Origin of the sequence: Stappia sediminis (genome assembly GCF_009826895.1) — a bacterium.
Lineage (GTDB): Bacteria > Pseudomonadota > Alphaproteobacteria > Rhizobiales > Stappiaceae > Hongsoonwoonella > Hongsoonwoonella sediminis.
This window is the reverse complement of sequence record NZ_WUMV01000003.1, coordinates 981,351-1,039,021: the sequence shown is the minus strand read 5'-3', so window position 1 is coordinate 1,039,021 and position 57,671 is coordinate 981,351. Positions and strand designations below refer to the sequence as shown.

The window sequence follows — 57,671 nt, the reverse complement described above, 5'->3', positions numbered from 1 at the left end:
ACAAGGCGATGCGCGCCACCACCAACGAACTTCTGGCGCGGCTTGAGACGAAGACGCCCGCGTGGGCAACCGTTTCGAAAATATCCGTTCCCGAAAAGCAGATGGTGGAGATCGCCAAGGCGCTTTCGCGAGAAGCGCGCGTGCTGATCATGGACGAACCGACGGCGGTGCTGACGCGCAACGAAGCGGAAATCCTGTTCAGGCAGATCGAGCGGCTGAAGGCGCAAGGCACCGCGATCCTCTATACCTCGCACAAGCTGGACGAGGTGGCGCGGATCGCCGACCGGGTGACGGTGCTGCGCGACGGACGCCACGTGCTGACCGCACCCGCTTCCGAGCTTAGCGAAGACGCGATGGCCGAGGCGATGGTGGGGCGCGAGCTTTCCAACCTCTTCCCGGACAAGGCGGACGCGAACGCAGCCGAGACGGTGCTTGTCCTGAAGGATTTCTCCGTTCCCGGCATCGTCGAAAACGCGAACTTCGAGCTACGCAGGGGCGAGATCCTGGGCTTTGCCGGCCTTGTCGGCTCGGGCCGCACGGAACTGATGGAAGGGCTGATCGGCATCCGCCCGGCGACGGGCGAAATCCGCGTCAACGGCAAGGCCCGGCAGATCCGCTCCGTCGACGACGCGAGAAAAGCGGGCATTGCCTATCTGACCGAAGACCGCAAGGAACGCGGCCTCCTGCTGAACCAGGGCATGCGCCCCAACCTGACGCTGCTGGCGCTGCAGAAATTCAGCCGCATCCTCATCGACCGGGACGCGGAGGAAAAGGCGCTCGACCGCTCGATCCGCGAATTCGACATCCGCGCACCATCGCGCGAGATCAAGGTCGCCAACCTTTCCGGCGGCAACCAGCAGAAGCTTCTCCTCGCCAAGACGATGCTGGCGGAACCGGAGATCGTCATCATCGACGAGCCGACGCGCGGCATCGACATCGGCACCAAGCAGCAGATCTACCAGTTCGTCCGACGCCTCGCGGACGAGGGCAGGAGCGTCATCATCATTTCCTCCGAAATGGCGGAGGTGATCGGCCTCGCCACGCGCGTGGCGGTAATGCGCACGGGCCGCATCGCAGGCACGCTGAAAGGCGGAGACATCAACGAAGACGCCATCGTGCGCCTTGCCATGGGGCTGGAAAAAAAGGCGGAAGGCAATGACTGATGCGACCACAGCAGGGACAGCGGCAGTGAAAACCGGCAGGCCGTCACTCGACCTTCACGTCATCGGGCCGATCGTGGCGCTTCTGGCGCTCATTCTCATCGGCGCGCTGATGAACCCGAACTTCCTGAGCTACGGCAACGTGACGAACGTGCTCGCCCGCTCCGCCTTCATCGGCATCATCGCCGTCGGCATGACATTCGTCATCACCGCGGGCGGGCTCGACCTTTCCGTCGGTTCCATGGCCGCCTTCATCGCGGGGCTCATGATCATCGTCATGAACGCGCTGGTGCCAACACTCGGCACCGGATGGCCGACGATCCTCGCCGGCATGGCGGCGGCGCTCGCCATCGGCTTCGCAGCCGGCCTCTTCAACGGCCTGCTGATCACGCAGGCGCGAATAGAAGCCTTCATCGTCACGCTTGGCAGCATGGGCATCTTCCGCTCTCTCGTCACCTGGCTTGCCGACGGAGGCACGCTTTCGCTCAACTTCAGCGTCCGCGAGGTCTACCGGCCCGTCTATTACGACGGCATCTTCGGCATCGCCTGGCCGATCATCGTTTTCCTGGCGATCGCGGCTCTTGGCGAGATCGTCATGCGGCACACGGCGTTCGGGCGGCACTGCGCGGCGATCGGCTCCAACGAACAGGTGGCGCGCTATTCCGCCGTCCACGTCGACCGGGCGCGGCTTGCGGGTTATGTGCTGCTCGGCGTTCTGGTCGGCGTTGCCACGATCATGTACGTACCGCGGCTTGGCTCCGCGTCGAGCTCCACAGGCGTGCTGTGGGAGCTTGAAGCGATCGCGGCGGTGATCATCGGCGGCACGGTGCTCAAGGGCGGCTTCGGGCGCGTGTGGGGTACCGTCATCGGCGTGCTGATCCTCAACCTGATCGAAAACATCCTCAATCTCACGGACCTCGTCAGCCCCTATCTCAACGGGGCGATCCAGGGCGTGATCATCATTCTGGCCGTCGTTCTCCAGCGTCAGAAGAAAGCGACGCGGTAACGGCCGAACCGCCTGTTCGATACGGGACAGGACACTCAGAGGGAGAAACGCGATGGGAGTGAGAAACGCATTCAAGGCCCTGGCGGTCATGTCCATGATCGCCTTGCCGATGTCGGCGGCGGCCCAGGACAAGGCCACGATCGGCGTGTCCATTCCAGCCGCTACGCATGGCTGGGCAGGCGGCATGAACTATCACGCGCAGGCCGCGGTGAACCGGCTGGAGGAAGTCTATCCGCAGCTCGACTTCGTGCTGGCGACCGCCAGCGACCCCGGCAAGCAGGTGAGCGACATCGAGGACATGATGGCCACCCGCAACATCGACGCGCTCGTGGTGCTGCCGTTTGAATCCGACCCGCTCACGGGGCCGGTGAAGCGCGTGGCGGAAGCCGGAAAATGGGTCACCGTCGTCGACCGCGGCCTGTCCGAGGAAGGCATCGAGGACCTATACGTCGCCGGCGACAACCCGGGCTTCGGCCGGGTCGCGGGCGAATATTTCAGGCAACGGATGCCGGACGGCGGCAAGATCGTGGTCCTGCGCGGCATTCCCACCACCATCGACAACGAACGCGTGGAAGCCTTCCAGAAAGCGCTCGAGGGCAGCGGCATCGAGATCCTGGGCATGGAGCACGGCAACTGGAACCGCGACGACGCCTTCACCGTCATGCAGGACTTCCTGTCGAAATATCCGGAAATAAACGCGGTCTGGGCATCCGACGACGACATGGCCGTCGGCGTGCTTGAAGCCATCAACCAGGCAGGCCGCACCGACGAGATGTGGGTGCTGGGCGGCGCCGGAATGAAGGAAATGATCAAACGCGTCATGGACGGCGACAAGATGATCCCGGTGAACGTCACCTATCCGCCGGCGATGATCGCATCCGCTATCGAGATGACGGCGCTGAAGTTCGTCTCCAACGCGCCGGTCTCCGGCAGGTTCATCATCGGCTCGGTGCTGATCACGCCCGAAAACGCCGAAAGCTATTACTTCCCCGACAGCCCGTTCTGATCGGAACCTTCCGGAAAATCCCGGACGGCCCCCTTCTCGGGGGCCGTTTTTTTTCGCGTCTTCGCTTGCAGATCCGCCAATTGATCGGGAACAATCATGACGTTACGGAAATATTGCAGGTTTCCGGCATCGAAATCAGGCGGGAGCAAGGCCTTGTTCAACAACCCGAAGCTGATCGCAGCCCTTGCCCTGACCGGGGCCGTCGCGATCTGGGGCATCGTCGACACGCAGGGGCTGGCCGCCTTCGCGAACGAACTGGTCACCATCCAGTTCACGAGCCGGGCATGGTTCATCATGCTGACGGTGAGCTTCATGCTGTTCGTGTGCCTCGGCCTTGCGCTGTCGAAATACGGAAACGTCAAGCTCGGCGATGACAGGGACGAGCCGGAGTTTTCGACAATCTCCTGGCTGACGATGCTTTTCGCCGCCGGAATGGGCGTCGGCCTGCTCTATTGGGGAACGGCGGAACCGCTCACGCATTACTCCCTCATCGCCGAATACGAAGACGCGCGCAAGGCGGCAAGCACGGCCCTTTTCGTCACCAACTTTCACTGGGGGCTGCACGCCTGGGCGATCTACGGGCTGACGGGCCTGGTGATCGCCTATTTCGGTTTCCGGCGAGGATGCCCGAGCCTCGTCGGCGCGCCGATCGTTTATGCGCTTGGGCAAAACCGGATCACGTCCGCCGTCGCCTGGGTTTGCGATCTTCTGGCAATCGCGGCGATCGCCATCGGCGTCGGCGGATCGATCGCCATGGGCGTCTTCCAGGTGAAGGAGGGGGTGGACGCGCTGTTTTCCCTGAGCGGGACGGGGCTCGGGCTGACGCTTGCGATCTTCGTGGTGCTTTGCCTTGCCTATGCGCTGCCGCTCGTCGTCGATCTTTCGAAGGGCATGGCGGTCCTTTCCAACACCGCGATGGCGGTGGCGGGCGGCCTGCTGATCTTCGTGCTGCTGGCAGGGCCGACGCATTTCCTGATGGGCGGCGTGCTCCAGTCCATCGCCGATTACGCGGGCAACGTCCTCCAGCAAGGGTTTCGCACCTACACCTTCATGGACGAAAGGATCGGCGGCTGGTTCCAGGCCTGGACGCTGAACTACATGGTCTGGTGGCTCGCCTGGGCGCCCTTCGTCGGCGTCTTCATCGCCCGCATTTCGAGGGGACGGACGATCCGCGAGTTCATCGTCGGCGTGATCTTCGTGCCGACGGGCTTTTCGATTCTGTGGTTCGGCGTCTTCGGCGGGATCGGCATCTTTGGCGTGTTGAACACCGACCAGCCGATCATGGAACTGGTGCGCGACAACGTGAGCGCCGTCGCCTTCTTCGTGCTTCAGGGCCTGCCGCTGTCTTCGCTGACCATCGCGGCGGTCGTAATTGCCGCGTTCCTTTTCATCGTGACGAGCGTCGTCAGCGCGGCCTTCGTGCTCGGCATGTTTTCGACCGGCGGCGACCTGAACCCGAGCGCGCGCGTGAAATTGAGCTGGGGCGTCGTGCTGGGCGCGCTAGGCCTCGTCATGATCCTGTCAGGCAGCATCGACGCCGTGAAGTCCATCATCGCGCTCGGCGCGCTGCCCTTCGTCTTCATCGTCATGCTGCTGGTGGTCTGTTTCCTGAAGGTCCTCAGGCACGAGAAGGTATCCACGAAATGAGCAACCTTACCGACACCATCCTGAATATCGAGGTCTTCGCCTTCATCGCGCTGCTTGCGTGGATCTACCTCGCGCCGATCGGCGTGGATGCGCCCAAGGATGGAGGCGGCGGTACGCCCGGCCGCTGATTCATGCCGGCCCCGCTGTTTCAATCCGCAGCCCGGTCGCAAAGGTGAAAGCCCCGCCTTGCTCCTGCCGATTGAGCGATATCAACGCGACGTCAGGCATCGGCTATAGTCTGACACACCATGCAACCCGCGACCGAGCCTGCGCCGCAAATCGTCTTCGACGTCAAGAACGTGACCAAGGTGTACCATACCGGGGACGTGGACGTGCGCGCACTAAACGGGGTGAGCCTGAAGCTTTACGAGGCGGAGATGGCCGTTCTTCTCGGCCCCTCGGGCAGCGGCAAGTCCACGCTTCTCAACATACTCGGCGGGCTCGATCAGGCAACGAGCGGCACGGTGCATTTTCGCGGACAGAACCTGACCGCGTTTTCCGAGCGTCAACTGACGCGCTACCGGCGGGAAAACGTCGGCTTCGTGTTCCAGTTCTACAACCTCATCCCGAGCCTGACCGCCTGGGAGAACGTGGCGCTGGTGACGGAAGTCGCGAAAGATCCGATGCCACCCGACGAAGCGCTTGCCATGGTCGATCTTTCCAACCGGATGACGCATTTCCCGGCCCAGCTTTCCGGCGGCGAGCAGCAGCGTGTCGCAATTGCCCGAGCCATCGCCAAGCGGCCGGAAGTTCTCCTGTGCGACGAGCCGACGGGTGCCCTCGATTCCAAGACCGGCATCCTGGTGCTGGAGGCGCTGACCCGCATCAACGAGGAACTGGGCACGACGACGGCGATCATCACCCATAACGCCGGCATTCAGGCGATCGCCCATCGGGTGATCAGCTTCATTGACGGCAGGATTGCCGCGACGCACGAAAACGACACGCGGATCGCGCCCGCCGAAGTGAGTTGGTAGCCATGCGCATGCTCGACCGCAAGCTCGTCCGCGATCTTATGCGCCTTTGGGCGCAAGGCATCGCGGTTGCGCTGGTCATGGCCTGCGGGGTGATGACGATCATCATCGCCGTCGGCGCATGGCGCTCGCTTGAAGAAACCCGCTCCGCCTTCTACGACCGCTACCGCTTCGCCTCCGTTTTCGCGTCCGCCACGCGGGCGCCGCGCACGCTCAAAGCGCGCATCGAAAACATTCCAGGTGTCGCGGCGGCGGAGCTGCGAACGGTCCATTTCACCCTTCTCGACGTGGAAGGAATGAAGGAACCCGCGACGGGCATCGCGATATCCCTGCCCGATTTCGGCGAGCCCGAGGCAAACCGCGTCTATATCCGCAAAGGGCGACTGCCGGAGCCGGCACGCACCGACGAAGTCGCCGTGAGCGAAACATTCGCCAATGCGCACGGACTGGAGCCGGGAAACAGGTTCCACGCGCTCCTGAACGGGCGAAAGCGCGAACTCACCATCACCGGCATCGTGCTGTCGCCGGAGTATATCTACGCCATCGGCCCCGGCGACATGGTGCCCGATCCGCGCCGCTTCGGCGTGCTCTACATGCCGGGCAAGGTGCTGGAAGGCATTTTCGACATGGAAGGCGCCTTCAACGACGTGGCTATCACCACGTTGAGGAACGCCAATACCGAGCGGATCATCGAACAGCTCGACGACATCCTGAAACCCTACGGCGGAACCGGCGCCTACGACCGCGAAGACCAGATGTCGCACGCCTTCCTCGACAGCGAGCTGACCTCGCTCAGGGCCATGGCGATGATCATCCCGCCGATCTTCCTCTTCATCTCCGCATTCCTCGTGAACATGATCCTGTCGCGCCTGATCGCGCTGGAGCGCGAGCAAATCGGCCTTTTGAAGGCGGTCGGCTACAGCAACCTCGACGTCGGCTGGCACTACGCGAAGCTCGTCATCGTGATATCGGTCGTGGGGCTTGCCATCGGCTCCCTCTTCGGCACATGGCTCGGACGCGGCCTTACGGAGCTTTACGCGAAGTTCTATTCCTTCCCATTCCTGATTTTCCGACAGACGTTCGATCTCTACCTGATCGCCGGCGGCATCACCGTGGCCTCAGCACTTGCGGGCGCGGCGAAGGCGATATGGACGACCGTCTCGCTGCCGCCGGCAGTCGCCATGCGCCCGCCCGCGCCGACCCGATACCGAAGCATTTTCCTGGCCCATTTGCAGGAGGTGCGCATCTTTTCCCAGCTTACCGTCATGGCGCTTCGCCATCTGATCCGCTGGCCCGTCAGGTCCGCGCTGACGACGCTTGGCACGGCACTTTCGGTGGCGCTGCTGATAACCGCCCTTTTTTCCTACGATTCCATCGACTTCATGATCGATGCGATCTTCTTCCGCGCCGACCGGCAGGACGCGACGCTGACCTTCAACAACGAACAGGGACCTTCCGCGCTGCAAAACGTGGAGTCCCTGCCCGGCGTGCTGAAAGCCGAAGGCTTCCGCACCACGCCGGTGATGCTGAGAAACGGACACTACGAACGCCGCGCCGCGATTACCGCGCTTCCCGACGATCCGGACCTTTCGCGCATTCTCGACCTCGACCTCAACCCCGTCCCGCCCGTTCCCGTCGGCCTGCTTTTGTCCGAACGCGTCGCGGACCTTCTGCACGTGCGCGTCGGCGACATGCTGGAAGTGGAACTGCAGGAAAAGGATGACCGGGTGGTGGAACTGCCCGTCACCGGCGTCATCCAGAGCTACATCGGGCTTGCCGTTTTCATGAGCCTTGAGGCGTTGAACCGGGTGATGATGGATGGGGACCGGATTTCCGGCGCGCGCATCCTCGTCGACGGCAACCGCCTCGACGACCTCTATGCCGAGATCAAGGCGACACCGGAGCTGGGCGCGATCTCGCTGCAGGACGTCTCGCGCAAGCTCTTTCGCTCGACGGTCGAGGAAAACATAACCATCATGACGACGCTTTACGTCGCACTTGCCGTCATTATCACTTTCGGCGTCATTTATAATTCCGCCCGTATCCAGCTTTCCGAACGCGCGCGGGAACTTGCGAGCCTGCGCGTCTTCGGTTTCACCCGGACGGAGGTTTCCGGCGTGCTTTTGACCGAACTCGGCATCATCGTGTTCGTGGCACAACCACTCGGCTGGGTGCTCGGCTACGGGTTTTCATGGTCCGTCGTCCAGGGTTTCGAAAGCGACATTTTCCGGATACCGCTGATCGTCTCTCCCGAAACATTCGCCGTCTCAAGCCTTGTCGTGCTGGGGGCAGCCGTAATCTCCGCCCTGATCGTCCGCCGCCGCGTCGACAGGCTCGACCTTGTGCGGGTTTTGAAGACCCGCGAGTAGTTGATTGGGAAGCAGATAATGCGCCTTTGGCTGAAACGCCTCTTCTTCACCGCACTTACGATCGCCATCGCGGGCGGCTTCTACATGGCGCTGAAGGAAAAGCCGATCCTCGTCGACATTGCCCGCGTTACCGCCGGGCCGATGCAGGTAACCATCAACGAGGAAGGCGAAACGCGCGTTCGCGACGTCTACACCGTTTCCTCGCCCATGGACGGGCATCTGGAGCGCATCGAGCTGGAAGAAGGCGATGCCGTGAAGGCCAATGAGACGATCATCGCCTCGATCCGCCCGCTCGACCCGCCGTTCCTCGACGAGCGTACGCGCACCGAACTTCTCGCGGCGCTGGAGGCCGCGCGCTCGGCCGTCAAGGTCGCGGAGGTGGAACTGACGCGCGCCGAGGTCGCGCTTTCGCTGGCGAAGTCGGAATATCAGCGCGCCTCCAAGCTCGCCAACACCAACATCATCTCGCAAAGCCAGCTCGAGAAGGCCTACAACGCAGTGCAACTGCAGGAAGCCCAGGTGGAAAGCGCCAAGGCGAACATCCGCCTGAGGAACGCGGAACTCGACAGCGCGCGCGCGCGCATCACCGAGACCCGCGAACTGCAAACGCGCCGGACCGGCGAAGACTGCTGCATGGACATTACCGCGCCTGTGAACGGCGTGGTGCTGGACGTGATCGCCGAAAGCGAGCAGGCCATAACGTCCGGCGCGAAGCTCGTCGACATCGGCGACCCGAAGGACCTTGAGATCGCCGTCGACCTTCTCTCAAGCGATGCGGTGAAGATAAAACCCGGAACGAAGGTCACGATCACCGAATGGGGTGGCGACAAAGACCTTCAGGCGACTGTCCGGCGCATCGACCCGGCCGCCTTCACCAAGGTTTCCGCGCTCGGCATCGAAGAACAGCGCGTCAACGTGATCCTCGACCTCGACGAGGTTCCCGAAGGCCTTGGCCACGGCTACCGCGTCTTCGCACGCCTCACCGTCTGGTCGGGCGAGAACGTTCTTCAGGTGCCCATCGGCGCGATCTTCCGCTCCGATGGCAACTGGTCCGTCTTCGCAGTGGTGGATGGAAAGGCGGATTTGCGCAAAGTTCGCCTCGGCCACATGAACTCATCCGACGCGGAGGTTCTGGAAGGGCTTGCCGACGGCGATACGGTGATCCTCTACCCCAACGACCTGTTGAGCGACGGGAGCCTGGTGGAGGACCGGGAGGCGGAGGGAGGTTGAGGAGCCGAAGGGGGGCGCGATATGAGGGGCGTCATCCCGGACAAGGGAAGCAAAGCTGACCGCTGATCCGGGATCCAGAAATCGGCTGCGGGCGACGCCCGCACAAAATTCAAGACGCGCTGTCGCGCGACATACGCGCTGGATCCCGGCTCTCGCGATGCGCTAAGGCGCAAGCGGGCCGGGATGACGTTCTTCGTGAAGTGGACGCTTTCCGCTGTAGCAAATGCCGGAGACCCACGCCGCCGGCACTCGCCAACATATCTCGCTAGCCAAGGACGCTTGCGACCGCCTTGACCGTCTTGGCGACGATCTCGTCGGCTTCCGCCTTCGAGAGCGTGAGCGGCGGGGCGAAACCAAGGATATCGCCCTGCGGCATGGCGCGGCCGATGACGCCTTCCTTCAAGAGCGCGCCGGCAACGGCCGGGCCGACCTTCTTCGACGGATCGAAGAACGTGCGCGAGGGCTTGTCTTCCACGAATTCAACCGCCGCCAGCATGCCTTCGCCGCGCACTTCGGCGACGTTTTTGTGCGCCGACAGGGCATCGCGCAGCTTGCCCGAGAAGTATGCGCCGGTTTCGCCCGCGTTCTTCACAAGGCCAAGCTCGTCGATCAGCTTCAGGTTGGCGACGCCCGCCGCGGCACCGATGGGGTGTGCCGAATAAGTCCAGCCGTGACCGATGGCGCCGAACTCGTCCGTGCCCTGTTCCAGCACTTTCCAGACGCGGTCCGAAACGATGGAGCCCGACAGCGGCGCATAGGCCGAGGTGAGGCCCTTGGCGATGGTGATAAAATCCGCCTCGATGCCGTAATGGGCGGAGCCGAACATGGAACCGAGACGCCCGAAGCCGGTGACGACCTCATCCGCGATCAAAAGAATATCGTGCTTCTTCAGCACCTTCTGGATCGCTTCCCAGTAGCCGGCGGGCGGGGGCACGATACCGCCCGTGCCCAGCACCGGCTCGCCGATGAAGGCGGCGATGGTATCCGCCCCTTCCCGCTCGATCAGCGCCTCAAGCTCGGACACGCAATAGGCGACGAAATCCGCCTCGCTCATGGAAAGGTCCGGACGGTGCAGGTAATGCGGCGCGACGGTGTGAAGCACGGTCGAAAACGGCAGGTCGAACTTCTTGTGGAAGAGCTCAAGCCCGGTGAGCGAGCCCGTCATCAGCCCCGAGCCGTGATAACCGCGCCAGCGAGAGATGATCTTCTTCTTTTCCGGGCGTCCAAGCACGTTGTTGTAGTACCAGACGAGCTTCACATTGGTCTCGTTCGCATCCGACCCGCCGAGGCCGAAATAGACCTTGGACATATTCGCCGGCGCGCGCTCGACGACCATCTTCGCAAGCGTTATCGAGGCTTCCGTGCCGTGGCCGACATAGGCGTGGTAATAGGCAAGCTCCTTCGCCTGATTGGCGATCGCCTCGGCGATCTCCTGGCGGCCGTAACCGACGTTCACGCAGTAAAGGCCGGCGAAACCGTCGAGCAGGCGGGTGCCGTCACGGTCCTCGATGTAAACGCCCTTGCCGCCAGTGACGATGCGGTTCGGGCTTTCGCCGCGCGCATGCTGGGCGAGATGCGTGGAAGGGTGGAAGAAATTCTCCCGGTCCCATTGGTCGAGTTGGTCGTTCTTGAGCATTTTGTTTTTCTCCCGTTTCAAGAAATTTGTTTCAAGCCCAGTCGCGGCAAACGTATTTCACTTCCGTGAAAGCCTCCAGACCGAGGCGCGCGCCTTCGCGGCCGAGGCCCGACTGCTTGAACCCACCGAAAGGAATGGGCGCGCCGGTGACCTTCGTACGGTTGACGGCGACCATGCCGAACTGCAGCGCGCGGCTTGCGCGGTAGATACGGCGCGGATCCTGCGTGTGCAGATAGGCGATCAGGCCGTATTCGGTATCGTTGGCGCGCTTGAGCACCTCTTCTTCCGTGTCGAAAGGGGCGATCGCCGCGACGGGGCCGAAGGTTTCCTCATGCATGATGAGGGCATCGGACGGCACATCGCCGATCACCGTCGGCTCGAAGAAGAGATCGCCAGCCTTGTGGCGCCGGCCGCCGGCAAGCAGCTTCGCGCCGCGCTGGAGCGCATCCTCGACATGCTCTTCCTGTTTCTTCACCGCCTTTTCGTTGATGAGCGGGCCGATGTCCGGATCCTCAAGGCCGTTCGCGACGGAAAGCTCGCTCGTGCGCTCGGCGAAACGTTCGCAGAACGCGTCATAGACGCTGCGCTCCACGAAGAAGCGGTTGGCACCGAGGCAGTCCTGTCCCGAAGTGGCGAATTTCGCCTTGACCGCCTCCTCGACCGCAAGATCGAGATCGGCATCGGCGAAGACGATGAAAGGCGCATGGCCGCCAAGCTCCAGCACCAGATGCTTCACCGTTTCGGCGCATTGACGGTAAAGCAGCTTGCCGACCGGCGTCGACCCGGTGAAGGAAAAGGCGCGCACGCGGGGATCGCGCGTCCAGGGCTCGACGACGGTCGCGGCGTTGCCTGTGACAACGTTGAAGACGCCCTTCGGAATGCCGGCGCGCTCAGCCAGTTCTGCGAGCGCAAGGCCGGAAAACGGCGTTTCATGCGAGGGATGGACGACAACGGTGCAGCCCGCGGCAAGGGCAGCGGCAGCCTTGCGCGTGATCATCGCGGAAGGGAAATTCCACGGACAAACGAGGGCCGCGACGCCGACCGGCTCGCGCCAGAGTTCGACCTCGGCATCGCTCAGGTGGGAGGTCACGCCCTCGATGTTCGGACGCTTGGCCTCTTCCGCGTAAAATTCGATGAAGGAAGCGGCATAGTCGATCTCGCCGCGCGCTTCGGACAGGGGCTTGCCCTGCTCCAGCGTCATGAGGACGGCAAGGTCCTCACGGTTTTCGATGAGAAGCGCAAACCAGCGGCGCAGGATCGCGGAACGCTCCTGCGGCAGGAGGGCCGCCCATTCGGGAAAGGCAGCCTCGGCGGCATCGACGGCGGCAACGCTTTCTTCGGCAGACAAGTTTGCCACCTCGCCGACCCAACCGCCGTCGGCAGGGTTGGTCACGCGGATCGACGCGCCGCTTTCAGAGGCCGTCCATTTGCCGCCGATATAGGAAAACTGGCGAAAAAGCCGCGGATCGGCGATCCGCGAAGCTGCGGTCATCTGCGCAACGGACATAAGGTCATGCCCCCACAAATAAGGCTGGAATGGCGCTATAAACGGCAAAGAGCTGCAAGGAGGAGCGCGCGGAGCGGGTCTGCCACCCGGTCAAGCGCTTCGACGTGGCAGGTCGAAGCCGTTTGCGCGTCCTTTCCGGATATGGCGGATTTGCCCGGCAACGTCGTTGCAAACCTTTGAAAACCGGATGGTTTCCTGCAGGCTTGCGCCTCGTATCCGAACAAATCCGCACATACCATTTCAACCTTATTTGTGGGGCCATGACCTAGTCCCGCTCCCTTCATTTCGAGTTGGCGGGAGGCTAAGCGATTTATCGCAGACGGTTTTTTCGAACTTGGCGTTATGCGCCGAAGGATCGGCTTTTTTGACGGGGCGAAAGAGTGGTTTGTTCTGAAGCGAGCCTAAAAGTTGCTAATTCCTCAGACTGAAATCACTCTCCCCCCCTCACCCGGCGCATTTCGCGCCGACCTCTCCCACCAGGGGAGAGGTGAACGGAGCCTCGTTTCCACCCGCAGGCCAAAATCACAAACATCGGAAATCGGTGTTACTTCTCCTTGTCCGAGGTGACGTTCTTCGGAATGCCGATATCCGGCATGAGCGTTTCGAAGGGCATGGCGTTTCCGCTCTTGACCGGTTTCGTCACGATATAGGTGAAATAGCGCGCGAGCCCGAGATTCGATTCCAGCAACTGGTCGATCAGGCGCTGGTAGCTGTCGATATCGCGGGCAACGATCTGCAAGAGATAGTCGAAGCCGCCGCCAAGCGCCCAGCAGGCGACGATTTCCTCATGCCGCTGAACGGCGCGCTCAAACGCCTGAAAATTTTCCGAGCGATGGCTTTCAAGCTCGGCGGCGACGAAGACGACCACATGCGGGGCGACCTTCTTGAGCGAAACTTCCGCGTGATAACCGGCAATCACGCCGGCCTCCTCAAGCCGCTTCAGCCGCTCCCAGCAGGGGCTTGGGCTCAGGTTCACGCGGCGCGCGAGATCGGCCTTCGAAATCCGCCCCTCGGCGGAAAGCACCTTCAATATCTGGATGTCGCGGTCGTCGAGCCTCAGCATGTCACCGGTCCGAAACGAATTGAACGTTCAGACACCTGTAGGCCCCGGCGGCGTTTTTGTCAGCACTTCGGCGCCGTTCGGCCCCAGGAGAACGGTGTTGGAGACGAAGAAATTTCCCCGTCCCGTCTCCGTGAACCAGGACATGGCGTGAAACGTCATGCCTTCCCGGATCACGAGATCGCTGTCGTGACGAAGCCCCGTGACGCGGTTTCCCCCGGTCCACGACGGCGGAAAGCCGATGCCGACCAGATACCCGCAGTGGTGACGCCGGTACTGCGGCATGCCGGCATCATCGACCACCTGCTGCCAGGCATCGTAAACATCGCGCGCCCTTACGCCCGGACGAAGCCCGTCAAGTATCGCCTGGAAAGCCGACTTTGCGATTTCCGCCATTTCGGCATCCTCGTCAGGTATTCCGCCGATGTGGACGAGACGCCCCTGCGGGGCGTTGTAACGGGCAACGCAGCCCGCGATTTCGAGAAACACGCGCTCTCCGGAACGATACGTGCCCTGACCCCAGGTCGTATGCTCTTCGGCCATGCGCGCATCCGGGCGGATGAACGGGCCGAAGCCGGGAGGCGTACCGCCCGCGCGCGTCATCGCGGCAAGGCATTCCGCCGCCACGTCCATTTCCGATGCGCCGTCGTGAATGGCGGCAATCGCGGCCTGCGTGCCGGCATCGCCAGCAAGCGCCGCGCGGCGCATCATCTCCTGCTCTTCGGGAGATTTCACGAGCCGCAATTCATCGACAAGGCCGGTTACGTCAACCCATTCCACGTCATCCAGGCTGTCGCGCAAGGCACGCCCGAAACCATATGAATGACCGGAGGACCATGTTTCCATGCCGATGCGCCGCGTGCGGCCCGGCAGGCCGGCGATCACGTCTTCCGCCTGCTCCAGCGTTTCACGCTGGCGGCGCTGCGCGGTCGGGCGCGTCTGGAGATGGCGCACGGCCATGTCGGCCGCCGTCTCGCTGTCGGAATGGCCCTCGAAGAGAGCGTTCCGCACCTGATGGGCGATGGTGACCCGCTCCATGGCGCGGGTGATGAGCACCATTTGCCCTTCCGCCGGGACGATCAGCAGATGAGGCGCGAAGTACCCCCAGTGATCGAGGCCGGTGAGATAGAAAATATTCTCCGGCGTCGAGAGCATGATGAGATCGAGATCCCGCGCCTCGATTTCGGCGCGCACGGCGGCATGCCTGCGGGCAAGCTCTTCATCTGAAAACGGGTTTGCGTACATCTTCCAGCCCTCAAAGCCGAAAACCCCAGGATCTTACCCCTGACCTCAGGCGCGTATGGTCGTGCCCGCGCCCGCCGCAAGCGCGCAGCCCAACGCATGAGTGGCGATCGCCGTATCCTGAGCGCCGGTGCCCGTCAGGTCGCAAATCGTGATGTCTTGCGCCGAGCGGCGCGCGGGAACCGCACCGGTGACGACCGCGCCGAGTTCGGCCGGCATGTCGCCACTCCAGAGCCCGGCCGCGATCGCCGTCCTGAGTTCGCCCAGCGCCTCGCACTGCGAAACCCGGTCGCAGATATAGGCGCTCGCCTCGACAAGGGCGCGCGGCTCGATCTCGTTCTTCTCGCCCTGGTCCGAGCCCATCGCCGTTACGTGAAGGCCCGGATGCAGCCAATCCGCCTTGAAGACGGGCTCGCGAGAGGGTGTCGTCGTCACGACAAGCTGGCTTTCGGCGACAAGGCGGGCGGGATCGGCCTCTGCCCGCGCTTCGATTCCGAGCTTCCGCGAAATATCGGCAGCGCAGGCTTCCGCCTTCGCCATGTCACGGCCCCAGACGAGAACGCGCGAGAAGGGGCGGACGAGGTGCGCCGCCTCGATCTGCAATCTCGCCTGCACGCCTGTGCCGATGGCACCTGCCGTTTTCACGACTTCCGGCGCCATGTGGCGCGCGGCGACGGCGCCCGCAGCTGCCGTGCGAACATCCGTCAGGTAGCCATTGTCGAGAAAGAGCGCCTCCACGAGGCCGGTCTTTGCCGAAAACAGGACCATCAACCCGTTGAGGCTGGGGAGACCCAGTTTCGGATTGTCGAAGAAGCCGGGGCTGACCTTGATCGCGAACCCGTCGAACCCGGGAATATAGGCCGTCTTGACGTCGACCTCGCCGTTCGCCTCCTCGATCTCCATGGAGAGTATCGGCGGCATGACCACCTTGCCGGTGGCGAGCGCGGCGAACGCCCGCTCCACGACGTCTATGGCCGCAAGGTCGAGCTTTACCGCCTCGCGAAGTTCGGCTTCGGTCAGGATCTTGATGTCATGCGCCATAGCGCCGTCCCTTGATGGTCAGATCGCCCAAGGTCACGTCCCGACCCGTGACGACCTGCGTAAAGACTTCCATATCGACATTGCGGCCGGTGATGATGGTCGCGACCGGCCCTTTGGGCTTCGGCAGCTTGCCGGACTGCATGGCGGCGATGCCGACGACGCAGGCGCCTTCCGCGACGATCCTGTCCTCATAGTAAAGCGTCTGCATGGCGCGGTAGATCTCTTCTTCCGTGACCAGCACCACATCGTCGAGATAGTCCCGGCAAAGGGCGAAGGACAGGCGATTTTCAAGGCCGATGCCGCCGCCAAGCGAATCCGCGAGGCTTGCCACCTCCTCCACCTCCACCGGATGACCGGCGAGGAGCGAGGCGTGCATGGCCGCGCCCCGGTCCATCGAAACGCCGATGACCTTCACATCCGGCTTGATGGCCTTCGCCGCGCGCGCGACGCCGCCCGCAAGCCCGCCGCCGGAAAGGGGAACAAGGATCGTGTCGAGATCCGGCCGATCCTCGAAAAGCTCAAGGCCGATGGTGCCCTGCCCGGCGATCACGTAAGGATCGTCGAAAGGCGAGATCTCGGTAAGGCCTTCGGCTTCGCAAAGCCTGAGGCTTTCGGCAAGCGCATCGTCCTGGCTCCTGCCGGTGATCCGCACATCCGCGCCCAGCGCCCTGATGCCGTCGACCTTCGTTTGCGGCACGAGCGAGGACATGCAAATAACCGCCGGAATGCCTCGCGCGCGCGCCGCGTAAGCCACGCCGCGCCCGTGGTTGCCGGTGGAACAGCAGGTCACGCCCCTGGCCCCATCGCCAAGGTTGAAGACGGCATTGACCGCCCCGCGCAGCTTGAAAGCCCCTATCGGCTGCGTATTCTCAAGCTTCAACAGAAAGTCCTGCCCGGCGACCGAGCCCATGTGAAGCGAGGGCACGAGCGGGGTACGCGCCACCGTGCCGGAGATCGTGCGCCGCGCTGCCAGAATATCGGCAAGATCGAGCATCAGGAGGCTTCCTTCACCGCGCTCAGGAACTGCTGCGTGCGCTCCCTCTGCGGGTTGCCGAAAAGATCGGCCGGCTTGCCCTGCTCCTCGATCCGGCCACCGAAGAAGAAGCACACGCGGTCGGAAATATCCTTCGCGAAACCCATCTGGTGCGTGACCATGAGCATCGTCAGGTTATGCTCGCCGACAAGCTTCCTGATGACGTTCGTCACTTCGCCGATCACTTCCGGATCGAGCGCCGAGGTCACTTCGTCGAAGAGCATGACCTTGGGCCGCATGGCAAGCGCGCGGGCGATCGCCACGCGCTGCTGCTGGCCACCCGAAAGGCGCGAGGGATGCTGGTCGCGCTTGTCGGCCATGCCGACCATCTCCAGAAGTTCCTCCGAGCGCTCGCGCGCCTCCCTTTTCGGCAGGCCCAGAACGTGCACCGGGCCTTCCATGCAGTTCTCGATCGCCGTCATGTGCGGGAAGAGATTGAAATGCTGGAAGCACATGCCGATGTTGGCGCGCATTTTCCGCAAGTACCGATTGTCGGCAGGCACAAGCCCGCCGTTCCTCGGCATGTGGGTGAGCGGCTTTCCGTCCACATAGATGACGCCTTCGTTGATCGTCTCGAGCGTCATCAGCATGCGAAGCACTGTCGTCTTGCCCGACCCCGAGGGGCCGATGATCGTGACCATTTCGCCTTCGGCGACGTCGAGGTCTAGCGAATCGAGCACCGTCAGGTTGCCATAGCGTTTGGTGACCTGGCGAAAGCGGACCATGGGCGCGTCCGCGCCCTCAAGCTCCAGCGGGAAATCGGAAAGGGTTTCCTGGGACATCAGTTCATTCCGAGTTGTCTGCGCACCCAGGCCTCGAAGACCCTGATCAGGGCGGCGGTCGGCAGGGAGATCGCAAGGAAGATTACGCCAACGAGCGTATATGGTTCGAGGAAGCGGTAGCTTTCGGAGCCGATCGCATTGGCGGTATGCATGAGTTCGGCAACGCCGATGACCGACAGCATCGGCGTGTCCTTGAAGATGCCGACAAGATAATTGCCCATGCCGGCAAGCGAAGGCGGCAGCGCCTGCGGGATGATGATGCGGAAGTAGGTGCGCGCGGGGCTGAGGTTGAGCGCGAGCGAGGCTTCCCACTGGCCCTTGGGCACGCTTTCAAGCCCGCCGCGATACACCTCCGAAAGATAGGAGGCGTAATGCAGGCCGATGGCGATCATGCCCGCCGTCCAGGGCGCGAGGCGGATGCCGAACTGCGGCCCGACGTAGAAGACGAAGAAGATCTGCAGCACCAGCGGCGTGGAGCGGATGAACTCCACAAGCTCGCGCACGGCATAGGTCAGCGGCTTGAAGGACGTACGCTGCGCAAGGGCCAGCACGAGGCCGAGAACGACGGCGATCGCGTAGCCTATGCCGGCGGCCATAAGCGTGTTGACGGTGGCCCACAAAAGCCGGGGCAGGATTTCGAAGGTAAAGTCCCATCGCCAGTCGAACATGGATCACGCCCTCCCCATCTTGCGCGCCATGACACGCTCAAGCCAGCGCATGAACGGCGTGATGAGGAAGCGCGACATCACGTAGTAGATGACGAGCGCGGTACCGAATGCCTGGGCGGAGAGGAAGGTGGTGGAGTTGATCTGCTTGGCCTCGAACATCAGGTCGGCGACGGAAATCAGCGAGACGAGCGCCGTTCCCTTCAAAAGCTCGATAAGGAGATTGCCCCAGGGCGGCAGCATGGCGAGGAACGCCTGCGGGAAGATGACCCTTACCATGCGCTTTGCCGGCGACATGTTGAGCGCCAACGCGGCTTCCCACTGCCCCTTCGGCACCGAAAGGATCGCGCCGCGCACAAGCTCCGCGCCATAGGCGCCAAGGTTCATGCCCACCGCGACGAAGCCGGCGGTGAATTTTTCCATCGTGATGCCGAAGAGCGGCAGCACGAAAAATATCCAGTAAAGCTGCACCAGCAGGGACGTTCCGCGGAAGATCTCGACATAGACCGTCGCGAACCATCTGACAGGCACATTCCTGGAGAGCCGCATCAGCCCCATCGCCACGGCGATCGCGATCGCGAGCACAGCGGCCAGCACCGTCTGCAGGGCCGTGACGGCCGCGCCATCGACGAAGCGGGGACCGTATTCGGCGAGGAACTCGAAGTAGCTCATGCCGAGGTGTTCCGTCAGGTTGTGTTGGAAGCATCAAATCGCGGGCGAACCGGAAAGCCGGCCCGCCCGCGCATTGGTCGGGAGCGTCCGCCTCAGCGGTTCGAGCAGACCCACTCCGTCGTCACGTCGCCGGGAAGTTGCGATTCGGTGTAGCCGTATTCGGCGACCGTGCCGAGCATGTCGGCGGACCCCAGATATTCCTTCTGGGCGGCGTTGAACTTGTCCAGGAAATCCTGATCGGCGTCGCGGAAGGCGATCCCGACCCAGTTCAGCGTCCAGTCGGGCAGCGCGGCGGGATCCGTCACTTCGACCTCGTCCGCCGATTCCTTGGCGAGATTGAGCGCCGTGAAATAGGTCACGCCACCGGCATCCGCGCGGCCCGCCTTGACGGCGGCAAGGATTTCCGTCGGTCCGGGAACGGTGAGGATATTCGCCTCCGGCACGCCTTCCTTCTTGGCGGCCTCGACCGTGTTATAGCCCGCGCCCGTGACGAAGAGCGCGCCCTTGTCCTTGATGTCCTTGTAGTTCTCAATGCCCTTGGGGTTGCCCTTGGCAACGATGAAGGCATCGCCGAACCGGCCCATCGGCTCGGAGAACGCGACGTTCTCGCAGCGGCTTTCAAGGATGTACATGCCGCCGGTGATGACGTCGAAGCGAATCGCCTTCAGGCCCGGAATCAGTCCGCCCCATTCGGTGACGACCGGCTCGATATTGTCGTAGCCCATCTGCTTCAGGACGCCGATGGCATAGGCGTTGACGAAGCCAAGCGGCTTGTTGTTCTCACCCGGGTAGGCCCAGGGAACCTCGTTGGCAAAGCCCAGGCGAATGGTTTCTCCGCTTTCGATCCGGTCCATCAGCGGGCCGGCCTGTACCGACACGGCCGTGAACGTGACGGCTGCGACGCCGGCGGCGAGAATGCCTTTCAAGAACGTACGCCTCATGTGCTTATCCCCTTTTTTATGGTGATGAAAATCACGCATCATTTGCGCGGTTGTGTACAGCATTGCGTTAAATGTCGATATGTCAACGCATGCGACCTGAGAACGTCGCTTTTATGCTATTGGCCTGCCGCATAGATGTATACAAATAGGGCCGAAGGGCGAATTTTCCGGCCCAGGCTTGGCAAAAGCCGGCAAACGCGCTCACATCCATCGAAATAACAGACACGAAGACCGCACTTGAATGAGTCGGTCACGGCGCGTCCCGTTTCATGTCAGGAGGATAAATGCCCGCGTCGCAATTGCCGTTCTCTCTAGCCGAGTACGACCGCCGCCTCGCCAAGGTTCGCGAGGTCATGGCCGCACAGGAAATCGACCTGCTCTTCATAGAAGACCCGGCCAACATGGCGTGGCTTACCGGCTATGACGGCTGGTCGTTCTACGTCCATCAGGGCGTGCTCGTGTTCCACGACGAGGAGCCGATCTGGTGGGGCCGGCGCCAGGACGCCAACGGCGCGGTGCGCACCGTGTGGATGCAGGACGAACGCGTGTCCTGGTATCCCGATCATTACGTCCAGTCGACGATCTGCCACCCGATGGAGATGCTGGCCGCCCACATCCGCGACAAGGGATACGGGGCAAGCCGCATCGGGCTGGAACTGGAGAACTATTACTTCTCGGCCAAGGCCTACATAACCCTTCAAGAGCAGCTGCCCGACGCAATATTCGTCGACGCCACGGCGATGGTGAACTGGCAGCGGGCGGTGAAATCCGACGAGGAACTCGTCTTCATGCGCCAGGCGGCGCGGATTTCCGAAAAGGTGTTCGACGGCGTGCTGGAGCGTATCGAGCCCGGCATGAAGAAGAACGACCTCGTCGCCGAGATCTATGCCGATGCGATACGTGGCGTGGGCGACGGATGGGGCGACTACCCTTCCATCGTGCCGCTTCTGCCGAGCGGCTCGGACGCGGCAGCCCCGCACCTGACCTGGGACGGGCGCACGTTCCAGAAGGATGCTGGAACATTCTTCGAACTGGCGGGCTGCTACCGGCGCTATCACGCGCCTTTGTGCCGCACGATCTACCTCGGCAAGCCGCCGCAACACATTCTGGATGCCGAAAAGGCGCTGATCGAAGGCCTTGAAGCGGGCCTGGAAGCCGCCCGCGCCGGCAATATGGCTTCCGACATCGCCCGTGCGCTGGCGATCCCGCTGGAGCGCGCCGGCATCGACCGGGCAGCGCGCGCCGGCTACCCGATCGGCCTGTCCTACCCGCCAGACTGGGGCGAGCGGACAATCTCCATTCGTCTTGAGGACGAGACCGTGCTGGAGCCTGGAATGACCTTCCACTTCATGCCGGGCCTTTGGATGGAGGATTGGGGGCTTGAGATAACCGAGAGCATTCTCATCACCCCCGACGGCCCGGCCGAATGCCTTTGCGACCGGCCGCGCCAGCTCTTCGTCAAGGACTGAGCGAGCCATGGCCCTGATCGACGAGACGAAGGCGATCCTGGGAGACCTGATCGCCTTTCCGACCGTGTCGGCGGACAGCAACCTGGAACTCATCGCCTATGCCGCCGACCGGCTCGCCCATTGCGGTGCGCGCATTTCCATGTCGCGCGACGAGACGGGCCACAAGGCGAACATCTTCGCCACCCTCGGCCCGGAAGAAGACGGGGGCATCGTGCTTTCCGGCCACTCCGACGTGGTGCCGGTGGAAGGCCAGGACTGGACGGGCGATCCATTCGCGATGTCCGAGGCGGATGGAAAGCTTTACGGGCGCGGCGCCTGCGACATGAAGGGCTTCATCGCGGCCGCACTCGCGATGGCGCCGCGTTATGCCGAACTCGACCTGAAGCGCCCGGTCCATTTCGCCTTCACCTATGACGAGGAGGTCGGCTGCCTCGGCGCGCGCAAGCTGGTGGAGGAACTCAAGGCGATGGATATGCGGCCCTCCGTCGCCATCATCGGCGAGCCGACGGACATGCGCATCATCGAGGGGCACAAGGGCTGCTACGAATACACTACCCAGTTCACCGGGCTTGCGGGCCACGCGTCGGGACCGGACAGGGGCGTCAACGCGGTGGAATATGCCGTGCGCTACATTTCGCGCATGATGGCGCTACAGGACGAGCTGAAGAAGCGCGCGCCCGCCGGAAGCCGCTTCGACCCGCCATGGTCGACATTGCAGGTCGGGCTGATGGAAGGCGGCCAGGCGCGTAACGTCATTCCGAGCCACTGCTGTGTGGACTGGGAAATGCGACCCGTCGTGACCGGTGACGCGGATTTCGTGAAGGCTCACTTGCGCGAATACTGCGAGGACGTTCTTCTGCCGGCCATGCGGGCCGTATCGGCGGATGCCGATATCGTCACCCATGTGATCGGCGAGGTCGAAGGGCTGGAACCTGCCGACGACAACGAGGCGCGGCGGATCGTTTCCGAACTGACCGGCGCGAATGGTGCCGATGTCGTCGCCTTCGGTACGGAAGCCGGCCTCTTCCAGGCGCTCGGAATGTCTGCCGTGGTCTGCGGGCCCGGCTCGATCGCCCAGGCGCACAAGCCGGACGAATACGTCAGCATCGAGCAGATGGAAGCCTGCCTCGACATGCTGCAGAAACTTTCAGGCAAGCTCACTTCTTGAGCCATGGAGGAAGCGGTCGGGACGACAAGGGAGGAAGTGAAGCAAAGCTCGGCGCGGGCGCGATTCAAACGCCTGCACGATACGCTGCGCCTGCGCATCTGCCTGCTCGACTATGCGCCGGGAACGCGGCTCGGCGAAGAGGCGCTGGCCGATGAATTCGGCGTGAGCCGAACGCCGCTGAGGCGCGTTCTGGCACAGCTCGAGGCCGAAGGGCTCGTCCAATCCGTGCAAGGGGTGGGCACGATCGTCACCGATGTGGAGATCGGCGCGCTGACTCAGGTTTATCAATTGCGCATGGAGCTTGCCGAGCTTCTCGGCAAGCTCTCGCCCGTCGAGCCGGACGAGAACCTTGTCGCGGAATTCCGCTCACTGCTGGCACGCGGACGGGAATTGCAAGCGCAGCCCGATCCGCGCGCATTCGCCGAACTGAACATGGACGTCTTCAATACACTCTTGCGGCTGACGGAAAACGAGCCGCTTCGCGAAATCTCCGAACGGCTCTACTACCAGACGACCCGTATCTGGCTGAAATCCATCTCACGGCTCGACCTCGCAGACGAGATAGCCATCTTCACCCGCGAAGTGGCCGATGTGCTCGCCGCCGTCGAGATCGGCGATCTTTCCGCCGTCGGCCACATCCGCCGCTCGCACATTTCCATGAGTTTCACCCGCCTCAAGCAAAACGCCGGATAGCAAGCGCTACCCGGCGCATTTGGCAAACGGCCCAATCGCCTTGGGAAACGTCAGCCCTGCTTGTCGATGATGTTCTGGAAGAACCCGATGAATTCGGGGCTGTCCCACTCGGCTTCACCGATATAGCTGCCGATCTGGCGGCCTTCGGCATCGATGAAGAAGGTTGCCGGAAGACCGAACATGAAGAACGACTTCGCGACATTGTTCGAAGGATCAGTGAGGACCGGCAGCGACTTGATGCCGAATTCTTCAAAGAAGGCATCGACCTTCGGCTTGCCGCCGCGATCCACGGAAAGGGCCAGGACCTGAAACTTGTCGCTGCCGAGCTTGGCCTGGAGATTGTCCAGAAGCGGCATCTCGCGACGGCAGGGGCTGCACCAACTCGCCCAGACATTGAGGACGACAACCTTGCCCTTGTAATCCGCAAGGGTTTTTTCCTTGCCTGCGCCATCCATAAAGACGAATTGCTTAACGTCCTTGGGTTCGTCGAAGAGCGGAATTTTCACCGTCTCGACGGCGTGGGCGCTCGCGACGCCGAATAGGAAAATCACAGCGGCAAAAAGCTGTCTCATGCCAAAGCTACTCCGTTCAAGCCGTTCCTCATTCGCGCACATGCGCCAGCCTGCGAAAGAACCGCGAGGCGCGCGGGAATGGCGAATACACTTCGATGCCGGGACAGGCAAGCGGCCCGCCCCACTCTTTCGGCGCGGATAATCTCCCGTAACGGCCCCCTCAGACGAATGAGAATCCCGTGAACGTTCGTGAGCTTGTGCGTGAGGGAACGCGGCACTTGACGTTCGTCATCGAACGCGGTGACCTCCGCTGCGAGAAATTTCAGGACAAGCGCAAAAACTCCCGCCGGGGCCAATTCATGACATCCTTCATTGCCGCCATCATCGCATTCTTCGCAGCCCATTCCATCCCGGCGATCAAACCGGTACGCTCCGCACTTGTCGGCGCAATGGGCCTGCGCGGATATCTTGCCACCTACAGCGTGCTTTCGCTTGCGCTCCTGGCCTGGGTGATATGGGCGGCTCTCAACGCGCCTTACGTGGAGCTTTGGGGCCAGCCGCAATGGGCCTGGCATCCCGCCCTTCTTCTTGCCTCGCTCGGCATTCTGAGCGCCACTTTCGGCCTCGTTCGCCCGAACCCGCTTTCGATTTCGCTGAATTCCGCGACTTTCGACCCGACTCGTCCGGGCCTCACCGCCTATCTGCGCCATCCTGTCCTGACCGGCTTCCTGCTCTGGGGGATCGGCCATCTCCTGATCAACGGCGACGTCGTGCTCGTGGCGCTCTTCGGCGCGATGACGCTGTTCGCCGCGATCGGACCTGCCATCGTCAACCGCCGTATCATAAGACGCATGGGGACGGAAAAGCGCGATCATCTGATTGGCAAGATTGCGAATGCGCGTCGTACCCGGCCCTTCCTCTCGCTTTTCGGCATGTGGGATATCGCAGGCATTGTCGCAGGGCTTGCCGCTATCGCCGCCCTCCTCGGCGGCCTGCATCTTCTCCTTTTCGGAGCCGACCCGCTTGCGGGAGCGTGACAGGCGCGTCATGACTGACAGGGAGTTTCATCCGGAAGGGAAGAGCATGAACGACAGGCTGGAGAGGACGTTTGCGGCGATCGACGCGGCGAACGCGCAAGATCCGCACAGTATCGACGTGGATGGCGCGGGGCGCCCAGCGGAACTGGTTTACGGCGAACGCATGAGCGTATGGCTCGACCGGTTCGAGCCCGAAGCGAACGAACTGGTGAAGATAGCCGTACGCGCCCAGCACCTTGAGCGCTTCAAACTGCCCAGATCCGAATTTCCGATGGGCAAGCAGGGCTATCACAACTGGCGCAACGAGCAGAAACGACGCCATGCGGAGCGCGTTGGCGAGATCATGCGCGCTTCGGGCTATACGGACGAAGACGCGGAGCGCGTCGGTTCAATCGTGCGCAAGGAACGTCTGAAGCGCGATCCGGACGCGCAACTGCTGGAAGATATCGCCTGCCTCGTCTTCATGGAGCATTATTTCGCGGATTTCGCGAAGGACCATGAAGCGGAAAAGATTGTCGGCATCATCGCCCGCACCTGGACAAAGATGTCGGACAAGGCACGGGAAACGGCACTCACCCTGCCGCTTCCGCAAGACCTTGCGCCTCTGGTGGAAAAAGGCATAGCGCAGGCGGGCGCACGATAAAGGATGACGCGCCCATGTGGCGCGACTGCCCTGCCGATATTCACGCCGCCTGGCGGTATTCCCGGTCGAGCCCGATCTTGCGCCAGACATCCACGATAGCCTTCATGAAGTCGTCCATCAGGCAATCGTCGTGGAACGGGGTCGGCGTCAGGCGAAGGCGCTCGGTTCCGCGAGGAACGGTGGGGAAGTTGATCGGCTGAACGTAGATGCCGTGTTCTTCCATCAGCATGTCCGTCACCTGCTTGGCCTTGACCGGACAGCCGACGAGGAGCGGCACGATGTGCGTTTCGCTTTCCATCACCGGCAGGCCCGCGCGGGCAAGCCGCTTCTTCAGTTCCGCCGCCCGCTCCTGATGTTTGATGCGAAGCTCATGATGGGCCTTCAGGTAGCGCACGCTTGCGAGAGCCGCCGCCATCGTCGCCGGCGGTTGGGAGGATGTGAAGATGAAGCCGGACGCATGGCTGCGGATCGCGTCGACCAGTGCCGAGGAACCGGCGATATAGCCGCCCATGCAGCCGAACGCCTTGGCGAGCGTTCCCTCGATCACCGTCAAGCGACCGGCAACGCCGTCACGCTCCGAAATACCGCCGCCGCGCAGGCCGTAAAGGCCGACGGCATGAACCTCGTCGAGATAGGTCATCGCGCCGTATTTGTCGGCAAGATCGCAAATCGCGGCGATGGGCGCGATGTCGCCGTCCATTGAATAGACGCTTTCGAAAGCGATGATCTTCGGCCGCTCGGGCTCGGCATATTTCAGGAGCGTTTCCAGATGCTCCAGGTCGTTATGGCGGAAGATGCGCTTTTCGCATCTGGAAAATCGGATGCCCTCGATCATCGAGGCGTGGTTGAGCTCGTCCGTGAAGATCAGCGCATCCGGCAGGATCTTGCCGAGCGTGGAAAGGGTCGCGGAATTGGAGACGTAACCCGATGTGAAGACGAGCGCGGCCTCCTTTCCGTGAAGGTCCGCAAGTTCGGCTTCCAACTCGCCGTGCAGGCGGTGCGTGCCGGAAATGTTTCGCGTGCCGCCGGAGCCCGCCCCCATAACCTGAAGCGCCTTGACGCCGGCTTCCACCACAAGCGGGTTCTGGCTCTGGCCCAGATAGTCGTTGGAACACCAGACGACCACATCGCGCTTGCCCGCTCCGTGGTTGATCGCATGGGGGAAGCGGCCCGCGATCCGCTCCAGATTTGCAAAGACGCGGTAGCGGCCTTCGTCCCTGACCGAGGCGACCGCCTGCTCGAAACGGGCTTCGTAATCCATGATCTTCCCCATGCGAATTACCTGTTCGTGGACCGCAAGATAAGCGCATGGAAACGCGAGCGATTTGACCATGGTCAAATGAGAGCAAGCAAAAACGCCCGCGCAATGCGATGCGGGCGTTTTTGCGTGCCGAATGCCCCCCAACTCCGTTCAAGTGCAGGAAAAGCAGATCTCCTCGATATGGCGGTGGTCGGTGCCGCAGCAGCCGCCCAGAACATTCATGTTCGGCAGGCCTTTCCTGAGATCGCGATATTGCCGGCCAAGCTCGACCGGATTGCCGTCGTCAAGGTCCGGCGCGGCGTCAAGCTCTTCATGGCTGCGCTTCGAAGCGTTCGCACGCAGGCCGCCGATCCGCTTCAGCCAGTCGCCACCCTCGGCAACGACCCTGCCGAAATGGGTCGGATGGGCACAGTTGATCATGAAATACGCCGCCGCGCCGTCCGTGGCTTTATCGACGTCGCCAATCGCCTGTTCCAGCGTTTCGCCGGTCGGCAACTTGCCGTCGGTTTCCACCGTGAAGGAAATGGAAACCGGCATGCCCGCCCTCGCGGCGGCGCGCGTGACACCGACGGCCTCCGGCACGTTCGTCATGGTGATCGCCGAGATCATGTCGGCCTCGGTCCTCGCGAATGTGCCTACCTGGAAGGAGTGATAATCCTCCGCCTCATCGGCAGTCATCGCCTCGCCGGGGTCGTAACCGTCGCCGCGCGGGCCGACGCAGCCGCTGACGACCATCGGCTTGTCGTGGCGGGCCTCCCGGCCAAGCCCGACCAGAAGCTCGATCGCGTCACGATTGGCCCTGGCAAGGCTCTCGCCCGTGTAACCGAGCTTCGCGCCCCAGTCGGGACTGGCGCGCCAGGTCGCGCTTTCCAGTATGAAACCGATGCCGTGCTTTGCGGCAATCTCTATGTAGCGGCGATAGTAGCGGCGAAGCGCCTCGCGGCCCTCCTCGTTCTTGAGGAGATCGAAGGCCGCGAAGTACGGCAGGTCGATCTTGTCGAGAAATATCAGGCTTGTTTCTATTCCGCCGTCACTCAGAAAAACTTCACTGAGCTGCGGCAATTCTTTTCTGTACGCGGCCATCCTGGGCGTCTCCGATCGAATTTTCTCGCCGCTTTTCTTCGCGGCGTGCATAAGAGACCATGTAGAGACTTGAGGATCGCACCGCTGTGAAGTGTTTCACAGTCGGCTGGACCGTCCGGAAACGTCAGGCGCCGGACACCCAGACGTCTATCAGCCCCTGTCGACCACGCACGGCAAGGCCCGGCAAGGGTTGAAGGCCGGAGAGAAGATCATCCCGCCCGGCCTCGATCACCGCCTTTCGCACCGCATCGGAGACGATAAGCGCGGCCGTGTGTTCCTTGGCGATTTCCTGCAGGCGGCTTGAAACATTCACCGTATCGCCGGCGACGGTGGCATGGCCCTGCGTGCTGCCGCCAAGCACGGCCGCAACGACATCGCCGAAGTGAACGCTGACCCGGATGCGCACAGGCAGCGGTTCTTCCCCCTCTCCGGCCGCGTTGAAACCTTGCAGCCCGTCGAGAAGTTCGCGCGCGCACTTGAGCGCCGCGACGCTGTCGGCGGGGCCGGGTTCCGGCAGGCCGAAGACGATCATCGCCCCATCGCCCATGAACTGTTCGATCACGCCACCGCAATCGAGCGCGCAAGCCTCGAACACCCTGTGAATGCGGCGCAGGAAGCCGACCGTGCCCGCGGGACCGAGCGCTTCGCTCAAGCTGGTGAAACCCGCAACATCGACGAAGACGACCGCCGCAGCCTGCGCCCTGTCGTCGAAACTGGGCTTCTCGGCGCGGGCAAGGGACTCCGCCAGAAACGGCGAGTGATAGCGGGCAAGGTTGTCGCGCTCGAAAACGAGACGGTTCGAAATGCGCTTTTGCAGGAATATCCGGGCGAAAAACGTACCGAAAGTGGAAACGGCAAGGGCGAGAAACACCGTCGTGGCGTCTATCCAGATATTCCCAAGGGTGAAAGCGAACTGGATCAGTGCCGCCGCCGCGCTCCACACGGCAAGGGTCGCCACGGACGCGGCGGCAAGGTTCGCCCTGTTGGCGGCGACAAAGGCGAGTGCCGCGCCCAAGACAGCGAAAAAAAGGTCAAGCGCGCGCGCAAGCCCGTCGCGCCTCAACTCCGCGCCCGTCAGGATATTGCCGGCGACGCTTGCAAGCACTTCCACGCCCGGCAGAGCTTCGGAAAACGGCGTTGCGAAAGTATCGCCGGTACCAAGCCCCGTCGCGCCAATGAAGACGAGCTTTCCTTCAAAGGCCTCCGCGGGAACCTTGTTCTCGATCACGTCGATAAGAGAGTGAGCAGGAACGGTGCCGGCGGGGCCGCGAAAGTTCACCGCAAGCGCGCCGAAGCGATCCGTCGCCACGCGCCTTTCGCCGAAGAAGACCTCGCCGGGCCTCTCGTAGCGCATTTCCCCCCGCCCAAGACCCGCATAGGCGCGCGCCGCGGCAAGGGGAAGTGCCGGCAGAACCAGATCGTCACCGACGTCAAGCGCAAGCGGCATACGCCGCAGCGCACCGTCGCTTTCTCCCGCGATATTGACGTGGCCAAGGCGCGCGTTCGCAAAGAATTCGTCAAGAGGCAGCAGAAGGCGGGACGGCAGCGCCATATCCTGCCCGCCGCCGGACACGACGACATCGAACGCGCTTCGAGAAAGCGCCTGGCGCGCTGGCGCATCAACATCCGCAAGCGGATTGCCGCCGCCGCCTTCGCCCCACATGCCCGTCATCGCGAGCAGCGCAGCCCCCGCCCGCTCAAGGGCAGACGCCAGCGCGGCATCTCCCTGAGCTGCGCTCCCTTCGCCCGGTTGAAGGAGAAGCAGATCGACCGCAATTGCCCCAGCGCCCGCGCGCGATACGGCATCGACCGCGCGGGCGATGGCCTCTCTTGGTATCGGAAAGCGGTTGAGCCGATCGATCGTCGCATCGTCTATCGCCACGATGACGACGTCCTGGCCGGGCGGCAGGGGGCCGCGAATGTGATAGCGCAGGTCGAGAAGCCGGCCCTCCACGCCGCTCAAGGCGGAGCCGGCGCCTCCCGGATACCACCAGGCGATCAAAAGAGCGGCGATCAGGACCGGTACCAACGAAAGCAGGGTCAATCGGCCGGGAGATTTGCGTGAGTTTCTCATCACCGCCAGTTGAGGCCGAGCCGTGCCCGGGTTTCCGATATTCGTGCCGCGCCCCACTGGCGCACGCCCGGCGTCTGGCCGGCGTCATCGACATCGATGCCGTCGCCGGGACCAAGCGAGTAGTTCGCGCCCGCATTGGTCGTCACGGCGACCTGACCCTCACGCACGAAGCAACTGCTTTGAGAAGGAGCCGCCTCGACCAGCCAGGTCGTCGAGCGGACGGAGGCAACAAGGTTCGGTGCGCGCACGCCGAAGCTCGACCAGGTGCGCATTGGAGCCACGATGCCGATAATTCCGTTGCTAATGCGCACCAGGATGCTTTCCTCGCGCGGGCCCACAAGGGTACCAAGATCAACCAGAGAAGAAGGACCGACCGTTACCGTCGTTCCATCATCGCAGGCAACCTGAAGGCGGCTTGCCGGCCCAGTACGTATCTGGGAGGAGGCCAGCAGGACCTCGTCCGGGGCCGGCGTGTGCCAGCTGCCACCCGAACGCACCTGAAAGTCACGCCCGACGAAGCGCTCCACCGAACACACGCGATCCGCTGCGTATGAAGGCGCGGACCACAACGCCATCGAAAGCACGAAGACAAAGGCCGCAGCCAGCCGGCCAGCACCGTGAGCCGTCCAATTCCTAGGGTCTGGACCCATAAAATTGACGGAAATGGTATGAGCCGATTTGGTTGGATACGAGGAGCAAGAGCGCAGGAAACCAGGCCGGTTTTCAAGATCTTGCGACAAAGTAGCCGGCCAAATCGGCCATATCTTCGAGACACCGAAACGGCTTCGATCTGCCGCGTCGAAGGGCTTGACCGGGTGCCCGACCCGCTCCGCGCCCTTCTCCTTGCACTTCTTTGCCGTTTCAGGTGCCATTTGCATCAATTTTATGGGTCCAGACCCTAGCCATGGACTTTCCTTTCCGGGGAGTTCCTTTCCCGGGCGCAACCGAGTTTCCTTCGGCCGGGCCCCGGCCCTCCGCACCAGCTGAACGCCCGCATTTTCGCCGTGCAGTGCACGCGCGTAACGCTTCTTCGGGAATTTCCGTTAAGTCACATAAACGTATATCATCGCATGCGAAAAACATACCCGCTCCTCAAATCCATATTGGATCGGCCCGGCCGTACGAGAGGTCCCATGGCGATCACAAGCGCTCGTGAAGCCCGCGAAGCCGCATTGCGCGAATGTTTTCTGTTTGCCGATCTCGACCGCGAGATCCTTGAGAAGATTGCACGCGTCACGCTGCCCGTGCGGTTCCAGAGGAACCAGCAGCTCTTCGAGCAGGGCGAGGAGGCAAACGGGCTCTACATCGTGCAAAACGGCCTCGTGCGCATCTGGATTTCGAGCGAGGACGGGCGAGAGCTTACGATCAACCTCATCGAACCCGGAGACGCGCTGGGTGAAATCGCCCTGCTCGACGGCCTGCCGCGCACGGCGAATGCGACAGCTCTCGAGCCTTCCGAAATGCTGTTCCTTTCGCGGCCGGAATTCGTACGCCTGCTCGACGCCGACCCCCTGCTTTCCCGCCATATCGTCGAGCTTTTGTGCGAAAGGCTCAGGCGCAACACCGAGGACCTCAGCAATTTCGCCTTTTTCGACCTGCGCCAGCGGCTGGCGGCGAAGCTGCTTGAACTTGCGATCGCCCACGCAACGATTTCCGAGGGCGGGGCAACGTTCCACAGGCGGTTTTCGCAAACCGCCCTCGCCCAGATGCTTGCGGCCAGCCGCGAGGCGGTGAACAAGGCGCTTTCGGGCCTGAGCCAGCGCGGCCTGGTGACGGTAGACGGCGGCACGATCACGATTCCCGATATGGAAAGATTGCGTCAGGTGCTGCAGGCACCGGCAGACGAACGCTGAACACGCCCCCTGTTTAGCGGTTCAGCCAACCCAAGCTGTGAAACACTTCACAGCGCAGCGCACGATCCGATCCTATCTAATGATTCCGGCCGGCAGGTTGCCGCCCGAAGTTGAGGATTGGACCGATGGGACTTCTGAGCGGGACACCGTGGAGCCTCGCACTTTTGTTCGGAAACGCCTTCAAGCAAGCGTCGCAGAACGCCCTTGAGGAAGTGACCGACCGCAGGGTACTCGACGAGCTTCATGAACTCATGGAAGCCGACCGCCGCTACGACCGGCTTTCGGAGCCCGTTTATTCGCGCCGCCGCTGAAGCAGGCGGGACGGGCGACTAGTATGGTACGGCTGAGATTCACCCGGTTCGGCAGCTTTCTGCGGTGCGCATTTCAAATGCGAAAACCACGCTACCGAAGCCGCGTGCCGCGCAGCATGCCCGCTTCTTCAAGGACAGGGTAGGTCATGGAGACGAGCAGCGAATTGATCTCCTTGAGATCGCGGATCGTGTCGATGTGGACCGAGCTGGTTTCGCGGCTTGAGGCCAGTCCCTCGCGCAGCCGCTCCAGGTGGCGCGTTTCGCTATCCTGCTCCATCCGGCGGATAACTTCCTTCTGATTGGCGACCTGGCGCGCGGTTTCCACGTCATTGGAGACCAGAACGTTGAAGGCAAGGCGTGCGTTCTTCACCACCTCGTCGTGAAAGGCGGAAAGCTCCTTCCAGCCTTCGACGGAAAACTCGATGCCGCGATCGGCCATCTTCTGAACCTTGGCGGCCATGCTTTTCGTGACAATGTCGGCGATCTGCTCCAGCTTGATGGAAGCGCCCAGAAGGTCGTTCACGCGCCCGCGCGTCTTGCGGTCGAGAAGCTCGTCGGGGATGCGGGCGAGGTAAAACTTGATGTCGGCGTGGATCTCGTCAACCTGGTCGTCAAGTTGCCGCAAGGCGTCAAGGTCGGCCTGATCCGGATGCCGGAAAAGCTCGAATACGCGAGTGAGCATCAGGTCGATGCGTTCGCACATCGAAAGAAGCTCGCGCGAGGCATTCGCGAGCGCGAGCGTCGGCTTGTCGAGATCGGCCTCGTTGAGCGCGGTTACCCGCCCGTTGCCGATTTCGGCGGGCGCGGCCTGCGGCGGCAACAGGCGCTCGATAATGCCCGGCAGGAAGCGGGCAAACGGCACGCCGACAATGACAACGCCCGCATTGAAGGCGATGTGCATCAAAACGACCGTATCGCCAAGGTTCGCCCCCAGGCGCTGCGGATCGAAGCCCACGACGAACTGCACCGTGAGCAGAGCGAGCGCACCGATGCCGCGAATGGCGATATTGCCGTAGGGAACGATGCGTACGCGCCGCTCCATCCCCCGCGTCAATACCGTCGCGATGATCGCGCCGCCGAAATTGATGCCCAACACCACCGGAACCGCAAGCACGACCGGAATGAGATGCTGGTCGCAAAGCGACGCCACCAGCAGGACCGCCGCGACACTGGAGTGGAAAAGCCAGGTCATGAGCGCGGCAAGCAGGAACGCGGTGACCCAGTCGCGCGAGAGATAACCCAGCACGATCGGCATGATCTCGCTTTCCCGCAGCGGCTCCGACGCCTCGCCGATAAGCTTCAGCGACAAAAGCAGAAGACCGAGCCCAAGCATGATGCGGCCGCCCTGGCGCCAGCCGCGCGCCTCGCTGGCGCGAAACGCGACCATCCCGGCAAGCAGCAGCACGGGGATCAGCAGCGAAAGATCGAAGCGAAGCAGACGCGCGACCAGAGCCGAACCGAGATCCGCGCCGAGAATGGCGGCGATACCGAGGCCCGCCTCCACATGCCCGCCCGCCACGAAACCGGAGACGATAAGCGCGACCGCCGTCGAACTTTGCAGGGCAACAGCCAGCAATGAGCCCGCGAGCGCCGCTTGCGGCCCGTTGGTGACGGAGCGGCGCAGCGCATCCTTGAGCGAGGCTCCGTAAGCGCGCTCAACCCCCGTGCGCACCATGCGCGTCGCCCACAGCAAGAGGGCAACGGCGCCGGCCAGATTGAGAAAGATTACGGACCCCGACATTTCGACTGTTCGACTCCAATGACCCCGGCGCCATTTCAACCGGTGATCCGGGACAAGATTGCAGTGTTTTCAACTTCCAAGGATATATAGGCGCAAAATATGCGCCTTTTGGGAAATTTTGCGTGATTTCCAACACTTACGTTGCGCTGGCAGTCACATCTGACCGGCCGCCCGATGCTCGTCGTCAGATCGAAGGGACGATCCAGTCCGGCACGATGCCGCTTGCGGTTATGTAGGATTCCACGCCGAGACCGCGAAACAGGCCGTGGGAAGCGACAAGCACCGAACCCCAGCCGCACGCGGCCGCGCCCAGAACGTCGGTGTGCAGCGTATCCCCCATCATCACAACCCTCGAAGGCTGAATATCCGGCGAAATGCGGCTCTCCAGAACATCGTAGATCGACGGAAACGGCTTGCCATGAAAGGCGACATCGATGCCGCAACGTTGTGCGATCCTGTGCCCGTAATACCCCGGTTCCAGCGACAGGCCGTATTCGCGCGGTGCGACCGCATCCGGATTGCCGACGACCACGGGGCGTTTGCGCCGCATCAGCGAAGCCTCGAGCATCGCCTGTTTCGGTTCGGACCAGCGGGCGGAACTCAAGAACAGAAAGCCTTCGGCCTCGTCGAGATCGTCAGCCACCTCGCCGATTGGCTCAAGCTGGCCGAAGTCGGCGGCATCATCGCGCTCGGTGGTAATGACATGCCAACCATCGAGGTCGCCGAATGACCCGATGGTCGAAAGGGTCGCGCTGCGGCTGGACACGATTTCGTTTTCCGTGAAATCAAAGCCGAACTTGCGGAACTTCTCCATCGAAGCCTCAGCCGAGAAGCTTGCTCCGTTGGTCATCACGAAAACCGACTTGCCGAGCTCGCGCAGCTGGTCGATGCGTTCGCGCGCACCCTTGATCGGCGTTTCGCCTACATTCAGGACGCCGAACGCATCGAAGACGAAAACGTCATATCGCTCCGCGACAGGGCCAAGGTCCGGCGCGCAGGTGGGTGTGGCGGGGTAGCGGGCGCGGGGCAATACCGCGCGCACGGATTCATAGAACCCGAAGGCCTTGTCCGCGTCCCAACCCGCCAGTTCAGATGATAGCACCGCGCACCCTCGCAGAAACCCACTCGCTCAACAACACCGCCAGCAGGATGATGATGAGGATCAACGCGACCTGCGGCCAGGCCAGCACGTCGAGCGACGACTTGAGCTGTAGGCCGATACCGCCCGCGCCGACAAGCCCCAGAACGGTGGATTCGCGCAAGTTGATATCCCACCGGAACACGGTGATGCCCGCGAAGGCGGGAAGGATCTGCGGTACGATGCCATATGCCATGACCTGCCAGCGACTGGCGCCCGTGGCGGTAACGGCTTCCACCTGCTTGGGATCGATTTCCTCGATCGCCTCGTAAAGCAGCTTCGCGCAAAAACCTATCGACCTGAGCGCGATCGCCAAAAGGCCCGACAACACACCGGGGCCGATGATCGAGACGAGCAGCAGCGCCCAGATGAGCGAATTGATCGAGCGGCTGGAAACGATGACGAACAAGGCAACGGGACGCACGAAAAGCGCGCTCGGCGTGGTGTTTCGCGCGGCGAGAAACGCCACGGGGACGGCTGCGAAGATCGCAAGAAGTGTCCCCAGCGTCGCGATGTTGAGCGTATCCCAGAGCGGGGCCCACAACTCCGACATGTAGGACCAGCGAGGCGGCCAGGCCCGCGAGCCCATGTCGGCGGCAATCCGCGGGGCGTCCCACACGAATACCCAGGTCGTGGCCTCCGAAATCCGCTGCCAGCACCACATGAAGACAGCGACGCCGGCAAGCCACATCGCCCAGTGCGCGAGCTGCTGGTTGCGGGAGCGAAGTTGCCAGACCTTGCGGCCGGAAACGTCGGATATCGGCATTATTGGACCCTCGCGCGGATGATGCCGGAGGCATATTCAAGTGCCATCACCGTGAGGATGATGATGAGAAGAATGGCGGCGGCCGTATCGAACTCATAACGGTCGAACGCGGTATTGAGGGTCGCGCCGATGCCGCCCGCGCCGACGAGGCCGAGAACGGCCGACTCGCGGAAGTTGATGTCGAGGCGATACATCGAAAGACCGATGACACGCGGCAGGACCTGCGGCTGGACGCCGTAGTTGATCCATTGCAGCCAGGATGCGCCGGTCGAACGGATCGCCTCAGCCTGGACGCGGTCCATATCCTCGATATCTTCGGCAAGCAGCTTCGACAGGAAGCCGATGGTGGCGAAGCTCAAGGTGATGAAACCGGCAAGCGGGCCGAAACCGAAGATCGCGACCATGAGGATGGCGACGATGATTTCGTTGAGTGCGCGCGACAGGGCGATGATGCCCCGGCAGACGAGATACATCGGCAACGGCGCGATATTGCGCGCCGCCCCCAACCCGATCGGAATCGAGATCAGGATGCCGACGACCGTCGAAGCGACCGTGATGATCGCGCTTTCGACCAGGCCGTCGCGGATGTCGCCCCCGCGCGTCGTGAAATCCGGGCTCAGGAAGGCGACGATAAAGCGCCAGCCACGAATGAGCCCTTCACTGACGCGCGCCCAGTTCACCTCCAGGCTGCCGACGGACAACACGAGGTAAATGGCGGCGGCGATGAAAAGCCCCCATCGCAATGCGGCATTCTTGATGAACGGCGGCTTGCGCCATTTCCGCCCGATGCGGGCCTGAAGAGCGGTATCCGTCATTCCGCCGCCTCCTCGGCGGAACGCGTCGTTTCCTTCCAGTCCTCCTCGCCGTAGATTTTCGTGAGAACCTCCGGCGTCAGCGCATCGGGTTTGCCGTCGAACTGAACGACGCCCTTCTGCAGGCCGATCACGCGCTGCACGAACATTTGCGCAAGTGCGACGTCATGAATGTTGATGATCGCGGCAAGTTCCCGCTCCGCGCAAAGCTCGCAGATGAGGCGCATGATCTGGCGCGACGTCTTCGGGTCGAGCGAAGCCGTCGGCTCATCGACGAGAAGCACCTTCGGATCCTGGATCAGCGCGCGGGCGATGCCGACACGCTGGCGCTGGCCGCCCGAAAGCTCGTCGGCCCGCTTGTCGGCCATTTCCAGAAGGCCGACACGATCGAGAAGACGAAACGCCTCATCCACATCCGCTTGAGGATAGCGGCGCGTGAACGAGCGCCAGAAGCCGACGTAACCGAGCCTGCCGGAAAGCACGTTCTCCATGACGGTCAGGCGTTCGACGAGCGCATATTCCTGAAATATCATGCCCATCTGCCGGCGCATGCGGCGCAGGCCAGAAGCGCTCAGGCCCGTTATGTCGTCCTGATCCAGAAACACCTTGCCGGATGTCGGCTCCACCAGCCGGTTGATGCAGCGGATTAACGTACTCTTGCCGGCGCCCGACGGCCCGATAAGGGCCATGACCTGGCCTTTCGGCACGGTGAGGTTGACCGCGTTGAGAGCCTTGTCGCCGGTGCGATAGGTCTTCGTCAGTTTTTCAAGTCTGAGCATCCTGCCCCCGACAAAGAAGAAATGGCCGCCCCGGGCTCGCAAGCCCGGGACGGACGGCACAATTGTTAGGCAATGGTGCTCAGTTGCAGGTGTATTCGATGCCGTTCGCGGCATCGATCTTGCGGATGACGTCCCAGAATTCCTTGTAGTTCATATTGATGAACTGGGCTTCGCTCGACTTGGAAAACTCCTCCTGAAGGGTCGTGCCCTCCCAGTTGAAGGTAAAGAAGGCTTCCTCGATCTTGGCGCGAAGCTCGGGCTTCAGGTTGTGCGCCGTGCCGAAGCCGGTCGTCGGGAATGTCTGGGATTCATAGATGATCTTGACCTGGTCCGGCTCGATCACATCACGCTCGATCATGCGATACATGACCTTGTCGGCGATCGCCGCGGCCGGGTAATCCTTGTTGGCAACGCCGAGGATGGAATTGTCGTGCTTGCCGGAGAAGACCGGCTCGAAATCCCGTTCCGCGACCATGTCGAAATCGGCCTTCAGGATCGCCGAGGGAGCCTTGAAGCCGGAGTTCGACGTCGGCGAGGTGAAGGCCATCTTCTTGCCCTTGATGTCTTCGATCTTCTCAACGCCGCTGCCGGGATGGGTGATGATCGCCATCTTGTAGCCGAACGTCCCGTCGTCGCTCGCCATGATGGTGAACGGGCTGAAACCGGCGCAATTGACCGCTAGAGGATTGGAGCCCGTGTTGAAGCCTGCAATATGCAGGCGCCCGGAACGCATCGCCTCGATCTGGGCGGCATTCGACTGTACGGGGAAGAAGACGGCCTTCTTGCCCGTCTTTTCCTCAAGGTAGGTCAGGAAGTCGCTCCAGGCGTGCTTGTAGACCGCCGGATCCTCGACCGGCGTGTAGGCGAATACGAGCGTATCGGGATCCACCTGCTCCGACGGATCGGAAGGCGTATCCGCAACGAGGTCGCCATCGTTATCGCAATAGCGGCTGTCGAGATCGCCGCGCTTGCACTCTTCCGCTGAGGCCGGGGTGGCACCGAAGGATGCAAGAGCGATCGCGGCTACGGCGCCTGCAAGCAATTTTTTCAGATCCATGGATTTTTCCTCCCTGGACTACCCTGGAACCGGACAAGATCCGCCGCCCCGGGCAATCCGATTGATTTTCAGGTGCTGGAGCCCGCCATGCTCACGACCGGTCGAATGCAAGACGCTCCAGTAACCTTCCCGAAGCCAATGCGTCGTCAGGCATTCGCCCGTGAAGGTTCTCCGGTCGACTCGCGGCTTGCGCCGGTTGCCAACCGTACGCGCAGACTAATGCGCATCGAGGTGCTGGATTTTTCGGAAGCGTTTATTTCGCGTTACGAATAAAAATTCAGGATGAACAATATTACGAATATTACATCTGTTTCATGCTCGCCTGGCAATGTCGTTCAGCTTCCCGCACCGACTCCGAGAACGCTCGGATAAACGTTTCAAATCGCTTTGTTAACGCCGATCAGAGCGCGCCGGATTTCAATATTGCAACCTCAGGTGATATTCCGATTAAATGGGGAGTGGAATCGCAGTTCGCCACTTTATGTTGCCGCAGCTCCTCACGAACCGGCCTTCCGGCCAAGCACGGATCCGCCATGATCAATAGTCAATCCTCGATATTCATCCCCATGGGGAAAAATCGCGTTAACCAATTTAAACAATTCTTCTTGTGATTTGATCTCGCATAATTCTGATTTTTAACCATTAAAAATCATATTCTATTTAGTTCTTGAAGAAAAATATAAATGTCAATATATTTATTTACTTATATGGAATTATGGTTAACAAATTACTTCTTGACTCAATAAACTTTTCCTAAAATTCTACTAACAAATCGTGCGATGGCATCTCGTCGATCAAAGCGAATACGATCATTCGTCGTCGTTGCCTTCCGTACGAATGTAGTCTGGTTGCATGGGCGGCAAAGCGGCCCGCCGGTGCATCGCGCTTTCAAATGAAAGTGGAATGGATGTTCCGGCACGTCGAAAGAGATCAACACGCCGGGTTCGGACAATCGGTCCGACTGCGGGTCGGTCCGGCCGGAACATGCGCCAGGAAATTTGTTTCGGAGCGACTTCTTCGCGCGGGAGCAATCCCGTTCAAGTGAGGAATCGCTTCGGGTCCGGACCACAATGTCTTGAGGCCGAGGCAAAAAGAAACATGAAAGAGTCGTATTTCGACATTTCCGGCGTGCCCACTGCTGAGCCAGCACACGCCGATAACGATCAGGGCCGACAGCGCACCGGCCTTGCATCCCTGACCATGGCGCAACGCGTTGCGGGAGAACGCTACCCGACAATCGACGTCGAGTTCGACGCGTCGATCGGCACCTACTGGTGCACCATGCGACCGGACGGCCATTTGTGCTTCACGCCGAGACTGCTGGAGGATTTTTCCACCATGCAGTCGTCCATTCGCCGGCTCTACCATGCCTACGCGCGGCCGGACCAGGCACACCAGATGCGTTACTTCGTGCTGCGCTCGGGCCTGAAGAACGTCTACAACTACGGTGGCGACCTGAACCTTTTCGTCGACCTGATACGGTCCGGCGACCGCGAAGGGCTGCTGCGCTACGGGCGTGCCTGCATAAGGGTCCTGCATACGAACGCGACCTCCATCAAGCTGCCGATCGTGACCGTAGCGCTGGTGCAGGGCGATGCACTCGGAGGCGGCTTCGAATGTGCCCTGTCCTTCGACGTGATCATCGCCGAACGTCAGGCGAAATTCGGATTTCCCGAGGTCCTCTTCAACCTCTTCCCCGGCATGGGCGCCTACAGCTTCCTGTCGCGCAGGCTCAACGGAAGCCAGGCCGAACGGATGATCCTGAGCGGCCGACTGCACACGGCCGAGGAACTATACGAGATGGGGTTGATCGACATCCTCGTCGACGAAGGCGAGGGCCAGAGCGCGGCAATGGACTACATCTCGCGCAATACCCGCCGGCACAACGCACATCAGGCGATCTATCATGCAAGGCGCACGGTCAATCCCCTGCCTTTCGAGGAACTTGAAAGCGTGGTCGAGCTTTGGGTGGAAGCGGCAATGCAGCTGAGCGAATCCGACATGCGCAAGATGCTGCGGCTGACGGCCGCGCAGGACAGGCGCAGGTCGGGCGACACCAACAGCATGAACAGACCGGCCTGAAGGCGACGAGAGCCGGCTCGATCCGACAGGCGGCTTTATCCCGCGTCGCCGCTCTTCGGGCCTATCCTGGGGTCGCGGGTGACATTATCGCGCGACGCCGCGACATAACCGTTCAGCGCCGACGTCACGCGGTCGAGTTCGTTGGACAGGGTTTCGACGTGACGAGGCCCGTGCGTCAGCAATTCGCGTCCTCCGATCGACTGCCAGGACGAGCACAACTTGAACACATCGCGCGCACCGATGTTCGCCGCCGCCGAGCGCAAGGCATGCGCATGCTCGCGGAAACGGGCGGTATCCGCCGTCTCCACAGCGGCTTTGAGTTCGGCATAGATATCCCTGGCATCGGTCAGGAAGTCGGATACGAGCGAGTGGACGAACTCCTCGCCGCCAAGGCGCTCAAGCTCCGCAAGGGTCGCCATGTCGACGGAGTTGCGAGCATCCGCCCTGAAACGGGGGTGGCTGGCGATATGCGTAACCTGGCGAGCGGTTTCCTGAACCTTGTCGTCGGAAACACCGGCTCCATGCACGGTTTCCAGAATCTTCAAAAGACGCGCAGGCTCGATCGGCTTGGTCACGCAGGCATCCGCGCCGGCATCCATGCAGCGTCTTGCCGCCTCCGGCGTGGCATCCGCCGTCAGCGCGATGATCGGCAGCCGCTCCGAGCTTCCGGTTGTGGAAAAGCGATAGAGCTTGATGGCTTCCAGCCCGTTCATGACCGGCATGTTGACATCCATGAGGACGATGTCGAATCCACCGTCGGCCAGCGCGTCCAGCGCCTGTTCGCCGTCATCGACGATATGGGCCTCATGGCCGCCGCGCTCCAGTATCTTCGCTATGACACGCTGGTTGGTACGATTGTCTTCGGCGACCAGGACGCGCAGGCTCTTGCCGGCGGGAACAAAGGTGGCAAGCCGGTCGTCATCACGTTCCGCGTTGAGGTCGGCGGCGCCCGCCGCCCGTAACGCCGCGATGAAGCCCGGCGATGCGACATCCGGCGAAATGACCGCATTGAAGCGCCGGAGGATCTCCGCTCTGGCCGCGGTATCCCCTTCCCCTTGCGCAACGAGGACGAGGTTCGGGATGATGGTCTGTCCGGGCCCCTGCAGCGACTGGGCGATCGCATCGGGCCGCCCGACCCCTGCCTGTTCGTCGACCAGCACGATCGCGCGCCGCGACCCGGAAAGCGTCGTCTTGCGAAGCTGGACGCCGACCTGCTGCACGGTGTCGGCTTGAACCGCGCTGATATCGTGCCCCATCGTTTCGGTGATGATCCGGTCGTAAAGGGCACCGTCGCGCGTCAGTACGATGAGATTGCCGCCGTCGAGCGTCAGGCGCGGCGCCTTGGCCTGCGTATCGCGCGCAAGCTCCAGCTCGAACCAGAAGGTGCTGCCGACGTTCACCTCGCTCTCGACGCCGATTTCGCCGTCCATGGCCTTGACGAGCTGTTCGACGATCGCGAGGCCGAGGCCGGTGCCGCCGAAACGGTCGATGATCGTTTCGTCCGCCTGCGTGAACCGCTCGAAAATACGCTCCTTTGCGTCCGCCGAAATGCCGATGCCCGTATCCACCACCTCGAAACGAAGACGCGTCCTGGAGTTTTCGACGCTGACCGCATCGACGCAAATGCCTACACTGCCGGAATGCGTGAACTTGACGGCGTTTCCGGCAAGGTTGATAAGGATTTCCTGCAAGTGCCGCGTGTCGCCGATGAGCGAGTAGGGCGTATCGGGCGAGACATGCAGGAAGAAGCGCAGGCCTTTCGAGCGCGCCTGCCCGGCGACGATGCTGCGCACTTCGCCAAGCATCAGGTGCAGGTCGAAAGCCTCGTCGGAAATCGCCACTGCGTTGGATTCGATCTGCGAGAATTCGAGAATGCCGTCGATGAGGCTCAACAGCGACCGCGCCGAGCTTTTCACCGTACGGATCATATCGCGCTGCTCGGGGTCGACATCGGTGTCCTGGAGAAGCTCGCCCATGCCGATGATCGCGTTGAGCGGCGTCCTCAACTCATGGCTGACACCCGCCAGGAACTGGCTCTTGGCGCGGCTTGCCTCTTCCGCCTTTGCCTTCGCCGCCGAAAGGTCGCGAATAAGCTTGGAGGCATAAAGCGGCAGGATGATCAGGCTCAGCAGAAGGCCGATGCTGAGGCTGATGTGATTGAGCCAGAACGGCGTCGTCATGACGGCCGCGAAGCCGGCGATCGATATGGCGACCGCAAATGCCAGGTAACGAAGCCCGAAACGGAAACCGTTTCCGAAGATCACCCAGAGATAGATCGGAAAGAGAACCGCCGTCGTCTCGCCGCCGTCGTAAAGCCCTATCGTGAGGATGCCGAGGTCGCACAGGATCGCTATGGCGCGCCGCGGGTGGTTTTCCGCCGGGCGGACGACGAGATGAACGGCAAGCACCAGCGTGCAGACGAAGAATGCGCCTACCTGCAGAAGCGGCCCTTGAATTTGCGGAAAAGCGTGAAACGTAACCAGGTAGACCAGGATGAACAGGGATATGACGATGCGGTTAAGCGCCATTTCGCCTTCGCCGTCGGAAAGCGCGCGAAAACGCCTCAGCACGGCGAGACAGCCGGCCGGCCTCCTGCGAAGCTGCTGATCATGCCCTGTCGGCATCACCGTCCCCCAAACGCGCGGCGTTCAACGCGGGACGTGCCGGTCCCGTATCATAGCGCCCGGTCATCCCTTCACCGCCTTTTCGCCCGGCTCACGGACAACACTTTCACCCCCCGCCACCATCATGCCCTGAGGCGACAGGGATTTCACGAACAACTTGCTCGGCATGGGCCTGCCGAAGTAGTACCCTTGCGCTTCGTCGCAGCCCGCCCGCGCCAGCAAATCGGCCTGCTCCGCGCGTTCGACCCCTTCCGCAACTATCTGCAGATCGAGGCTTTTGCCCAATCCGATGACCGCATCGATAATGGCTGCATCGCTTATGTCCTCTTCCATCGTTTGCACGAAACACTGATCGATCTTCAGCCTGTCGACCTTGAAGCGCTTCAGATAGGCAAGGGACGAATAGCCCGTTCCGAAATCGTCTATCGCGACCTGCACGCCCTGGTCCCGAATGTCCCGAAGGTCCTTCAGCACACGTTCGGCGCCCTGCATGACGACGTTTTCCGTGATTTCGATTTCAAGCAATTCCGGCGGAAGCCGCGATGCGGCAAGAGCCGAACGCACCAGCGAGGAGACACTCTGCTTGCGGAACTGCGTCGGCGAAATGTTCACGGCGATGCGCAGGTCGCCAAGGCCCGCCTGCCGCCAACGCACCGCCTGCTGGCAAGCCTCGTTCAAGACCCATTCGCCGATCTCGTAGATCAGCCCGCTTTCTTCCGCCACGGGCAGGAATACGCCGGGCGTAATGAAACCTCTTTCCGGGTGGTGCCATCGCAACAGCGCCTCTGCGCCGATCACGCGCCGGTCCCTGAGGTCGATCTGGGGCTGGAAATGCAATTCCAGTTCGGAGCGAACCAACGCCCGGCGAAGCTCCGCCTCCATGGCGACCGCCTGTCGCGCGGTCTCGTCCATCCCTTCCGCAAACGAGCAGAATACACCGCCGCCTTCGGCCTTGGCCCGGTACATGGCAAGATCCGCGTTGCGCAGCAGCGCCTCCGTGGAACTGCCGTCGGAAGGATACATGGTGAAGCCGATGGAAGCGCTGATCTTCACCTCCTGGCCGTTGATATAGAAGGGATCCTCAAGTTCCTCGATGATGCGCCGGGCAAGCGAGAGCGCGTCTTCCATGCCCGCGACCGACGACTGCAACACCGCGAACTCGTCACCGCCGAGGCGCGCCACCAGATCGCTTCCGCGCACGCAGGCCTTGAGCCGGTCGGCGACGAACTCCAGAAGACGGTCGCCGGCGGTATGGCCCAGCGCATCGTTGATCCCCTTGAAGCGATCGAGATCGAGAAAATGCAGGGCAAACAGCCTCTCGCTATCGACGTCGCCCGCAATCTCCTCGTCAAGGCGCTCGGTCAGAAGCGTGCGATTGGGAAGTTCCGTCAGCGCATCGTGATGGGCAATGTGGAAAAGATGAGCCTCGGCGCGCTTGTTTTCGGTGACGTCGAGAGACGTCGACAAGACGTTCACCACCTTGCCGGAATTGTCCTTCAACGGCACCTTGCGCGTCAGAAACACACGCGTGGAACCGTCGGCGACAAGCACTTCCTCCTCGTAGGGGGCGAGCGGTTCCCCCATATCGAAAACCCGCCGGTCGAGCGCCCGCGCGTTTTCGGCAAGCTCGCTCGGATACATCAACGGATAAAGGCTTACGCCCGTCAGCTTGGCCGCGTCCTTGCCCAGAAGTTCCGCCTGATAGGCGTTGACGAAGACGCAACTGCCCGCACGGTCCACCGCGCTGATCATGACCTGCACGGTGTCGATGACCTGCAGCAGGCGCTCGCGCGAGTCGCGCATGACATCGTCACGCTCACGCTCGACGATCTGCAACTCCTGCTCCAGATCGCTTGCGCGGCTCTTCATCGCGAGCTGGCGCTTGCGAAGAGCAAGCAGATTGCGCGCCCGGGTCTGAAACTCGCCGTGATCGACCGGGCTTTGCAGGAAATCCGTAGCCCCCGCTTCCAGGGCGCGCATGCGGAAGCGGCGGTCCGAAAACGCGGTGATCACCATCACCGGGATATCGCTGCAACCGGGAAGCGCACGGAAGCGCCGGGTGAATTCCGCGCCGTCCATCTTCGGCATGCGGTAGTCGGTGACCAGGAGGTCCGGCGTCTCATTGCGGAAATGCTCCAGGGCATCGAAAGGATTCGCGAAAGCGCGCGTAACGACGCCCTCCTCCGTCCAGCTGGCCAGCCGGGAGAAGAAATTCCGGTTTATCATCCGGTCATCGACGACGGCGATAACCGACATGTCACGCACTCACTCTCACGACGCACACCCCTTGAGGAGCCTTGTTTGGCGTGAACGAATTCCTCACGATGGCCTATCCCGGCGCTTGTGCTTCGATCCGCGGCGGATGAGATATTCACTCCACCGCAAGACCGTATCAGAGCCGTTGACCGAAGGCCCGTCCGGGAAAGCCGCTCCTCGGATTGCCGCAACGCCCAAGCGCATCCGGCAAACACCAGACCGAACCGGGAATCGAGGGCCCGAAGGGTTTTGTCCACCATCCCAATATTAGGACGTCGCGCCTTAATTTTTCACTAATAGTCTATTGCCTGTTGAGCCAACCAGAAAACAAATAAAATATTTTCTCGAAATAATAAGCCTTATCTCTTGCAATACTCCAGAAACGAGAGAGATTTAATTACTTTTCGAGACAATCATTACTAAATTATATAAAATTATCTGTATTTATATTGGAAATATATGAAAGCCTCAACTCCTGTGAGGGAAGTTTTATCTACGTAAGCTTACAACCGAAAAGCGAAATGCCAAAAATCGACGCAACACATCGCTGCGGCGCCGAATGCTCTAACGGATTTGATGCAAGCAGATGAAATGCAATCATTGATCGCGCCGCGCCTTCCACCACAGAGCGCTGTCAGCTATCGCCAATGAGAGGCAGGGCATCATACCCGGTCGAGCGTTTTGCAGAATGCTTTGCGCCGGCGGCCGCGGCGCCCGCCGGCGCATGTAATCGCGCAGGGATTCTGGTCTGCGCCGCAGTCAGGCCTCGCGAACGATCCGCACGAAGTCGGTCACTTCGTCTTGAAGGCTTGTCGTATGCGAAGCAAGCTGAGTGGCAATGGAAATAACGCTTTCCGACTGCTCTGCCGTTTCGGAAATATCCTTGTGGATCTCGCCGACGGAACCGTCGAGAGCGCGCGTATCCTCCACGGTTACCGACACGACGTCGGAAATCTCCGAAGTCGCGCGAAGCTGGCCTTCGATGCTTTCACCAAGACCCACCAAGATTTCCATGGAATTGCGGATCGTGTCGACCACGGAGTTCATGGATTCCTGCGCGGTGGACGAAACGGCCTGCATGGACGCGATCTGGGCGGAGATTTCCTCGGTGGCTTTGGCGGTTTGCGTCGCAAGCTGCTTCACCTCCTGGGCAACCACGGCAAATCCCTTGCCTGCTTCGCCGGCGCGCGCGGATTCGATCGTCGCATTGAGGGCGAGAAGATTGGTCTGCTCGGCAATCGAACGGATAAGATCCACGACCTGGCTGATCGTTTCGGCGCTGGCGACCATCTCCGAAACCGTACGTGCCGCTTCGCCCGCCTTGCTTGAGGCGGATTCCGCTTCGGTTTGCGAGCGGTTGGCCTCCTCGCGAATGGTCGCGATCGCCTGGCGCATGTTTTCCGCAGCCTCGGAAATGGTCATGACGTTGCCGCGGGTATTGTTGCTGGTCTCCACGACCATGCGCGAACCGTTGCCGGCACCCGTGGCTTTCGCCCTCATGGCCTCGGCCGCCTTTTGCAGTTCCACGACCGCGGGCGCAACCTCGCTGACCACGGAAGCGACCCTGGCTTCGAAACGTTCCGAGATTTCGGTAATCGCCCGGCGGCGGTCGTCCTCGGACTGGCGCGTCAGCGATTCCACCCGCTGCTGGGACTGTTCGGCGGTGTGCTTGGCGTCCGTCGCGGCCATCTGCTCGCGCTCCGCCTTGCACATGGACGCCCTCAAAGTCTCAAGCATCCATACGAGTGCGCCCGTCTCAAGGAAAACCACGGCCGCATGCGCAAGCACACGCAGGATGTTGGCCCCATCGGGGAAGATCGCGGACGCATAAAGCGTGTTGAGAAGAAGATGCTGCACGATCGTGACCGCGCTTGCCGAGAGGATCGCCCGCCAGTCGAGCCAGCCCGCCAGGATTGCCATGGTGGCGAAGAAATACATGTGTGCATCGATCTGGAAGGACGTCCCGGCCAGATCGAGCACGAGGAGCATCACCTGCCCCATCGCCGCAACGGCGGTAAACTGGCGCGTCACCCAGCTCGATTTCTGAATGAACCAGAGCGCCGTCCCCCCGATCGCAAGGGCCAGGCTCAAAACCAGGACAATGGTCGAATTCGGATTTGGAAACAGGAAGATCGCCGCAGCCATGATCGCGGTGTTCATCCATAAAAGAGAGATGATGAAAGGCGCAAACCGCGCGCGAATTGCTTCAATTCCATGCATAGGTCAATTCTCCGTCTGAGCCGGTGACGCAAAGGCCGAGAGCACGCGCATCCCCGACAAACCAGGCACCGGCCTGGTACAGTTTGTCTATGAAATCAGGGTCATCACTTGCTGTGACGACAACCGTTGACTGGCTCAAAAGGCTTCCATGGGCGGAAACGATCGCCTTCAATCCATCGGCAGGGGTGGAAAAAGGTCCCATGAAGACCGCAACCGGCTCGCCCTGGCTGGGCATGACACTCAGAATGCTGAACCCGATTGCAACCAGCACCCCGAACCCGAGCCCGAACCCGAGTTCCTTCATCTTCTTTCCAAACCGCTGTTCCGGAACATCACCACTCCCATCCCCGATATGAAACTGTTCGCCATGAAATTCGCAGGCGGAAAAACTTCACCGCGCCACAACTTTATCGCGAGCCTTTCTGCATGAAATTCGTAAAATAAAACTATACAAATGATAGTCACAGCACATAAAAGAAAAATAAATCATCACACGCACAGATATCCCAGAGTTATATTTTAATGTCATATAAATTACGCAGCGATATTCACTTAAGAAATTATTTCATTAAACCAAAACAAAGTGCCATCTATATATAAGTTGAATCTTTAATACATTTACATCGGCGAATATCAGTTAATTTAAACTTCAATCCCCGCCCTTCAACCCTCTTCTATTTCGCCGAAAGATTGAATTACTGAAGCGACTTAACAAGCTGGCTTTTCATCGACGGCGTTCCTTTTCCAGGCAACACGGCCACAAAAGGGAACTATACGAAGTAATACTTACAAGCTTGGCGATCACATATTCGTTCAACCCGCGGGGACGGCGATCCCGCAGGCGAGAACTCCGAATTGGCGACCAATCGGAAACGGCATCGAATTCGATGCCGTCACGTGAGACCAAGGTCGAGCGGGATTCTGGGATATGGAGCATGGTGAGATCGTTGACACGTAGCCCCTGCGGCGGAACGCGCTCCGAATTTCATGCTCGCAAGTTGGTGAAGCTTCTCGTCTCAAAGTTCGACGACGAGCTTTTCTTCCGGCCCGTTTTCGCGCGCAGCTGGCACGGCGCAACAGGTGAGAACCATGCCTTCTTCCACCGGGAAGGCAGGCTCCTCAGGGTAGCTGACAGACCCTTCGCCAAGACGCACGGCACAGGAACCGCAGGATCCGGAGCGGCAGCCGTAATTCGGCGATAGTCCCGCGGCTTCGGCCAGTTCCAGCAGCGTGCCGCTTTCCGGTGCCCATAGGGCTTCCACACCGGAGGCGGAAAACCGCACGCTCGCCCTGCCCTCACCAAGCATCCTCTTTCCGGGTGCCGAAGGATCGGCACGGCGCTTCAAAGCGCTTTCGCCGAAGCTTTCGGAGAATATCCGCCGATCGGCGATACTCAGGTCCCTCAATCCATCGTAGACCGACTGAGCCATGCCAGCGGGACCGCAAATATAGAAATCATAGTCGTCGAGCGGCAGGATCGCCTTCAGGAGATCGACATTGATACGCCCGACGCTATGGAGGTCGCGACCCGGCTGGTCGTCCTCCTCCTGCCGGCGCAGCGTGAAGTGAAGCCTGACCGATTGGGCGAGGCTTGCGATCTTCCGCACTTCCTCGAAAAACGCCCGTTCCTTCGACGAGCGGGCGGCGTTTATGAAATAGATCGGCCGCTCCCTGCGCGTACGGAAATCCTCCACGACCAGATGTTTCAGCATTGAGACCATCGGCGTCACGCCGACGCCTGCCGAAATCAGCACGATCGGCCTGTCGTGAGAGGTGTCCGGCGTAAAACGCCCGCGCGGCGAAAGCGCCTCTATCGTGTCGCCCTCGCTGACATGATCGTGCAGGTGACGGCTCACCTTCCCCTCTGCTTCCCGCTTGACGCTGATCCTGAAGAGCTTGTCGCCCGGCGCGCTCGACAAGGTGTAGGTGCGGCACGCCAGTTCGCCATCCGGCAGGCGAAGGCGGATCGGCAGGAACTGACCGGCCTCGAATGCGGGACGCCCGCCGCCGTCGGCGGGTTCGAGATGAAACGACCTGATGGTGGAGCTTTCCTGAACGATGCGTGCGACGCGATAGGAACGGTAGATATTGCGGGATTTCTCCGCTTCGAGCGCGGCGGCGGCCTCGTTCCAGTCTCCGGTAATAAGCGAATTTGGCGAGAATTCACCGAATTCGAAGCGAAAGGGCAGTGTTGCTTCCAGCCGGATCGTATGGTCGACGCGTATTCGCAGCAAACGCTCGGCTCCGCGGAAGGCCGCGATCTCCTCACCCTCGTATATGATTTCCGCCTCGCCCGCGACATGCAGCAGGTCACCGGATGCGAAATCGGGAAACAGAAGCCCCGTCTTCGGATTGAGGTGGAGATTGCCGAAGGTATTGAAGAAGAGATTGCCCGCGAAATCGGGAATCGTCAGGGTCCCCTTATCGTCGATATGCACGAAACCCGGCTTGCCGCCGCGGTGCGAAACATCCGCGCCGAGCTTGCCCTTTTCGTCCTCGCCCGGCGCGATGCTTGCGATGAAGAACGTGTCGGCCGCTTCGATCTGCGCGCGCGCGGCCGCGTCGAGGCCCTTAGAACGGCGCACGTCCGGCGTAAAACCTGTATCCGTGACATCGCGAACGTATGACGGCCGGCGGGTCTGGATATATTGCGGGCAATTCCCGAACGACTGGTCGATGGCGAGCTCCAGCGTTTCACCGACCGTGCTCACATGCGCCGTGAAACGGTTGCGCCGGCGGTTTTGGAACTCGATCCCGATGCCGCCCACTTTCGCGCCCGGCGTAAATGCCGCCTCCAGCGGATCGCCCGTGACGGTGCGCGCGGCGATGGAAAGTCTTCGCGCATCGGGCGAGGAGACGAAGCCTGGATACCCGAAGAGCATCGTGGCGCGCGGCCAGCCTTTGCCATCCACCGCCGACAGCACCACGAACGGCAGCCCGGCGAAGAACGCGCGGTGCTGGTCGGGCATGAAATCGCGGATCGCCATGCGGCCAAAATTCGCGATCCGCTCCTTGACGCCCACCTTCTCCTGAACAGCAAGCTCGCCTTCGTGGAAAGGCGTCCTTGCACCGTGGGAACGATCGGTTTCGGGCATGGCTTCTCTGCTCCAGGACATGGCGCTCAGGCCGATGAGCCGGCTTTCGTCGCCGTCATTGCGACGAAGCCCGGCAGGGCTTCTATGCGTTCGAGCCACGCGCGGATATTGGCATATGGCTCAAGGGATACGCCGCCTTCGGGCGCATGTGCTGTATAGGTATAGAGCGCGATATCGGCGATGGTCGGTGTGTCGCCAATCAAGAACGCGCGATCCGAAAGCGCCGCCTCCAGGACTTCGAACAGGCCGGCGGCGATCGTCTTTGCCTTTTCATGATCCAGGTCCGCCCCGAACACAGTGACACGCCGCGCGTCGCAGGGACCGTCCGTCAATTGGCCGGAAGCGACCGACAGCCATGCCTGAACGACCGCCTCCATTTCCTTCGGCAGCCAACTGCCGGAAGGGTCGTATTTTCGGGCAAGATGAACGAGAACGGCGTTGCTTTCCCAGACGATTTCATCCCCATCTTCAAGCACCGGCACCTGTCCGAACGGATGAAGCCTCAAATGCCCGGGAGCCTTCTGGGCGCCGGCAGTCAGGTCGACTTCGATAAGTTCGACGTCAAGACCGAGGAGCGAGGCGAACAGCACGGCGCGATGAGCGTGGCCCGACAACTCGAATGTATGGAGTTTCAACCGGTCAGCCATGGATATGCTTTGCTGCTTGTCGGAACAGGCCCGATCCTCGCCTCGCTCTCTTACGGCAATTCGCCGCGTATCTACGCCAGCAGGCCCGCTTTCGTCTCGGGCATGGCGACGAAGCCCGGAAGCGCCTCGATCCGCTTCAGCCATGCGCGAATGTTGGCGTAAGGCTCCAGCGGCGCGCCGCCTTCCGGTGCGTGGGCGGTATAGGAGTAAAGCGCGATATCGGCGATGGTCGGCTTGTCGCCGACGAGGAACGCGCGCTCAGCCAGTTCCTTGTCGAGGATCTCAAACAAGGCGGTCGCGGTCGCCTTGGTCCGTTCATGGTCGAAATCCGCACCGAATACGGTTACCAGGCGCGCCGCGCACGGTCCGTTGAAGAGCGGGCCGGCGGCGACCGAAAGCCACGCCTGAATGGCGGACGCCTTGTCATCCGGATACCATTCGCCGGAGGCGTCGTGGTTGGTGGCAAGGTGGACGAGTATGGCGTTGCTGTCCCAGATCGTCTGATCGCCGTCCTGAAGGACCGGAACCTGGCCAAAGGGGTGCATCTTGAGGTAATCCGGTGTCTTGTGCGCACCGTTGGCGAGATCGACATCGATCAGCTCGGCATCGAGACCGAGGAGCGAAGCGAACAGCACGGCCCGGTGGGAATGGCCGGACTTTTCGAAGCGATGAAGTTTCAACTTGGCGGTCATGTTCATTTCTCCGCATGAATCTTCGACACGGGCTCAAGGCCTGGTCGATGGGGCGGATGGAAAATTGCTTATTACGCCATATTGATGAATAGATATAAATTGGAAGACATTATTCCATTAAGAGGAATAATCATGGATCGCCTTCATACGATGCAGGTTTTCGTCGCCGTGGCTGATGCGGGTAGTTTCGCACGTGCTGCAACCCGGCTTAAGCTCTCCCCTCCGGCGGTCACACGTGCTGTCTCATCGCTTGAAGACCGGCTCGGCGTCAGGCTTTTCAACAGGACTACCCGCTCCCTTTCGTTGACGGAAGCCGGCGAGGACTATCTGTCGGAGTGCCGCCGCCTGCTTGAGGATATAGAAGGGGTCGAACAGATCGTGCGCGGACGCGCGGCGACGGCGAGCGGCCACTTGAGGGTCACCGCGCCGGTAACATTCGGGCGAAAATGCACGACGCCGCTGTTGTCCGACTTTCTCCATGCACATCCGCGGATCACCGCAACGCTCCTGTGCCTCGACAGGGTCGTCGACATCGTCGAGGAAGGCATCGACATTGCCGTGCGCATCGCCCATCTGCCGGATTCCACGCTGCTTGCAAGGCGTATCGGCCATGTCCGCCAGGTGATGGTCGCAAGTCCGGACTACCTTGCAAATGCGCCACGACTGAAAACACCGGCGGATCTGGAACGGCATCGTACGATCACCACGTCGGCGCTTGCGCATGCCGGCAACTGGCGGCTGATACGGGATGGCAAGCCGTATTCCGCGCCGATCAGCCCGTGCCTCGACGTCAACGATGCGGCGGCGGCCATCGCGGAGGCGGAACGCGGCGGCGGCCTCGTCATGGCGCTTTCATACATGGTGGAGGATGCGGTCCGCGATGGCCGGCTGAAGCTCTTGCTGGACCGGTTCATGCCGGATCCCGTCCCGGTCAGCCTCGTCTATCCGCCGACGCGAAAACTTTCAGGCAAGGTGCGCGCGTTCGTCGACTTCGCCGCGCCCCGCCTGTCCGCGAGACTCGGCGAAATGGAGCTTGCCCGGCAACGGTAGTTTTCAGCCCTTGCGCGCGACCACCAGATGTCCCGGCACCGGCTCGCCCTCATCGTGCCGCACGGTGATCGGGTCGATTTCCAGAAGCGTGAAGCCATGTTCGTCGAGGAGCGCGCGGATATGGCCTTGCGGGTGGGCGAAACGCTGCTTCGGGCCGACCATGAAGGTCCTGCCCTGAAATGCGTCTTCGGGAAGCGTTTCGGTGGAAAAGGCGATGATCCCGCCATTCGCCGCCTTCGACGCGAGACCCGCGAACAGGGCATCGAGCCGGCCCATATAGGGAAGCACGTCGGTCGCCACGATCATGTCGAATGGCGCCTCGTCCGTCGCTTCCAGGAAGTGCACGGCTTCCGCGACGTAGAGCCTGTCATAGACGTCTTTTTCATAAGCCGCCTCGACCATGGCCTCGGAAAGATCGACGGCGACAAGCTCCTCGGCATGATCGTACAGGACATCGCCGGAAAGCCCGGTGCCGCAGCCAAGATCAAGCAGCCGGTCGAACGGCCCGAGCCCGAGACGTTCCACCGCCTCGCCCACCATCATCGGCACATGATAGCCGAGCTGGTCGACGAGAATGGATTCAAAGACCTCCGCATGCTGGTCGAAAAGAGCGGCGACATAGGCGTCCGGCGCCTTGTCGGGCGACTGGCCCCGCCCCATCGCGGCAAGACGCACGGACGCGCCGCCCCTGTCGTGCGGGTCGATTTCCAGCACACGGCGATAAGCTTGCGCCGCACCTTCGTGGTCGCCGGCTTTTTCAAGCTCCAGCCCGCGATTATAGGCCTCCGCAAGGGCCTCTTCGTCGATTTCGCTCATGCGGGCGTTTTAGACGAGTTGAATGCCTGCGGATAGCAGGATTTTTCAGCCGTTCGCGTGCGTTCCGCGCGACAGGGAAACGGCATCGCTCATGAATTCGTCGAGAGCCTTGACCTCGTCCCCGGACAGTCGCAAGCCCTGTTTCGTGCGCCGCCAGAGTACGTCTTCGGCACTGCGAGCCCATTCCTGTTCGATCAGATAGCGCACTTCCGCCTCATAAAGGTCCGCGCCGAAGTGACGGCCAAGCCCCTGCCGGTTGTGAACGCCGTCCAGGAGACCGTTGCAGCATGTGCCGTAAAGCCGGACGAGGCGCGTTACATAGCGCTCGTCGAGATAGGGATGCTTCTGCCTGACCTTGGAGACCTGGCCCGCGAAATCCTCCACCGGGAAATCGCCGCCGGGAAGCGCCGCCTTCTTCGTCCAGGCGGGCCCGCGGGCGCCAAGCTGATCCTCGATCTTCTCCATGACCGATTGGGCCAGCCGGCGGTATGTCGTGATCTTGCCGCCGAATATGTTGACGAGCGGCGCCTTGCCGTTTCCGCCGTCGACCTTCAGGACATAGTCGCGCGTCGCTTCCTGCGCCTTCGATGCCCCGTCGTCGAAAAGCGGGCGCACGCCGGAATAGGTCCAGACGATATCCTCGCGCTTGAGCGGCTTTGCGAAATATTCGCTCGCGGCCGACAACAGATAGTCCGTCTCGGCGTCCGATATCCTGGCCGAGCCGGGATCGCCCGAAAAATCCTCGTCCGTCGTGCCGATCAGGGTGAAATCGCCTTCATAGGGGATCGCGAAGATGATCCGCCCGTCCGTGTTCTGAAAGATATAGGCGCGGTCGTGCTCGTAGATCTTCCTGACGACGATATGGCTGCCCTTCACGAGGCGGACGTTCGTCGCGTTGCCGCGCTTGAGAGCGCCGTTCAGAACGTCGTCCACCCAGGGCCCGCCGGCGTTGACGATCAGCTTCGCCGTGACCTCGCGCGTATCCCCGGATGCCTCGTCGCGCAGCTTCGCCCGCCAATGTCCGTTTTCGCGCAGCGCCGAGACGAGCTTCACGCGCGTGTTGATCTGCGCGCCCCGGTCGGCCGCATCACGCGCGTTCAGCGCTACAAGCCGCGCGTCGTCCACCCAGCAGTCCGAATATTCAAAACCGGTGGAAAACAATCCGGGTTTCAGCGGCTTGCCGGTCTTGTCCGTGGTGAGATCGAGTGTCTTCGTCGCCGGCAGCTTCTTGCGCCCGCCGAGATGGTCGTAAATGAAAAGCCCGAGGCGAAGGAACCAGCGCGGGCGCAGGCCCTTGTGGTGCGGAAGGACGAAACGCAGCGGACGGATGATGTGCGGCGCATTCGCCCAAAGCACCTCACGCTCCGTAAGCGCCTCGCGGACCAGGCGAAACTCATAGTATTCAAGATAGCGCAAGCCGCCGTGGATGAGCTTGGTCGACCACGAGGATGTGCCGCTCGCCAGATCGTTCATTTCAACGAGGCACACGGAAAACCCGCGGCCGACGGCGTCGCGCGCAATGCCCGCACCGTTGATTCCGCCGCCGATGATCAACAGGTCGAAATCGCTGGGCGAAGATGCGGTGGTCACGTCGTGGCTCCTGGGTTCTCTCCGGCGATCTCGACGCGAACGTCGTTCTCCCGGCAAATTTTCATGATGGGGTCCGGCGGCATTTCGTCGGTTACGAAGAAATTGATTTCCGAAAGGTGGCCGATACGAACGGGCGCATTGCGCTCGAATTTCATCTTGTCGGCGACCAGGATCGTGAAGCGCGCATGCTTCATGATCTCGCGGGAGACGCGCACCTCCCGGAAGTCGTAGTCGAAGATCGTGCCGTCGGCGTCGATGGCCGATGCGCCGATAACCGCGTAATCGACCTTGAACTGGCGCATGAAATCGACGGTCGCCTCGCCGACGACGCCGCCATCCGACGCCCTGACGAGGCCGCCGGCGATGATCACCTCGACACCCGGCGCTTCGCGCAGGATATTGGCGACGTTGATATTGTTGGTGATCGCCATCAGGCCTTCATGATGCCTGAGCGAGACTGCCACCTGCTCCGTCGTCGTGCCGATGTTGAGCATGATGGAACTGTTTTCCGGGATCAGCGAAGCGGCGACCCGCCCGATGCGCCGCTTTTCCTCCTCGGCCAGATTGCGGCGCGATTCGTAAGCCCAGTTGGACACGCTCGACGGCGAAACCGCGCCGCCGTGGACACGCTGCAGGAGGCCGCGCTCGCAAAGGTCGTTCAAATCCTTCCGGATGGTCTGCGGCGTCACATCGAAGCCCGCAGCAAGCTTTTCCACCTCCACGCGGCCGTCGCGCCGCGCAAGGTCGAGAATATCCGTCTGCCGTGGTGTAACGGGCTCCATCAGCGGTACTTTTCGCCTGCTTTCCATAGCAATTCAGCGATCGCGAGGCCGAATTACATTCGGTTTCTTATCGCTTTCGTTTCATTTCGCAATGCAATATGCATGCGACTTTTGTGCCTGAAAGTTGATCGGTTTAAGCAATAATCGCAAGAAAATTTTCGTATTGACGTTCGTTTTTTTTCGTTTGATAGTCGAGCGCGGTTTCACTAGGGAGGAATACCGATGCGTCAGAAATTTATGGCTGCGGTCGCGGCCACGACTCTGATCGCCGTCTCGGGATCGGCCTTTGCCGGTGTCGACGAGGCGAAAAAATGGATTGATGAGGAGTTCCAGCCCTCTACCCTTTCCAAGGACGAGCAGCTCCAGGAAATGGAGTGGTTCATCAAGGCTGCCGAACCCTTCCAGGGCATGGAGATCAACGTCCTTTCGGAGACGATCCCCACCCACACCTACGAATCCCAGACCTTGACGAAAGCGTTCGAGGAGATCACCGGGATCAAGGTAAACCACCAGCTCCTCGGCGAAGGCGAAGTCGTCCAGGCGGTTCAGACGCAGATGCAGACGAACCGGAACCTCTACGACGCCTACATCAACGATTCCGACCTCATCGGCACGCACTCGCGCCTGCAGCTAGCGGTGAACCTGTCGGAATTCATGTCGGGCGACGGCAAGGACGTCACCAACCCGGCGCTTGACATCGACGACTTCATCGGCCGGTCGTTCACCACCGGCCCGGACGGAAGCCTTTACCAGCTTCCCGACCAGCAGTTCGCGAACCTCTACTGGTTCCGCAAGGACTGGTTCGACAATCCGGATCTCCAGGCGCGTTTCAAGGAAAAATACGGCTACGACCTTGGTGTTCCGGTCAACTGGTCCGCTTACGAAGATATCGCCGACTTCTTCACCAACGACGTGAAGGAAATCGACGGTGTGCGCGTCTACGGCCATATGGACTACGGCAAGCGCGCTCCGGATCTCGGCTGGCGCATGACCGACGCATGGCTTTCCATGGCCGGTGCAGGCTCCAAGGGCCTTCCGAACGGCCGCCCGATCGACGAGTGGGGCATCCGCATGGACGAAGGTTCGTGCAACCCGGTCGGCGCTTCGGTAACGCGCGGTGGCGGCACCAACGGCCCGGCGGCTGTCTACGCGATCCGCAAGTGGGACGAGTGGCTGCGCGCCTACGCCCCTCCGGGTGCGGCCGACTATGACTTCTATCAGTCGCTTCCGGCGCTGAGCCAGGGCAACGTCGCCCAGCAGATCTTCTGGTACACGGCGTTCACCGCATCGATGGTCGCCCCGAAGTCGGAAGGCAACAACACCGTGGACGACGCCGGCAACCCGCTGTGGCGCATGGCTCCGTCCCCGCACGGCCCCTACTGGGAAGAAGGCCAGAAGCTCGGCTATCAGGATGCCGGATCCTGGACGATCCTGAAGTCCACCCCGACC

At 61.6% G+C, this 57,671-nt stretch carries 50 protein-coding genes (2 of these 50 cut by a window edge); 19 read left to right on the top strand and 31 right to left on the bottom strand.

The genetic code is table 11. The features are described from left to right. From GR183_RS11630 to GR183_RS11600, 8 genes are all read left to right on the top strand, one after another. A protein-coding gene (locus GR183_RS11630; RefSeq protein ID WP_160775724.1) for a sugar ABC transporter ATP-binding protein crosses the window boundary here: on the top strand, positions 1-1,163 show its 3' portion. The gene continues 388 nt to the left of window position 1, outside the view; the window shows 1,163 of its 1,551 coding nt (coding positions 389-1,551); its start codon lies off the left edge, out of view; the stop codon is at positions 1,161-1,163. Next, the gene (locus GR183_RS11625; protein ID WP_160775723.1) at positions 1,156-2,166 is read left to right on the top strand and encodes an ABC transporter permease; all 1,011 of its coding nucleotides are present in this window, start codon (positions 1,156-1,158) and stop codon (positions 2,164-2,166) included. Before GR183_RS11630 ends, GR183_RS11625 begins: the two co-directional genes overlap by 8 nt. Positions 2,167-2,218: 52 nt before the next feature. Continuing rightward, positions 2,219-3,172, top strand: a complete 954-nt coding sequence (locus GR183_RS11620) for an ABC transporter substrate-binding protein (RefSeq protein ID WP_160775722.1) — start codon at positions 2,219-2,221, stop codon at positions 3,170-3,172. Between the two features lie 153 nt (positions 3,173-3,325). Next, complete coding sequence (locus tag GR183_RS11615; protein ID WP_160775721.1) at positions 3,326-4,819, top strand: BCCT family transporter; 1,494 nt, start codon at positions 3,326-3,328, stop codon at positions 4,817-4,819. Further along, entirely contained in the window at positions 4,816-4,947 is a 132-nt protein-coding gene (locus GR183_RS22195; RefSeq protein WP_260513646.1) for a hypothetical protein, read from the top strand. Before GR183_RS11615 ends, GR183_RS22195 begins: the two co-directional genes overlap by 4 nt. 120 nt (positions 4,948-5,067) lie before the next feature. Beyond that, a complete protein-coding gene (locus GR183_RS11610; RefSeq protein WP_202396003.1) occupies positions 5,068-5,796 on the top strand; it encodes an ABC transporter ATP-binding protein in 729 nt (242 codons plus the stop codon). Between the two features lie 2 nt (positions 5,797-5,798). Then, the gene (locus GR183_RS11605; RefSeq protein WP_208999818.1) at positions 5,799-8,162 is read left to right on the top strand and encodes an ABC transporter permease; all 2,364 of its coding nucleotides are present in this window, start codon (positions 5,799-5,801) and stop codon (positions 8,160-8,162) included. An 18-nt stretch (positions 8,163-8,180) separates the two neighbouring features. After that, positions 8,181-9,392 carry an efflux RND transporter periplasmic adaptor subunit gene (locus tag GR183_RS11600; RefSeq protein ID WP_202396001.1) on the top strand — a complete coding sequence of 404 codons (1,212 nt, stop codon included), beginning with the start codon at positions 8,181-8,183 and terminating at the stop codon, positions 9,390-9,392. A 265-nt stretch (positions 9,393-9,657) separates the two neighbouring features. Here the strand turns inward: GR183_RS11600 and GR183_RS11595 are convergent, their stop codons facing one another. The 10 genes from GR183_RS11595 to ehuB all read right to left on the bottom strand — a co-directional run bounded on the left by GR183_RS11595 (position 9,658) and on the right by ehuB (position 19,971). Next, positions 9,658-11,028: an aspartate aminotransferase family protein gene (locus GR183_RS11595; RefSeq protein ID WP_160775719.1), complete on the bottom strand. Its 1,371-nt coding sequence runs from the start codon at positions 11,026-11,028 to the stop codon at positions 9,658-9,660. 31 nt (positions 11,029-11,059) lie between these two features. Further along, complete coding sequence (locus GR183_RS11590) at positions 11,060-12,535, bottom strand: NAD-dependent succinate-semialdehyde dehydrogenase (protein ID WP_160775718.1); 1,476 nt, start codon at positions 12,533-12,535, stop codon at positions 11,060-11,062. Between the two features lie 544 nt (positions 12,536-13,079). Then, on the bottom strand, positions 13,080-13,598 hold the full coding sequence (locus GR183_RS11585) for an Lrp/AsnC family transcriptional regulator (RefSeq protein ID WP_160775717.1): 519 nt from the start codon (positions 13,596-13,598) through the stop codon (positions 13,080-13,082). A 27-nt stretch (positions 13,599-13,625) separates the two neighbouring features. Further along, a complete protein-coding gene (locus GR183_RS11580; RefSeq protein WP_160775716.1) occupies positions 13,626-14,840 on the bottom strand; it encodes a M24 family metallopeptidase in 1,215 nt (404 codons plus the stop codon). 45 nt (positions 14,841-14,885) lie between these two features. Beyond that, the gene (locus GR183_RS11575) at positions 14,886-15,878 is read right to left on the bottom strand and encodes a cyclodeaminase (RefSeq protein ID WP_160775715.1); all 993 of its coding nucleotides are present in this window, start codon (positions 15,876-15,878) and stop codon (positions 14,886-14,888) included. After that, positions 15,868-16,872, bottom strand: coding sequence for a hydroxyectoine utilization dehydratase EutB (gene eutB / locus GR183_RS11570; RefSeq protein ID WP_160775714.1), 1,005 nt, complete (start codon positions 16,870-16,872; stop codon positions 15,868-15,870). The genes GR183_RS11575 and eutB overlap by 11 nt, the downstream gene beginning before the upstream one ends. Next, positions 16,872-17,693: an ectoine/hydroxyectoine ABC transporter ATP-binding protein EhuA gene (gene ehuA / locus GR183_RS11565; RefSeq protein ID WP_160775713.1), complete on the bottom strand. Its 822-nt coding sequence runs from the start codon at positions 17,691-17,693 to the stop codon at positions 16,872-16,874. Before ehuA ends, eutB begins: the two co-directional genes overlap by 1 nt. Next, positions 17,693-18,361, bottom strand: a complete 669-nt coding sequence (gene ehuD, locus GR183_RS11560) for an ectoine/hydroxyectoine ABC transporter permease subunit EhuD (RefSeq protein WP_160775712.1) — start codon at positions 18,359-18,361, stop codon at positions 17,693-17,695. Before ehuD ends, ehuA begins: the two co-directional genes overlap by 1 nt. Before the next feature lie 3 nt (positions 18,362-18,364). Then, the gene (gene ehuC / locus GR183_RS11555) at positions 18,365-19,030 is read right to left on the bottom strand and encodes an ectoine/hydroxyectoine ABC transporter permease subunit EhuC (RefSeq protein WP_160775711.1); all 666 of its coding nucleotides are present in this window, start codon (positions 19,028-19,030) and stop codon (positions 18,365-18,367) included. A gap of 92 nt (positions 19,031-19,122) precedes the next feature. Continuing rightward, positions 19,123-19,971, bottom strand: a complete 849-nt coding sequence (ehuB, locus tag GR183_RS11550) for an ectoine/hydroxyectoine ABC transporter substrate-binding protein EhuB (protein WP_160775710.1) — start codon at positions 19,969-19,971, stop codon at positions 19,123-19,125. A gap of 284 nt (positions 19,972-20,255) precedes the next feature. Here ehuB and doeA point away from each other — a divergent pair, with 284 nt between their 5' ends. The 3 genes from doeA to GR183_RS11535 are packed head-to-tail and all read left to right on the top strand — an operon-like array spanning position 20,256 to position 23,301. Then, positions 20,256-21,440 (top strand): ectoine hydrolase DoeA, encoded by a 1,185-nt coding sequence (gene doeA, locus GR183_RS11545; RefSeq protein ID WP_160775709.1) that lies wholly within the window; start codon positions 20,256-20,258, stop codon positions 21,438-21,440. 7 nt (positions 21,441-21,447) lie between these two features. After that, complete coding sequence (gene argE, locus GR183_RS11540; protein ID WP_202395999.1) at positions 21,448-22,608, top strand: acetylornithine deacetylase; 1,161 nt, start codon at positions 21,448-21,450, stop codon at positions 22,606-22,608. A 36-nt stretch (positions 22,609-22,644) separates the two neighbouring features. Continuing rightward, positions 22,645-23,301 carry a GntR family transcriptional regulator gene (locus GR183_RS11535; protein WP_312846817.1) on the top strand — a complete coding sequence of 219 codons (657 nt, stop codon included), beginning with the start codon at positions 22,645-22,647 and terminating at the stop codon, positions 23,299-23,301. A 50-nt stretch (positions 23,302-23,351) separates the two neighbouring features. Here GR183_RS11535 and GR183_RS11530 read toward each other — a convergent pair whose 3' ends face one another. Then, entirely contained in the window at positions 23,352-23,873 is a 522-nt protein-coding gene (locus tag GR183_RS11530) for a TlpA disulfide reductase family protein (protein WP_160775707.1), read from the bottom strand. A 299-nt stretch (positions 23,874-24,172) separates the two neighbouring features. Here GR183_RS11530 and GR183_RS11525 point away from each other — a divergent pair, with 299 nt between their 5' ends. Both GR183_RS11525 and GR183_RS11520 read left to right on the top strand, forming a co-directional pair. Further along, on the top strand, positions 24,173-24,850 hold the full coding sequence (locus GR183_RS11525; protein ID WP_160775706.1) for an NnrU family protein: 678 nt from the start codon (positions 24,173-24,175) through the stop codon (positions 24,848-24,850). Positions 24,851-24,896: 46 nt separating this feature from the next. Continuing rightward, on the top strand, positions 24,897-25,493 hold the full coding sequence (locus tag GR183_RS11520) for a DUF4202 domain-containing protein (RefSeq protein WP_160775705.1): 597 nt from the start codon (positions 24,897-24,899) through the stop codon (positions 25,491-25,493). A gap of 40 nt (positions 25,494-25,533) precedes the next feature. On the opposite strand, the gene hemA is transcribed toward GR183_RS11520, so the two are convergent. The 4 genes from hemA to GR183_RS11500 form a co-directional block, all read right to left on the bottom strand. After that, complete coding sequence (hemA, locus tag GR183_RS11515; RefSeq protein ID WP_160775704.1) at positions 25,534-26,754, bottom strand: 5-aminolevulinate synthase; 1,221 nt, start codon at positions 26,752-26,754, stop codon at positions 25,534-25,536. A 150-nt stretch (positions 26,755-26,904) separates the two neighbouring features. After that, positions 26,905-27,837 carry a homocysteine S-methyltransferase family protein gene (locus tag GR183_RS11510; RefSeq protein WP_160775703.1) on the bottom strand — a complete coding sequence of 311 codons (933 nt, stop codon included), beginning with the start codon at positions 27,835-27,837 and terminating at the stop codon, positions 26,905-26,907. A 124-nt stretch (positions 27,838-27,961) separates the two neighbouring features. Then, positions 27,962-29,881 carry a CHASE2 domain-containing protein gene (locus GR183_RS11505; RefSeq protein WP_160775702.1) on the bottom strand — a complete coding sequence of 640 codons (1,920 nt, stop codon included), beginning with the start codon at positions 29,879-29,881 and terminating at the stop codon, positions 27,962-27,964. A 29-nt stretch (positions 29,882-29,910) separates the two neighbouring features. Next, entirely contained in the window at positions 29,911-30,438 is a 528-nt protein-coding gene (locus GR183_RS11500) for a FecR domain-containing protein (RefSeq protein ID WP_160775701.1), read from the bottom strand. A 606-nt stretch (positions 30,439-31,044) separates the two neighbouring features. Here GR183_RS11500 and GR183_RS11495 point away from each other — a divergent pair. Together GR183_RS11495 and GR183_RS11490 are read left to right on the top strand one after the other, a co-directional pair. After that, complete coding sequence (locus tag GR183_RS11495; RefSeq protein ID WP_160775700.1) at positions 31,045-31,764, top strand: Crp/Fnr family transcriptional regulator; 720 nt, start codon at positions 31,045-31,047, stop codon at positions 31,762-31,764. Between the two features lie 125 nt (positions 31,765-31,889). Next, positions 31,890-32,075, top strand: coding sequence for a hypothetical protein (locus GR183_RS11490; RefSeq protein WP_160775699.1), 186 nt, complete (start codon positions 31,890-31,892; stop codon positions 32,073-32,075). Positions 32,076-32,166: 91 nt separating this feature from the next. Here the strand turns inward: GR183_RS11490 and GR183_RS11485 are convergent, their stop codons facing one another. From GR183_RS11485 to phnD, 6 genes are all read right to left on the bottom strand, one after another. Continuing rightward, entirely contained in the window at positions 32,167-33,816 is a 1,650-nt protein-coding gene (locus GR183_RS11485; protein ID WP_160775698.1) for a Na/Pi cotransporter family protein, read from the bottom strand. 184 nt (positions 33,817-34,000) lie between these two features. Next, complete coding sequence (locus GR183_RS11480; RefSeq protein WP_160775697.1) at positions 34,001-34,918, bottom strand: HAD-IIA family hydrolase; 918 nt, start codon at positions 34,916-34,918, stop codon at positions 34,001-34,003. Continuing rightward, positions 34,905-35,720, bottom strand: coding sequence for a phosphonate ABC transporter, permease protein PhnE (gene phnE, locus GR183_RS11475; RefSeq protein WP_160775696.1), 816 nt, complete (start codon positions 35,718-35,720; stop codon positions 34,905-34,907). The genes GR183_RS11480 and phnE (GR183_RS11475) overlap by 14 nt, the downstream gene beginning before the upstream one ends. Continuing rightward, positions 35,720-36,535 (bottom strand): phosphonate ABC transporter, permease protein PhnE, encoded by an 816-nt coding sequence (gene phnE, locus GR183_RS11470; RefSeq protein ID WP_160775695.1) that lies wholly within the window; start codon positions 36,533-36,535, stop codon positions 35,720-35,722. Before phnE (GR183_RS11470) ends, phnE (GR183_RS11475) begins: the two co-directional genes overlap by 1 nt. Next, positions 36,532-37,311, bottom strand: a complete 780-nt coding sequence (phnC, locus tag GR183_RS11465; RefSeq protein WP_160775694.1) for a phosphonate ABC transporter ATP-binding protein — start codon at positions 37,309-37,311, stop codon at positions 36,532-36,534. The genes phnE (GR183_RS11470) and phnC overlap by 4 nt, the downstream gene beginning before the upstream one ends. A 79-nt stretch (positions 37,312-37,390) precedes the next feature. Further along, positions 37,391-38,368, bottom strand: coding sequence for a phosphate/phosphite/phosphonate ABC transporter substrate-binding protein (gene phnD / locus GR183_RS11460; RefSeq protein ID WP_160775693.1), 978 nt, complete (start codon positions 38,366-38,368; stop codon positions 37,391-37,393). Between the two features lie 87 nt (positions 38,369-38,455). Between phnD and GR183_RS11455 the strand changes: the two genes are divergently transcribed. Both GR183_RS11455 and GR183_RS11450 read left to right on the top strand, forming a co-directional pair. Beyond that, positions 38,456-38,641 (top strand): hypothetical protein, encoded by a 186-nt coding sequence (locus tag GR183_RS11455; RefSeq protein WP_160775692.1) that lies wholly within the window; start codon positions 38,456-38,458, stop codon positions 38,639-38,641. 825 nt (positions 38,642-39,466) lie between these two features. Further along, positions 39,467-40,450, top strand: a complete 984-nt coding sequence (locus tag GR183_RS11450; protein ID WP_160775691.1) for a crotonase/enoyl-CoA hydratase family protein — start codon at positions 39,467-39,469, stop codon at positions 40,448-40,450. 35 nt (positions 40,451-40,485) lie between these two features. Here GR183_RS11450 and GR183_RS11445 read toward each other — a convergent pair whose 3' ends face one another. The 7 genes from GR183_RS11445 to GR183_RS11415 form a co-directional block, all read right to left on the bottom strand. Further along, complete coding sequence (locus tag GR183_RS11445) at positions 40,486-43,074, bottom strand: hybrid sensor histidine kinase/response regulator (RefSeq protein WP_160775690.1); 2,589 nt, start codon at positions 43,072-43,074, stop codon at positions 40,486-40,488. A 63-nt stretch (positions 43,075-43,137) separates the two neighbouring features. Continuing rightward, entirely contained in the window at positions 43,138-45,330 is a 2,193-nt protein-coding gene (locus GR183_RS11440; RefSeq protein ID WP_160775689.1) for a GGDEF/EAL domain-containing response regulator, read from the bottom strand. 759 nt (positions 45,331-46,089) lie between these two features. Continuing rightward, positions 46,090-47,550 carry a methyl-accepting chemotaxis protein gene (locus GR183_RS11435; RefSeq protein WP_160775688.1) on the bottom strand — a complete coding sequence of 487 codons (1,461 nt, stop codon included), beginning with the start codon at positions 47,548-47,550 and terminating at the stop codon, positions 46,090-46,092. After that, on the bottom strand, positions 47,537-47,854 hold the full coding sequence (locus GR183_RS11430; protein WP_160775687.1) for a hypothetical protein: 318 nt from the start codon (positions 47,852-47,854) through the stop codon (positions 47,537-47,539). The genes GR183_RS11435 and GR183_RS11430 overlap by 14 nt, the downstream gene beginning before the upstream one ends. Positions 47,855-48,566: 712 nt before the next feature. Then, positions 48,567-50,645: a 2Fe-2S iron-sulfur cluster-binding protein gene (locus GR183_RS11425; RefSeq protein ID WP_160775686.1), complete on the bottom strand. Its 2,079-nt coding sequence runs from the start codon at positions 50,643-50,645 to the stop codon at positions 48,567-48,569. Positions 50,646-50,671: 26 nt separating this feature from the next. After that, complete coding sequence (locus GR183_RS11420; RefSeq protein WP_160775685.1) at positions 50,672-51,292, bottom strand: glutathione S-transferase family protein; 621 nt, start codon at positions 51,290-51,292, stop codon at positions 50,672-50,674. A 71-nt stretch (positions 51,293-51,363) separates the two neighbouring features. Continuing rightward, positions 51,364-51,984: a glutathione S-transferase family protein gene (locus GR183_RS11415; RefSeq protein WP_202395997.1), complete on the bottom strand. Its 621-nt coding sequence runs from the start codon at positions 51,982-51,984 to the stop codon at positions 51,364-51,366. A 132-nt stretch (positions 51,985-52,116) separates the two neighbouring features. Here GR183_RS11415 and GR183_RS11410 point away from each other — a divergent pair, with 132 nt between their 5' ends. Continuing rightward, positions 52,117-53,034, top strand: coding sequence for a LysR family transcriptional regulator (locus GR183_RS11410; RefSeq protein WP_160775683.1), 918 nt, complete (start codon positions 52,117-52,119; stop codon positions 53,032-53,034). A gap of 3 nt (positions 53,035-53,037) precedes the next feature. On the opposite strand, the gene GR183_RS11405 is transcribed toward GR183_RS11410, so the two are convergent. The 3 genes from GR183_RS11405 to GR183_RS11395 are packed head-to-tail and all read right to left on the bottom strand — an operon-like array spanning position 53,038 to position 56,249. Further along, positions 53,038-53,850 carry a class I SAM-dependent methyltransferase gene (locus GR183_RS11405; RefSeq protein WP_160775682.1) on the bottom strand — a complete coding sequence of 271 codons (813 nt, stop codon included), beginning with the start codon at positions 53,848-53,850 and terminating at the stop codon, positions 53,038-53,040. 45 nt (positions 53,851-53,895) lie between these two features. After that, complete coding sequence (gene glpD, locus GR183_RS11400; protein WP_160775681.1) at positions 53,896-55,440, bottom strand: glycerol-3-phosphate dehydrogenase; 1,545 nt, start codon at positions 55,438-55,440, stop codon at positions 53,896-53,898. Further along, positions 55,437-56,249: a DeoR/GlpR family DNA-binding transcription regulator gene (locus GR183_RS11395; RefSeq protein ID WP_244313670.1), complete on the bottom strand. Its 813-nt coding sequence runs from the start codon at positions 56,247-56,249 to the stop codon at positions 55,437-55,439. The genes glpD and GR183_RS11395 overlap by 4 nt, the downstream gene beginning before the upstream one ends. Positions 56,250-56,444: 195 nt before the next feature. Between GR183_RS11395 and GR183_RS11390 the strand changes: the two genes are divergently transcribed. Then, on the top strand, positions 56,445-57,671 hold the 5' portion of the coding sequence (locus tag GR183_RS11390) for an ABC transporter substrate-binding protein (protein WP_244313669.1). It continues 684 nt past the right edge of the window; the window shows 1,227 of its 1,911 coding nt (coding positions 1-1,227); it begins with the start codon at positions 56,445-56,447; the stop codon falls past the right edge of the window.

Bases quoted from the DNA above. Each gene is read 5' to 3' on its own strand.
- GR183_RS11625 (WP_160775723.1), top strand. From the start codon at position 1,156: ATGACTGATGCGACCACAGCAGGGACAGCGGCAGTGAAAACCGGCAGG.
- GR183_RS11620 (WP_160775722.1), top strand. From the start codon at position 2,219: ATGGGAGTGAGAAACGCATTCAAGGCCCTGGCGGTCATGTCCATGATC.
- GR183_RS22195 (WP_260513646.1), top strand. From the start codon at position 4,816: ATGAGCAACCTTACCGACACCATCCTGAATATCGAGGTCTTCGCCTTC.
- GR183_RS11610 (WP_202396003.1), top strand. From the start codon at position 5,068: ATGCAACCCGCGACCGAGCCTGCGCCGCAAATCGTCTTCGACGTCAAG.
- GR183_RS11605 (WP_208999818.1), top strand. From the start codon at position 5,799: ATGCGCATGCTCGACCGCAAGCTCGTCCGCGATCTTATGCGCCTTTGG.
- GR183_RS11600 (WP_202396001.1), top strand. From the start codon at position 8,181: ATGCGCCTTTGGCTGAAACGCCTCTTCTTCACCGCACTTACGATCGCC.
- GR183_RS11595 (WP_160775719.1), bottom strand. From the start codon at position 11,028: ATGCTCAAGAACGACCAACTCGACCAATGGGACCGGGAGAATTTCTTC.
- GR183_RS11590 (WP_160775718.1), bottom strand. From the start codon at position 12,535: ATGTCCGTTGCGCAGATGACCGCAGCTTCGCGGATCGCCGATCCGCGG.
- GR183_RS11585 (WP_160775717.1), bottom strand. From the start codon at position 13,598: ATGCTGAGGCTCGACGACCGCGACATCCAGATATTGAAGGTGCTTTCC.
- GR183_RS11580 (WP_160775716.1), bottom strand. From the start codon at position 14,840: ATGTACGCAAACCCGTTTTCAGATGAAGAGCTTGCCCGCAGGCATGCC.
- GR183_RS11575 (WP_160775715.1), bottom strand. From the start codon at position 15,878: ATGGCGCATGACATCAAGATCCTGACCGAAGCCGAACTTCGCGAGGCG.
- eutB (WP_160775714.1), bottom strand. From the start codon at position 16,872: ATGCTCGATCTTGCCGATATTCTGGCAGCGCGGCGCACGATCTCCGGC.
- ehuA (WP_160775713.1), bottom strand. From the start codon at position 17,693: ATGTCCCAGGAAACCCTTTCCGATTTCCCGCTGGAGCTTGAGGGCGCG.
- ehuD (WP_160775712.1), bottom strand. From the start codon at position 18,361: ATGTTCGACTGGCGATGGGACTTTACCTTCGAAATCCTGCCCCGGCTT.
- ehuC (WP_160775711.1), bottom strand. From the start codon at position 19,030: ATGAGCTACTTCGAGTTCCTCGCCGAATACGGTCCCCGCTTCGTCGAT.
- ehuB (WP_160775710.1), bottom strand. From the start codon at position 19,971: ATGAGGCGTACGTTCTTGAAAGGCATTCTCGCCGCCGGCGTCGCAGCC.
- doeA (WP_160775709.1), top strand. From the start codon at position 20,256: ATGCCCGCGTCGCAATTGCCGTTCTCTCTAGCCGAGTACGACCGCCGC.
- argE (WP_202395999.1), top strand. From the start codon at position 21,448: ATGGCCCTGATCGACGAGACGAAGGCGATCCTGGGAGACCTGATCGCC.
- GR183_RS11530 (WP_160775707.1), bottom strand. From the start codon at position 23,873: ATGAGACAGCTTTTTGCCGCTGTGATTTTCCTATTCGGCGTCGCGAGC.
- GR183_RS11525 (WP_160775706.1), top strand. From the start codon at position 24,173: ATGACATCCTTCATTGCCGCCATCATCGCATTCTTCGCAGCCCATTCC.
- GR183_RS11520 (WP_160775705.1), top strand. From the start codon at position 24,897: ATGAACGACAGGCTGGAGAGGACGTTTGCGGCGATCGACGCGGCGAAC.
- hemA (WP_160775704.1), bottom strand. From the start codon at position 26,754: ATGGATTACGAAGCCCGTTTCGAGCAGGCGGTCGCCTCGGTCAGGGAC.
- GR183_RS11510 (WP_160775703.1), bottom strand. From the start codon at position 27,837: ATGGCCGCGTACAGAAAAGAATTGCCGCAGCTCAGTGAAGTTTTTCTG.
- GR183_RS11495 (WP_160775700.1), top strand. From the start codon at position 31,045: ATGGCGATCACAAGCGCTCGTGAAGCCCGCGAAGCCGCATTGCGCGAA.
- GR183_RS11490 (WP_160775699.1), top strand. From the start codon at position 31,890: ATGGGACTTCTGAGCGGGACACCGTGGAGCCTCGCACTTTTGTTCGGA.
- GR183_RS11485 (WP_160775698.1), bottom strand. From the start codon at position 33,816: ATGTCGGGGTCCGTAATCTTTCTCAATCTGGCCGGCGCCGTTGCCCTC.
- phnE (WP_160775696.1), bottom strand. From the start codon at position 35,720: ATGCCGATATCCGACGTTTCCGGCCGCAAGGTCTGGCAACTTCGCTCC.
- phnE (WP_160775695.1), bottom strand. From the start codon at position 36,535: ATGACGGATACCGCTCTTCAGGCCCGCATCGGGCGGAAATGGCGCAAG.
- phnC (WP_160775694.1), bottom strand. From the start codon at position 37,311: ATGCTCAGACTTGAAAAACTGACGAAGACCTATCGCACCGGCGACAAG.
- phnD (WP_160775693.1), bottom strand. From the start codon at position 38,368: ATGGATCTGAAAAAATTGCTTGCAGGCGCCGTAGCCGCGATCGCTCTT.
- GR183_RS11455 (WP_160775692.1), top strand. From the start codon at position 38,456: ATGCTCACGACCGGTCGAATGCAAGACGCTCCAGTAACCTTCCCGAAG.
- GR183_RS11450 (WP_160775691.1), top strand. From the start codon at position 39,467: ATGAAAGAGTCGTATTTCGACATTTCCGGCGTGCCCACTGCTGAGCCA.
- GR183_RS11445 (WP_160775690.1), bottom strand. From the start codon at position 43,074: ATGCCGACAGGGCATGATCAGCAGCTTCGCAGGAGGCCGGCCGGCTGT.
- GR183_RS11440 (WP_160775689.1), bottom strand. From the start codon at position 45,330: ATGTCGGTTATCGCCGTCGTCGATGACCGGATGATAAACCGGAATTTC.
- GR183_RS11435 (WP_160775688.1), bottom strand. From the start codon at position 47,550: ATGCATGGAATTGAAGCAATTCGCGCGCGGTTTGCGCCTTTCATCATC.
- GR183_RS11430 (WP_160775687.1), bottom strand. From the start codon at position 47,854: ATGAAGGAACTCGGGTTCGGGCTCGGGTTCGGGGTGCTGGTTGCAATC.
- GR183_RS11425 (WP_160775686.1), bottom strand. From the start codon at position 50,645: ATGCCCGAAACCGATCGTTCCCACGGTGCAAGGACGCCTTTCCACGAA.
- GR183_RS11420 (WP_160775685.1), bottom strand. From the start codon at position 51,292: ATGGCTGACCGGTTGAAACTCCATACATTCGAGTTGTCGGGCCACGCT.
- GR183_RS11415 (WP_202395997.1), bottom strand. From the start codon at position 51,984: ATGACCGCCAAGTTGAAACTTCATCGCTTCGAAAAGTCCGGCCATTCC.
- GR183_RS11410 (WP_160775683.1), top strand. From the start codon at position 52,117: ATGGATCGCCTTCATACGATGCAGGTTTTCGTCGCCGTGGCTGATGCG.
- GR183_RS11405 (WP_160775682.1), bottom strand. From the start codon at position 53,850: ATGAGCGAAATCGACGAAGAGGCCCTTGCGGAGGCCTATAATCGCGGG.
- GR183_RS11395 (WP_244313670.1), bottom strand. From the start codon at position 56,249: ATGGAAAGCAGGCGAAAAGTACCGCTGATGGAGCCCGTTACACCACGG.